Genomic DNA, 52,014 nt, shown 5'->3' on the forward strand with positions numbered 1-52,014 from the left:
AACAACAAGATAAAAGTAATCAAGAGAGTATCTTATGGAGTCAGAAATTTTAAGAGATTCAGAGCAAGAATCATGCATTCATTAACATAAAGAAACTGACAGAGTGAATATACACTCTGCCAGCCTACGATCTCATTTTATGAGTTCTACCCCAACATTTGACATAGAACCAAAAAAACACCGGCAGACGAACGCCGGTGTTTTACGGAAGTGCGGGTAGCTAATCCGCGCTTCCAGAATATTAAGTACCGATTGAATATTTACTTCGAAAAGTAAATTTAAATTAAATTGATAAAATCAATTATTTGTATTCAGCCATAACCTTTTCAAATGCAGGTAATGCCTTCTTAACTCTTTCTACTGGGCAGCAGTATGCGAGTCTTACATATTCAGGTGTTCCGAATCCAGTTCCTGGAACTACCAGTACATCATACTTCTTAAGTCTTTCTGCAAAGTCTTCAGAATTTCCATCTGGAGATTTGATGTACATGTAGAATGCACCTGATGGTTTTGCAACAGTGTAACCCATGTTAACGAGAGAATCATAAAGAGCTTCTCTACATTCAGCATAAGGCTTGATGTCAGGCATTACATCGATGCAATCTCTAACAACCTGCTGCATGAGGGATGGAGCGTTTACATATCCAAGCGCTCTTCCTGCACCGTTTATTGCAGGAATGAATTCGTCATATCCGTCGAATCCCTTAGGAACTGCGATGTAACCAATTCTTTCTCCTGGAAGAGAAAGTGACTTAGACCAAGAGTAGCAAACTACTGTGTTTGCATATACTGCAGGAATGAAAGAAACTTTTTCTTCAGTGAAAACCAGTTCTCTGTATGGTTCATCGGCAATTACATAAATAGGATGACCGTATTCTTTACCCTTTTCTTCAAGAACCTTGCAAGCTTCCTCAATCAGAGCTTCAGGATAAATAACGCCTGCTGGGTTGTTTGGGGAGTTGATGATTACAGCCTTTGTATTAGGTGTAATTGCTGCCTTGAGGTTTTCAACATCAAGATTCATATGTTCATCAGGCTGTACGAATACAGGAACACCACCCTGAGATTCGATAAATACCTTATATTCTGGGAAGTATGGAATTACTACTATAATTTCATCCTTAGGATCAGAAATAAGTGCTCTAAGAGTGATATTAAGAGAAGCTGCTGCTCCGCATGTCATGTAAATATCATCTGCTGTAAAGTCAACACCAAATCTCTTGTTAAGGTTTTCAGCTACTGCTGCTCTTGTGTCAGGAGCACCAGGACCTGGAGTATATGCATGATATCCAGTTGGTTCCTGTTCGTTTATGATTTTTAACATTGCCTGCTTTACTGCATCAGGAGCAGGTACAGAAGGGTCACCTATAGAAAAGTTGTAAACGTTTTCTGCGCCTACTTCTGCAGCTCTCTGCCAACCATAGTTAGCAATTTCTCTGATTACTGATGGGGCAGCGCCCAGGCCATACATATCTTTGTTAAAGTTCATTTAAAATACCCTCTTTTCTTTTACAGCCTCCACGAAGGTTACCCTTCGTGGAAGCTTAATAAGTTAGTTTTGCACTAATTAATAATTATCGCGTATTGCGCTTACTGGTTGTCTCTTGTTTTGCCAACATGACCAACTGCACTGATGATAGTGAATACTATCATACCTACGATAGCTGGAATGATCCAGTTCATATCGATACCTGCAAGTGGAATCTTAGCATACAGATCTGTGATGGATACCAGGAATCCTGGAGTTTCCCATCCGTTCATTGCGAACAGCTGTGCTATTCCCTTAGGGATAGATATGATTGCTACGAATATTACAGCACCAGTGTAAGTCCAGTTGTACTTGATGAACTTGTCAAACAGAGTTACAACGAACAGGCACATGTAGATTGGGTACAGTATAGCCAGTACAGGTACTGCGAAGTTGATGATTGTGTTAACTCCGAACAGGGAGATGAAGAATGCCAGGATAGTACTGCATGTTACTATGATCTGATAGAATTTTTCATCCTTCTTAAATACCCTTGTAAAGAAGTTACCTGCAACGCCTGTCAGACCAACGGAAGTAGTCAAGCAAGCCAGAGCTGTAGCGATACCTATAGCCCATTTACCTGCAGCGCCGTACATTTCTGTAAAGATACCTACCAGGATACCAGTTCTGTTGTCAGCTGGCAGATATTCGTTAGCGTACATAGGATCACCGGACATTGTAGCACCTACATAAGTAAGTCCGCCGTAGATGATAGCCAGCAGTACTGCTGCAACGATACCAACACCGATGGATACTTTGAATCTTTCTTTTTCATCATTGTATCCCTTGTTGATAAGGTCAGTTACAACGATACCAGCCATCAGAGCAGAACCAAGAGCGTCCATTGTCTGATAACCTTCTGTGAAGCCCTTAATAAAGAGGCTGTCGATCATTCCCTGTTCAAGACCAGGAGAACCTGCTGCCATTTCACCTGCAGGATTGAATATCGCAATGATAATTGTTCCGATCAGGATGATGAGCAGTACAGGTGTAAGGAACTTACCGATGATGTCCACAACCTTAGCAGATCTAACTACGCAAATCCAGCTGAGGATGAAGAAGATCAGGGAAGTAATCCATGGGGAAACAGATTCTATAGTTCCGTCTCCGAATACCTGAACTGTAAATACTTCGTGAGTAGTAGCCGCTGTTCTTGGTACTGCGAAGAGTACGCACAGAACTGTTACGGAAATGAATCCGAGAGCTACGGCAAAGCCGTGTCCAACTCTCTTACCCATGTCATCGGCCATACCACCTACCATAGCGGTAGCGATTACACCAAGTACAGGGAATACAGGGTCAGCAATCAGGAAGCCTATAGCTGATGTAGCCCAGTCGCTACCTGACATAACGCCCAGATATGGCGGGAAGATCAAGTTTCCTGCGCCAAAGAAGATTGCGAATAACGCGAATCCGACAATTATAATGTCTTTAGTCTTGTTCTTTTGCATTTTTGAAACCTCTCTTTTTTTAGAAAAAACTAGTATTAGTTACGGATTTTTTTACAGTCCGTTAACTACATTGTTAGGCTTTTCGCCTGCCATTACTTTTCTCATGTTATCGTAAGACCACTGTACCATTCTGATGAATGCATCGTCAGTAGTTCCTGCGATATGAGGAGTAATAGTAATGTGATTGTTACCCACTTCATTGAGAGTAAACAATGGATGATCAGGAGCAGGTGGTTCTGGTGCAATTACGTCCAGACCTGCAGTTACCCTACCGTTGTTCAGAGCCTCTTTGAGATCATCGTTGTTAACGATTTCTCCTCTGGCAACGTTAATAATGATAACATCCTTCTTCATCTTTGCGATAGCTGCTTTGTTTACCATACCTCTTGTGGAGTCAAGTACAGGTACATGGTAAGAAAGGATATCGCACTGTTCATAAAGTTCGTCAAGAGTACAATACTTAAGATCGTATTCCTTTTCGAATGCTTCGTCAGCCTTTACTACATCGTAGTAAAGAACCTTGGAACCGAAAGCCTTCAGATATTTGCAAGCTTCTTTACCGATAGCTCCAAGACCAACCAGACCAACTGTTCTTGTTCCCAGTTCCTTATGTCCGTTTGCCTTAAATTCAGCAAAGCACTTGTCAAATTCACCGTTCTTAATTCTTGCGTCATTAGGTGCTGTCTTCTTCAGGCACGCAAGCATAAGACCAACGGCATGTTCAGCTACAGACTTAGCGTTTACGGCTCTGTTGTTGCAGACATAAACACCGTTTGCCTTTGCAGCTTCGAGGTCGATTTTATCAAAACCTACTCCAAGAGACTGGATAAGTTTCAGGTTCTTTGCGCTGTCGATAACGTCTTTTCTGATAAAGTCCACTGGACCTGTCCACAGAATATCCGCATCCTTAAGCGCTTCTTTAAGTTCTTCATCAGAGCATGGCCATTCGATAAAATCAAATTCCATACCTTCAGGTTTTTCTACCCCGAATCTCTGAACGCCCTTAGGCTCCTTCAAAGCGATAACTTTAGTCATTTTTTTCCTCCTAATAATATAAATACTTTACAAGTTACTTAAGCACTTCTTTGGAAATTACCATCTTCTGTACTTCCGAAGTACCTTCGTAGATGGAAGTTACTCTGATATCTCTGTACATTCTTTCGATTGGGTAATCCTTGATGTAACCGTAACCACCGTGCATCTGGAGCGCTCTGTCTACAATCCACTTACCTTCTTCAGTAGCGAACAGCTTAGCCATTGACGCTTCCTTATCACCAGGTTCGCCCATATCCATCTTATACGCAGCATCATATACCAGATGTCTCATAGCGCAAAGCTTAGTTTCCATCTCGGCAATGAGGAACTGGATATTCTGGAACTGAGCCAGTTTCTTACCGAACTGCTTTCTTGCCTTGATATAGCTCTTAGCTTCTTCCATAGCGCCTGTAGCGATACCCAGAGCCTGAGCAGATATACCAAGTCTTCCCAGAGAAAGAGTTTTCATTGCGTTTACGAATCCGTTGTCAACTTCACCTAGAATGTTTTCTGGAGAAACTCTTACGTCTTCCAGTACAACGTCGGAAGTTGCACAACCGATCATACCCATCTTATCTTCCGGCTTACCGAAGGATACTCCTTCTGCCTTGGAATCAACGATGAATGCAGTGATACCTTTTACTCCCTTGGCAGGATTTGTCTTAGCAAAGACGATTACATAATCGGAGAAAGGCGCTGCTGTGATGAATGTCTTTCTTCCGTTAAGGATGTAGTCGTCTCCGTCTTTTACAGCAGTAGTCAAGATGGACGCTGCGTCAGAACCCGCACCCGGTTCTGTCAGACCGAAGGCCAGTACGATGTCTCCTCTGCACAGTGCAGGAAGGAACTTTTTCTTCTGTTCTTCGTTACCGAATTTCAGAAGAGGAGCCGCATACAGGGAGTTGTTACCAGAAATGTAGATGGAAGCAACACCTGATGCTTTTGCGATTTCTTCCATTACTATCGCATAAGATCTGTGGTCTCCGCCTGATCCGCCGTATTCTACTGGAGTCTTAACTCCCAAGAATCCGGCTTTGCCCATCTTCTTGTAGACTTCCATTGGAAAGTCTGCTGTCTTGTCAACATCTTCCGCGATTGGCTTGATTTCGTTTTCAGCGAAAGATCTTGCAAGCTGACGGACTAATTCATGTTCTTTTTCGAAAATCATAAAAATCCTCCTTAAATATATATACTATAGCATCTCTGCAAAAGTTTGCAATGATGTACGTGCCTGTTCAAAGTTGGTCATCTGCTGATCCACTTCTATCATAACCATCTTGATGCCGGCATTTTCGAGGGCTTTTTTGAATATAGGATAATCGAATTCTTCTGGGTCACAGAACTTAGTCTGTACATAAAGTACACCGTCTGCTCCGGACTTCTTAACCTTTTCGATTATCATATCGCTTCTCAGTTTATCGGCATCATACATAACCGAACATCCTTCGATGTCTCCCAGGTATTTAGCGAGAGCTCTGATAGGATTGTCTGTATCTTCGTCAACAAGTGTTCTGAACTGTCTAGATTCTTCAGCAACTTCATCCTCTACGATAGCGAGTTTGTTTTCTTCAAGAATCTCATTGAGGCTAGGAAGACTTGTCATAATTCCTGTTGTTACGATTTTCTTTCCGTCCCAAGGTTTAACTTCTTCCTTCTTGAGTTCTGCGATGAGCTCTTCGAGAAGTTCAACATATTCAGCTCTGTCCATATAGTTAGCTATTGTCAGAACCTGGCTTCTCTTGGAAGGAGTTATGATCTGAGGATAATCTGCTGCAACTGCAACAAATTCCTGCATAAGTTTCTTGGACTTGTTGTAGAGCTTAATAGCTTTTTCGATATCTTCATCTGAGAAGAAATCTCCCTTGATTTCTTCCAGCTGGTTCTTAACTTTTCTGTACTGAGTTTCGTTGAAATCAACTCCGCATTCAAGTTTTCTGTTCTGAGCCATTGCTACATGAATGTAAGGAATCTTATCACCTACAGCTCTTCTGATATTCTGTCCAAGTGCTTTCAGAGAGTCACACTGAATGGATACCATGATACCGGACAGGCAATCAAGCTGACCTGTCAGGGACATTTCCATAACTCTCTGAACTATTGAACAATAGAAAGCTGGGAAATATTCCTTTGCTGCGGATACTTCACCGCTGCCGCCCCAAAGACCCATTGGGATCATTCCGGAAGCGTATACCATTTCAACAGGCATATGGATAGGAGAAACACCTATCATTTTCTTACCTTCTGCCTGATATTTTTTTACCAATTCAGCTATGCTAACATCGAATTTACCTAATACGTTTGCAACATTACTCATTGATTATTTCGCCTCCTTATTTGCGGCCATGACTTCAACAAGGCCCTGTATCCTTGTATCGTACTGAGCTTCTGAGAAGTTTCTAGGGTCAGCCTGGTCACCGTCAAATACAGCTGTAGGTATACCTGTTTCTTCTCTTATAACTCTTTCCAGTTCATACATCTGACCGGACCACTGCTTGCAGCTTCTGTTGATATGAATGATAGCTCCGTCGCAGTTGTTTTCTCTGAGGACTTTAAGTCTCATATCCGCTGATCTTTCAAAGTTGATAGCGTTTGGAGTTCTGCAGTACGCCTGCATAAGTTCGTTTGTATTGTTGTAGATATATCCGAATGCGTCCGCATATACTGTACCTGTTACGTTAACACCTGCATCTTTCAGAGTCTTGAAAGTGTGTCTCAGATGTGGCCAGCAAGCGATACCTTCGAACATTACTCTGTACTTTTCTTCGCCCTTAAATGTGGATTTTCCTTCCTTTACATTTTCCTTGAATTCTTCAAGAAGAGCTTCAAAAGCTTCAGCTGATTCCTTCTTACCTCTTGCACATACAGCAACTGCCATATGGTTGAATACATCAAATCCGCTGAATGGAGATGGAGTGTATTTGCACATGCTTGTAGCTTCAAGCCATGCTCTACCTGTTCTCTGAGAAATTTCCATTACCTCTTCGAACTTCTTGTCATCCCATTTCTTTCCTGTGATTTCTTCCAGCTGCTTAATCGCATGCTCGAACTGACCTCTTACATAAGCGATTCTGTCTTCTTCAGCATCATAATCGTTGTTGTAAGGGATATCTATGAGAATCATAGGAATATCAAGTTCCTTAGCGATGTTTTCGTACCACTTAATCATGCAGTTACAGATATTGTTACAGCACAGTACGAAATCAGGCTGAGGCATGTTAAGTTCAGGCGCATCCTTTACGTCCATGTATGCGAGGCTGATTCTTGCATATGCACAGATATCATTGGAATATCCGTTGTTTTCAGCTGTTTCGCACATTCTTTCGCCGCCGCCCTTTGCTGCGATGGCTGCTGCCTGGTTTTCAGGATAAACTACCTTAATGCCCATTGTTTCAAAAATTTCCTGTGGGAAGTTTGAAGCACACCAGCCCACTTTTTCGCCGGCATTCTTGGCATCCCAAGCACCCTGATAATGATCAGCAACAATTTTGTTTAACAGATCTCTAGCTTTTGGCTTAGCATCTACATTAGCTTCTACGTTGCTCATGTCATACTCCCTTCTACTTGTTTTTTAAATAAGATTCATAAGCATAAATCGCGGCTCCTATTGCTCCAGCGAGCTGTGAGTCTTCCGACACCGCGATAGATGTGTCAAGTTCTTCCTCCAAAGCTCTGACAACGCCGGAGTTTCTTGATACTCCGCCGGTCATTACTACAGGAGGCACCACACCTACTCTTTTTGCCTGTCCTGCAACGCGGCTTGCAACGGAATAATGTATTCCCTTTATGATGTTTTTAACATCAGCATTGTTTGCCAGACAAGAAATCACTTCAGATTCGGCAAACACCGTGCAGGTTGAGGATATCGGAGTTCTTTCGGTAGCCTGGGCATCGTATTCTCCGAATTCGTTAAGGTCAACATGAAGCACATTGGCCATAACTTCCAAGAAACGTCCCGTACCTGCTGCGCACTTATCATTCATAACGAAATTTTGAAGCTGTCCGTTTTTGTCCAGTCTCAAAACCTTGGCATCCTGTCCGCCTATATCAATGATAGTGGCAACCTCTCCGAATATGTAGGCTCCCCCTTTGGCGTGACAGCTTAGCTCACTCATGTCCTTATCACCGTTATAACTCTTTCTGCCGTATCCTGTTGATATGGTCATTTTGATGTCATCCATGGTGATACCGGCATCGCCCAAAGCTTTTTCAAGCACTATGTCAACACCATCAGTTCCGGCTCCCTTTTCAATTATGGCGCTGCTGACGACATCGCTGCCGTCAGCCATCACCACGCATTTTGAAGAAGTAGAGCCTATGTCTATTCCTAACGTGTAAATTTTATCCATGTGATATCGGTCTCCTTACTGGTCTCCGATGTAGATTACGCCGTTAGCCTTGAAGTTTGCGATATCTTCTTCAGAGTATCCGATTTCTCTGAGAACATCTTCAGAATGTTCACCGATCATAGGTCCTCTGTTGTATTCAGGAATACCCATTTCCTGGAACTTAACCGGCAGTCTTACAAGAGTTCTTTCAGCGCCATTATCGTACTTCATTGTATAGAAGCATTCATTTGCCCATGCCTGCTTATCAACAAGGATTTCTTCCCAAGACTGAGCCAGACCGAATGCGATATCCTGTTCAGTAAGAATTGGATTCCATTCTTCAGCAGTCTTAGTCTTGAATGCTGACATTACCAGGTCATAGATTTCAGTTCCAAGTCCGTTTGCATGAAGGTTGGATACTGGGAAGTACTTTTCATCACCGATAAGATCAGTTCTGCCTATTGCTGTCATGATCTTGTCATAATAAGTATTGTAGTCAGGCGCACAAATCTGGATAAATCTGCCGTCTTTTGTTTCCCAAGCCGCATTGAACGGATTGTCGGATTCTCTGATAGCGATTGGGTAAGTAACTCCGATATCAGTGTACTGAGCGGACTGCACCATCATACCCATGTTGTGGATAGCTGTTTCGAACAGGGAAGTTTCAACCTTTTCACCTTCGCCAGTCTTTTCAGCATGATAAAGAGCTGCCAGAACGCCGGCTGCCAGGTTCATACCTACATTATGGTCACCGAGACCAGGTACAACGTTCATAGGAACAGTTCCTTTCTGTCTGAGGGATTCAAGATATCCGCCTCTTGCAAAGAATGCAGTGAAGTCAAATCCCGGAAGATCCTTGTCAGGACCAAATTCGCCGTATCCTGTGATCATTGCGTAAACCAGCTTAGGGAATTTCTCTTTAAGAGAATCATAATCCAGTCCGTTCTTCTGGAGGGACTGCACCCTGTTGTTTGTAATGAATACATCGGCAGTTTCGAGCAACTTGAACAGAGCTTCCTTACCTGCAGGATCTTTAGTGTTAATGGATACGCATCTCTTGTTAGCGTTTTCCAGATCCCATGTAGTGTTTTCATGGAAGAGAGACCACTTATCGGAAGGTCTTCCTTCAGTTGGAGCTGTGTATCTCAGTGGATCGCCCTTTGCGGCTTCTACTTTGATAACATCGGCACCCAGGTCAGCAAGAAATCTGCCTGTTGTAGCTGCGGCGATAAATGTAGCGTATTCAACTACTTTAACGCCTTCCAATGGCTTTTTTGTGTTACTCATCGTTATTTATCCTCCTTAGTTTGAACAAAACTTTTAGTTGGCTTAAAATATACTGTTTTATCAGTATTATTATATCAATCTTTACTTATCAAGTAAAGCATAGCCCCTTGTTATCTGGTACGTCCCTTTCTCGTTTCACCGTTGATATCGGCGATGATTTTATTCTTAAGGAACTTCTCATTGATTTTACCTGTACTGTTCCTAGGCATATCCTCTATAAAGAAGATATATTTCGGGATTTTATATCCGCTGATTCTGCCCTTAAGGTGGTCAATGATTTTTTGCTTATCATCTTCACTTCCCTTTCCTTCTATACAGGCAACTATTTCTTCTTGCAAAACAATGGTCGGTACGCCAAAGACTTTGACTTCGGCCTTTCCTATGACCTCTTTAATTGCTCTTTCTATTTCAACAGGCGATATGTTTTCGCCACCTCTGATTATCAGATTTTTAAACCTACCAGTTACCACCAGATTGCCGTCCTCTCTGATGTAACCTAAATCTCCGGTCTTAAGCCATCCATCATCGGTGAAAACATTTTTTGTTTCCTCAGGATTGGCTACATATCCTTCCATAACATTATAGCCCCTGACCTGTATTTCACCTTCCACATTGATACCGCACGGCTTATCGGCACCTTTTTTCATGGTTCTAATCTCAACTCCCGGAATCGGCCTTCCAACTGTATTGGCCTTTATATCAGGAGAATCATCAGGTCTGCATATGGTTACGCATGGGGATGTCTCCGTCTGTCCATAAGAAGGCTGCAACTCTATTCCGTCAAACATATCACATATATCAAGATAGTCTTGCGGAAATATCTGAGAACCGGCTATTATTCCGCTTCTTACCGACGAAATATCATATTCTTTTCTGTGCTCATTTCTAAGCATTGCTAAAAACATTGTAGGCACGCCGTTCATAATTGTGCACTTATGCTTTTGTATAGCATTAAAAATATCTATCGATCTGGTGCTCTGCAAAAGCAACATTCCGTAGCAGGAATGAAGCATTGCCAGTATGCATCCGGTTATCCCAAAGGTATGAAACAGAGGAACAGTTGTCAGCATTCTATCATCTTCATTCCAGCCCATGTTTTCAGCCATAGCAATAGCGTTATTCATAAGGCTATAATGGGTAAGCTGAACACCCTTGCTGTTTCCTGTCGTACCCGAAGTGAAAAGAATACTGGCTGTCGCACGATAGTCCTCTGAAGGCTTTATATCAATACTTTCACCCTCTTTGGCTATTGTCTGCCATTGTTCATATGTCTTTTCCATAAAGCAGCAACTTCTAACGGTACTTTTCGGATAAAGGAGCTGCTCCATTATATCTTCGTATCTTATATCTTCAAAATTTCTTGAGTAATAGAAGTGTCTAAGTTCTGTTAAAGCCACGCATCTTTCAATCTCGGCTCTTGTAAATCTCGTATTAAATAAAACAGCGACCGCTCCCAGTTTTACCGCAGCAAAATAATGAAAGATCCAACTGTCGCTGTTAATTCCGATTATTCCAACATGGTCCCCTTTCTTTATGCCCATTTCAAGCATCTCTCCGCAGATACAGTTTACAATATTGCGGATATCTTTCCATGTGTATATGCCATCTTCTACTACAAGGGCAGGTTTATTCGGAGTACATTCGGCTCTCATGTCCAGTACCTGGCCTATGGTCTTTTCGATAAATCTCAATTCTATCCTCCGAAACTCTTGTATAACTTATTACTGATTTATTATTGAAAATCTTGTATACAAGTTTTCATCTCCCTCGAATATAAGTATAAAGGATTGTTAAAAAAATTGCAATCAAAATATATCATTTAAAATAGCTTGCAAATCCTTCACCTGAAGAAAAAATACTGTACACTGTTCTGTTAATGTGTTTATCTAAAATTCTTCTTAATTTTTCAATGTCTCCCGCTTCGGAAAATCTTATAATATCTTCGTGCTCGCTCATAATTTCATCTAGCGACACATCGTATTTTAATGTAAGATTTCTCCATCTAGCGAAATGTAGCAAATGACTGTTTACAAGCCCTTTTGTATCAGTTCCGTTATGTCCGTCATATATGGCTCCATGAAATTCATTGTCATACCTGTTGAACTTTATCATATCTTCTTTTCCAGAGACACAACTCTTTTGTTTTTCAAAGGATTCCTTTAACTTTTTTATAAGTACGGCCTTTTCTCTCGGATTAGCAATTATCCTCTCCATAAGCTCCTTTTCCAATGCAAGTCTAAGAAGCATAGCCGATCTTATATATTCAAAATCTATCTTCGTGATAAAAGTACCGCTGCGCGGTCTGATTTCCAAAAAATCAATCTGCTGCAGCTTGTGAAAAGCTCCTCTTACCACCGTCCTGGAAACGCCATATCTTTCACTCATTTTGTTTTCGCTAATTTTTTCTCCAGGCAGAAGCGAAAGATTTACAATCCTTTCAAGCAGATCATCGTAGACTCTGTTTATACTCGATTCCACAATCTCCGCCTCCTTTCAAATAAATATTTACATTCGCATTTTTTAATTGATTTTTGTCAACAAATTATCAAAGTTTCTTCTTAAAAGCTTCAATCCTTTTGGCCGCATTAACCCTTATATTTTCGTAATAAAATCCATAGTCCATGCTGTGATAGCAACCAACAGGAAATATATCAAACACCTGTCGATAATCCTCCGGTTTAACAGTACTACATTCCAATGTCCCCTTTTTAACATTGATTTTGGCATCTGCAATTCCGGGTCTTACAATCTTACCTTTAATCAGTGATCCTAAATTCATGTTTACAGGAGCATATGTTGCATCTCTTCGCCAATTCAAAGGATTAATGCATAATGATTTTTCCTTTACGATAGGTGTTGATTCTTCAAGTTCAGGTTTTTCCGTATTCCAAGAAATTAAAACACCAGTATCTGTCTCGCCCTTTGCAAATCTAAGATGTTTATTTTCTTTCATGTATTCTTCTGTAACACCATAACCTATCATATATGCAGCTACCATTTTATTTAACAATTCTTTTTTATCTTTAAGATATGTAGCCAATACCTTCATTAAAAGTGTAGTTCCTTGGGAATGTCCTGCAAGTATAAAAGGCTTACCTTTATTGAAGTTTTTAATATAGAAATCAAAGCTGTCTATAGCATCGGTAAGAATAACCTCGTCTACTAAGTCCTGTTTATTTTCTTCTATAAACCGAAATCCCATAAAAGGATCCACCTGTCTATAAAGAGGTGCATATACATTTGTGCTACCGCTAAAAGCGCTGCCCTGGATATCAAGGCACGTGCCTGCGATTCTCACCATATTCTCATCTCTTATATCTGCAAAAGGCTTATTTTCACCCTTTGGGCTTACATAAGAAGAAGGATACAGATAAAAAGTATCCACATCCCTGTCGCTTTCCGGTAATGACAGCCAGTTTGCTCTTTTGCTGTAATCAACGCTCAAATTTATATCCTCCAAAATTAGTATGACAACATTTTAACATACATTTGAAAAATATAAAAGTATATGAAATTCAGTATATTCCGACTATTTAATTGTAATTAACATAATTAGATGTTATAATTTAAGTCAAATTTTACAAATATAATCACGCACAGGAGGAAAAAAAATGAATAAAAAACCAAATGTAGCCCTGGTGGGAGTAACCGGTGTCGTAGGATCGACTTTTCTCAAAGTGCTCGAAGAAAGAGACTTCCCTTTCAACGAGCTATATATGATGGCATCTGCAAAATCCGCCGGGAAAACGATTAACTTCAAGGGCAGGGACTACATCGTTGAGGAACTGAACGAGCACAGCTTCGACAAGGATATAGACATCGCCCTCTTTTCCGCAGGTGGAAGTGTCAGCGAAAAATATGCACCTATAGCCGCAGCTCATGGAGTAACGGTGGTGGATAACAGTTCCCAGTGGAGAATGGATCCTGAAGTGCCCCTTGTAGTACCTGAAGTAAATCCTGAAGACGTTGAATGGAACAAGGGCATCATAGCAAACCCTAATTGTTCCACAATACAGGCAATGGTAGTATTAAAGCCACTTCACGATAAGTACAAAATCAAGAGAGTAGTATATTCAACTTATCAGGCCGTATCCGGTTCAGGTGTAAAGGGCATTGAAGATCTTAAAAATGGTCTTGCAGGAAATGATACTACAAATGCTTATCCTCATCCAATAGCCGGAAACTGCATACCGCAAATTGATGTCTTCACTGAAAACGGATATACCAAAGAAGAAATGAAAATGATCAACGAGACCCATAAAATTCTCGGTGATGACAGCATAAAAGTTACAGCAACTACGGTCAGAGTTCCTGTTTTTGACAGTCACAGTGAATCAATCAATATTGAATTTGAAAATGACTTTGATCTTGACGAGCTTAGAGAAGTCCTTGCAAAGGCACCTGGCATAGTAGTACAGGACGACCCTGCCAACAGTATCTACCCTCTTGCCAGAAACGCAGCAGGAACAGATGAAGTTTATGTAGGACGAATCAGACGAGATTTTTCTGTGGACAGCGGAGTTAACCTCTGGGTTGTATCAGATAACATCAGAAAAGGTGCTGCCACAAACACCGTGCAGATTGCAGAAGTACTGATAAAATAACAATTTAATAGCTAATAAATTAAACAGGCGGCCGAAGGGAGAGACTTCGTAAGGAAGTTCTCTCCCTTTTGCTTTTGTAGTCAGCCAAACTGATTGAAGTGTAAGGATAATTCAACTTATAATGGAGGATTACAGAATGAAACCGTACATTTACGATGAAAAAAACGGTCTTTGGTACGAAAAGCAAGGCGATTATTATCTTCACTGATCTCATATTACCCTCCCAAAAAGGAGAAAAGCATATTGGCGTATGGGGACAGCGGCACGCAAGGTATCTTAAAAGGCATCATAAAGTACAGTATATTAACTTGCTGACAAGCGGTAAACTGAACAGTTACCTTGCTGATATTGATGAGCAGGCTGAGGATATGTTTTTTCGGTTGGTTGAGCAAATGAAAGAACGAGAAGGCATAACTGAAAAACTGAAATCCGAGAATCCATTGTGTTGGATTGGAAAAATGAATAATATTCGAAATAGAGCAGAAGAATCAATAAACCGAGAATTGATTTTTGCTTAAAGACAATACAGGCAGGAAAAACTCCTGCCTGTATTGTTGTATAGACTATAACAAAGAACAAAAACAAAATCACATATCATAAAAAATGAAATTTGTCAAGAGGAATTTTCAAAAACACTTGCAAAGCGCAGAAAAAAATGGCATAATTTTTAATAGGTATATACACCTCTGAGGGCAACACCTCTGAGGGCAACACCTCTGAGGGCAACACCTCTGAGGGCAACACCTCTGAGGGCAACACCTCTGAGGGCAACACCTCTGAGGGCAAAGGAATGATATGCTCTCGGAGGAGCACTAAAAAATCCAACCTCCTTCGAGAAAAAACGAAGGAGGTTTTTATTTTGAAAAGAAACAAATGGTTAGCAATGCTGTTGGCGATTGCTACGGTCTTTATGATTATTCCGACAACTGCATTTGCTGCGGAAAATGATGTAGATGTTTGGGACGGAACAGCTGATACAAGCTGGTATAATGAAACCGATACAGAATTTCATATCAAAACAGCAGAGCAGTTGGCGGGTTTAGCCGCCTTGACGAATCAGGATAAACCGATAACTTTTACGGGAAAAACAGTCTATCTTGATGCAGATATCGATCTGAAGGATTATAATTGGGTAGCAATTTCTGAAGATGGTAATAATTCCACTACTTCATCTTTTTCAGGAACATTTGATGGGCAAGGTCATAGTATCAATAATTTGAATAGTAGTTCTTCAACGCAAAGACTTGGCCTGTTTGGTACTGTGCATAATGCAACTATTAAAAATATAAATCTTTATAACGCAACAATAACAGCAGGTTCTGATAGCAATCGCATCGAGTATGGTGCACTTATTTCATGGGCTTCTTCTTCAACTGTAGAAAATTGTTATGCTTCCGGTAAGGTTGAAGTTGCAACTGATGTGCTTATTGGCGGTTTTATCGGACAAGGCACCGGGGATACTCGTGTTATCGGATGCGGCGCAAGTGTTGATGTGATAAGCACTTATCCCAAAGGTGATATAGGCGATCGGGCACCAACGGTTGGTGGAGTTGTTGGGCAGTTTGAGAATGCAGGCGAGAACGCTTTGATTTCTAACTGTTATTTCAATGGCTCTCTTTCAGTGACAAGTAATCAGGCGGCATGTGGCGGTATTTTGGGAGCTTGCTTTGATTTTGACGGAAAACCGGGTGTTACTATTTCTAACTGCATTATGTCCACGACAAATATTACTTGCGGCAATCCTGATAACATCACATATATTGCAGCAGTAGATGAAGATGCAACTGTAAAGAATTGCTTTTGGCCTGACGGGGACAGACTCGCTGTTGCACGACTTATTGTTAACTGGGATCTTGGAATAGCGGAAGCTGATCCTAATTTCGATCAAAGTATATGTGGCGAAAGTGTAGCGGATTTTACTGCTCCTGAACTGCTGGAAAAACTCAATGCAAATGCTTCAAGTGGTATTACTTGGGTGCAAGGCAAAGATGGTACCCCTGTTTTTCATTGGCAGGATACGCTTATTTTAGCTGATTATACATTGGTTGATGAAGCCATAGAAAAAGCGAATGCTCTTGATTCCGAGTTGTATTCAAACTATGATGCTGTAACGGCTGTTGTTAAAGCAGTAGATCGTAATAAGAGCAAAGCTGAGCAAGCGGAAGTAGATGCTATGGCAAAGGCAATTGAGGATGCTATTGTGGCTTTGGAATACAAGAATGCGGATTATAGCAAGGTGAACGCAGCGATTGCAAAAGCTAATGATTTGAATAAGGATGACTACAAGGACTTCTCAAAGGTGGAAGCTGCTATTGCAGCGGTGGTTCGTGATAAAAAAATTACCGAACAGGCGGAAGTAGACGCTATGGCAAAAGCTATCGAGGATGCTATTAACGCATTGGAAAAGAAAGCACCTGTAACATCAACCGATCCTGATAAAGGAGACACCAATGTTCCTGAAACCGGTGACAGCAGCAATATGACACTCTGGATTGCCCTGCTGTCTGTATCAGGAACTGGTTTGTTCGGAGCAACTGCATACAGCAGAAAGAAAAAATACAGCAAATAATCAATGATGAAAATGTCCTGTGAAAACTTCAGGGTTATAGGACAAAAAGTGTTGATAAAAACCGCTATAGCTATTGAATTTTCAACGGCTATGGCGGTTTTAAGTTGTTTTTGACAACTTATAGGGTGGACAAAAAGTGTTGATAAAATTCGTTGAAAAGATTGAAAATTCAATGCAAATTCGCAATATATCTTCTTAGAAATCAACATGTTACGGAGGAAGATATATGAAACATGTAATTTGTCCTGTATGTGGTAATAATTGTGTTAGAAATGGCAAAACAGCATCTGGTTCTCAAAGATGGCTGTGTAAAAGTTGTTCCGCTACTTTTACACAGAAAATCGACAACTCAGCAAAGCAGTTAAAGATATTCTTGAAATGGTTATTTAGTAAGCAAACTCAAAGGGAAATGCCCGGCGAAGGTAGAACTTTTAGAAGGAAAACATCAATGTTTTGGGATATTTGGCCAATGCCTCCAATTGTTGAATCTAAAAGAGATGTACATTTCATGCCTTTTGTCAGATTAGACGGTACACAACAACAAAACCAAAGACTTCTGCAGGATTTGAACTTTACAATTTAGCAAAGGATCTATTGCATTTAAAAAACAAGGAAGAAGCAGAGGAATGGACACTCCGTTTTATTGATTGGATGAGAAGATACAACAGCTTCTTAAGTCAAATGACATACGACGAATTTGGAAATGGAAGACCAACACATGAGCGATTAATTAGAGCGCAGAGGTCTACATTAAAGCTCATAAAGGAAGGAACACTGTTCACCTATTTAGATGAGGAATTGATAGAAGAAATCGGTAGAATACCAGCTACGACTAATCAAATTGAAGGTGGAGTAAAGGCAAGACTTAGAGAAATGTTGAGGAGTCATAGAGGCCTTTCTATTGAAAGACGAATAAAAGCGGTCTTCTGGTGGTGCTATATGCACTCACCAGAGGCGCTTTCAGCTAATGAATTATTGAAAGTTATGCCAACAGATAGGAGTATCTCCGACATTTACAGGAAGATGACTAGACAGGAAAAACTATCTGATTCAATTCCTGGATGGGGAGATGCAATCGTATGGACTGAATTCCATAGATCAGGTGACTACCCTAGTTATTGGGACTAGGGTCTATCAACACTTTTTGTCCTATAACCCTAAATTAAACAGGCGGCCGAACGGGGCCGCCTGTTTTCGAATGAGTCGTTATATAGAGAGGTTATTGTGCTACTTTGTGATTATCTTTCTTATCCCTTTCACACAACTGTAGTATATATTAGACCGGTGACAGTGTCGTGACGTTAAAATGAAAAAAGCGTCACAATGCAACTTCATTTTATACACGAAAAAACCGATCCGCAATTGCGGACCGGTTGATTTCATCAGCATTAGTCAGCCATAATATCCTTGCCATCATAGTAGTTGCAGTTAGGACAAACTCTATGTGGAAGTTTTGGCTCATGGCACTGTGGGCATTCTGATAAGCCCGGAGCTTTCATCTTCATGTTAGGAGCTCTTCTGCTGTCTCTCTTTGATTTTGAAGTTTTTCTCTTAGGTACTGCCATTTCTACACCTCCTTCACATCGATGTATATATTCAAACTTAATGTAATTTGCAACTATTAGAGTATACAATAATCGTAAATGGCTGTCAACTATTTATTTAACCCCTTTACAATTTCCAGTGTATCTCTGGCAATCATAAGTTCTTCATCTGTAGGAATGAGGATAATCTTAACTCTAGAGTCATCTCTTGAGATAATTGCTTCCTTACCTCTAGTCTTATTCTTAACAAGGTCAAGCTTAATGCCCAGGTTACCAAGGTCATTACAGATGATATCTCTCATTGCGATATCGTTTTCACCTACACCAGCTGTAAATACGATAGCATCAACGCCGTTCATTTCAGCGATATATGCTCCGATGTAGAATCTAACCTTATGAGCAAATACCTTGATAGCCAGCTGAGCTCTTTCATTTCCTTCTTCAGCTGCCTCTTCCAGATCTCTAAAGTCTGAAGATACGCCGGAAATACCCAGTACGCCGGATTTAGTGTTGAGAATTTCATTAGCAACACCCTGATCAAGATGTTCTTTTTCTCTGATATATGTAACGATTGCAGGGTCAATATCTCCGCATCTTGTACCCATTACCAGACCTTCCAGCGGAGTGAATCCCATAGAAGTATCGATACATACGCCTCTCTTAATAGCGGATACGGATGCACCGTTACCCAGATGGCATGTGATAATCTTAAGATCGTCCAGGTTGCAGTTCATGATATCAGCTGCTCTCTGAGACACATATTTGTGAGAAGTTCCGTGGAAGCCGTATCTTCTGATCTTATGTTTCTGATAATATTCATAAGGAATAGCGTAAATATATGATTCTGGAGGCATAGTCTGGTGGAATGCTGTATCAAATACACCTACCATTGGAGTATTAGGCATCAGTTCCTGACATGCTGCAATACCGAGAAGGTTTGGTGGATTGTGCAGCGGAGCCAGCTCTACGCACTCTTCCAGAGCCTGAATTACATCGTCATCGATGAGAACTGAAGAAGCGTATTTTTCTCCTGCGTGTACAACTCTATGTCCTACAGCGCCGATTTCGCTCATATCCTTAACAACGCCGTGTTCAGGATCGATTATTGCGTCAAGAACCAGCTGGATAGCTTCCTTATGGCTTTCCATAGGAGTCTCGTTTCTCACTTTATCCATTCCGATTTTTTCGTGAGTGATTACAGAACCGTCCATACCGATTCTTTCAACCAGACCCTTTGCCAGCAGTATTTCACCGTTCATATCAAGGACCTGATATTTCAGTGAAGAACTTCCGCAGTTGATTACTAAAATTTTCATTTGAATTCCTCCGTTATTATAGATTGACGATATTTTTTATCATGAAGTCGTATCATTCTTGCCGATACCTCATATAGTATACATTAAAGATATTGATAAATCAATTAAAAAAAGAAGGCCCAAAAGCCGTTTAAGCTTTTTGACCTTCTTTAACTGCTCTATTTTGTCATCAGATTGAGAATGTTTATTTCTCTTATCTGTTTAAATTAGTACAGTTCGTATCCGTTGTCCTGAAGAGTTTTGCAAAGTTCTTCAGAATGAGCTGTATCTCTTGTTTCCAGAGCCAGGGAAACTACAGTTGAGTTAACTTCGGATTTAGCATCTTCTCTGTGATGTTCAATGCTGATGATGTTTGCACCTGTTTCAGCAACGATCTTAAGAAGGTTAGCCAGCTGACCCGGTTTGTCAACAACCTTTGTTTCGATTTCTGTGATTCTGCCAGTCTTTACAAGACCTTTAGTAATTACTCTAGAAAGAGTTGTAACGTCGATATTACCGCCTGAAACAACACATACAGTGTTCTTACCCTTAGCTTCAGGAACCTTATCAAACATAACAGCTGCAACGCTTGTAGCACCTGCACCCTCAGCAACTGTCTTCTGAGTTTCCATCAGAGTCAGAATAGCTGTAGCGATTTCGTCTTCTGTAACTGTAACGATTTTATCAACATACTTCTGGCACATAGCAAAAGTAGTTTCGCCAGGCTTCTTAACTGCGATACCGTCTGCGATAGTCGCAACACTATCAAGACCGATAATCTTTCCTTCGTTGATGGAATCATACATTGAAGGAGCTCCGGCTGCCTGCACTCCGTATACCTTACATTCAGGTTTGATTGACTTGATTGCGCATGCAACACCACTGATAAGTCCGCCGCCGCCGATTGGAACAAATACTGCTTCTACATCAGGATTCTGTTCAAGGATTTCAAGACCAATTGTTCCCTGTCCAGCGATTACATAGTCATCATCAAAAGGATGAGCAAATGTATATCCTTCAGTTTTTACCAGTTCTTCAGCCTTAGCTGCCGCATCATCATAAACGCCAGGAACTAGCACAACTTCTCCGCCGTATCCTTTAGTAGCTTCTACCTTCTGCATAGGAGCTCCTGCAGGCATACAGATAACGGATTTAATGCCGTTTCTTGTAGCAGAAAGAGCTACACCCTGAGCATGGTTACCTGCAGAGCATGCGATTACGCCCTTTGCCTTTTCTTCTTCAGTCAGAGAAGAAATCTTGTTGAAAGCTCCTCTCAGTTTGAAGGAACCTGTCAGCTGGAGGTTTTCAGCCTTTATAGCCACATTATCTCCCAGCTTTGGTGCTGAAATAAGCGGAGTGTAACGAGCCGTACCTTTAAGCGTTTCTGCTGCTTCTTTAATCAAATCAAGTGTTACCATTTTCTTTTCTCCAATCTTTAATATAATAAATAATTATTTTTCTCTGATAGCAATAATTTCTACTTCGCATAATACCTTCTTAGGTAATTCTTTTACTGCCACGCATGAACGAGCTGGTTTACCTGTGAAGTATTTAGCATATACTTCGTTGAAAGTAGCAAAGTCTCCCATGTCTGCAAGGAAACATGTAGTCTTAATTACATTTTCAAATCCCAGTCCGTTTTCTTCGAGAATAGCTGCGATATTTTTCATAACCTGCTCAGCCTGGTCTACGATGCCTTCAGCTGTAACATCACCTACTTCAGGATTGATAGGTACCTGTCCGGATGCGAACAGAATGCCATTCCATTCTATTGCCTGTGAGTAAGGTCCTATTGCCGCAGGGGCTTTTGTTGTGTTTGTGATTTTAAACATTTCTGATACCTCCCAGATTGAATTATTTTTTCACAATGATATTATATATATCTGCGCGACTTCAAGTCAACCGATTGACTCCATTTCAGATTTATCCGAATATTTCAATCATTTTGACATAATCGCTAAAAGCGTACAAATCCTTGCCGCAGATCAAGTTATATATGTCGGATGCTTTAATATCAATTTCTATCCCCTTCGCCTTTTCTCTGTTAATATTTGAGATAACCGGCATCTTGAGATTGTCGCTTTCCTTAATCTTCTTTATAAGCTTAGAGCCTCTTTTATTAAAGCCCAAAACTCTTATGTATTCTGGAATCACGGCATTCTTTTTAAATCCTATCACCGTATGTGCACACATACGCTGTATTCTTGTTCTTGTGTACCTTTTGCTTTTAAGTCTGTCTATAAAATCATTTAATGACTTAGCGTATCTTACCTCGTTTTTCATTTTATTTTCCATACCTTCCGTTACGGAAAAAATTTTCCTCAGTTCCCATGACTCTGAACTGAGTATTGCAGACCTTAATAAATCAAAATATCTGCTGTCCTCCTCTAAAACGAGAAATTCTCTTTCCTCTTTTAAAATATCGGAAGAAAAATCCGGCAACCCCGGTATAGCCAAATCTCCGCCTTCAGCTATAAACTCTTTATTATTTAAAAGATTATTTCTAATTGCCTTAGCCGAAATCATATCTTCTGATATTTTTATATCATTATAACCAGCACCTCTTCGCTTTATTGTAATCGGCTCTATTTTACTGTGAATGGAATTTAATGCTTTTATATACTCTAAAGCAAGAATATTATTTGGTTCATAACCTATATTGCTTTCAAAGCCAAAGGCAGCTTCAGCTGCTTTAGGATAGCTGTAGCCTACTGATAAAAAATCTTTCATTCTGTCAGATATCTCAGATGTCTCTTCTGCTAAAGCTTCAGCAACGCTTTTTAATTCTTCAATATTTCCTGCTTCGCTGCCAAACCCAAGATGGGTTACTACTCCCATTGCATCCAATATTTTTACTGCTCCCGATGCAAAGTAACCTGCCCCATTACAGGCATAATAAAATGGCAGTTCCACAACAAGGTCTGCGCCCGCCCTAAGAGCAGCTTTTGTCCTGCTCCATTTATCGGTCAGCGCCGGTTCACCCCTTTGCGTGAAATCGCCACTCATCACTATCACCGTATAATCAGCTCCGCAGGCGGCCTTACATTCATTCATCTGATAAATGTGGCCGCTATGCAGAGGATTGTATTCAGCTATAATACCTAAAACTCTATTCTCCATGATTGCTGTTGCCGTTTCCATCATGTCCCATCTGAGTTCTGTATGCCATATCCTTTATTTCATCTCTGTTGGCATTGAGCATATTTTCAACTCTGTTGAAAGTGTTTTCAAGGTCGTCAAACATCTTTGCATACATATCGTTAAGCTGAGCCATCTGTTCCTGGAATTTATAAAGAACGCTATCAATATAATCGTAAGTGCTCATTTTAAGCCTTCTTACATTTTCTTCCGTAACCATCATAAGCTCATCAGCTCTTTTCTGCGCTCTGGCCAAAATAACATTCTTCTCAACCAGACTTTCCGCATGTCTTTTAGCATCGTTTACAACAGTTTCATACTCTTTTTTTGCTTCTGACAGTATTCTGTCCTTTTCACTCTGTATCCATCTTGCCTGCTTTATTTCATCAGGAAGGCATGCTTCAATATCGTTGAGTATATTTATTATTTCCTCACCTTCTACCATTACCTTACCTGTCAGCGGCACTCCCGACGCTGTATTAACTATTTCTTCAATTTCCTTGATAAGTTCATCTATTCTCATCATTTTTCTTTTCCTCCATAGCATTCAAAACATTATCGGGAACAAGTCCTTTAAGATCACCGCCTAAAGTGTGAACTTCTTTGGCCATGCTCGAACTGATAAACGAAAATCTAGGGTCTGTCATCAAAAATACCGTTTCCACTTTTTCCTGATAAAGCACAGCATTCATCTGAGCCATATTGATTTCGTTATCAAAATCAGACACACCTCTAAGCCCTCTGACAACCATGTTAAAACCGTTTCTATTTACATAGTCAGCCAAAAGACCTTCAAAGGCATCGACTTTAACATTAGGTACATCCTTAATGGCTTCCTTTATCATTTCAACTCTTTCATCCGACGTGAAGTATGGTGTCTTCTGAGGATTGCTGATAACGCCCACCACCAGTTCATCACATAGCTTTGCCGCTCGCCTTATAAGATTTGCGTGTCCGCATGTAAGCGGATCAAACGAGCCTGCATATAATGCTTTTCTCATAAATGATGCTCCTTAAAAAATAAATTCGTAATATTATATCATATGTAAAGAGACAATACAATTCTACCGTATTTTTTCTCTTTATACATGGTAAATTTACCGATAGTTTCAGGCATTTTATCGTCCTTATGATGTTCAACAACAATTACTCCGTCTTTAGCTAGCAAATCTCTATTTTCTATTTCCTTAATTGCTTCTATTTCCAGACCGTTGCCGTATGGAGGATCGAGAAGAAAGATATCTACCTTTTCTTTGATTCTACCAAGAGCATTCAAGTAATCACCATGAATAATCACGCTCATATTTTCAGCTTCACATTTTTTTACATTAGCTTTTACAAGTTTTATGCTTGAAGAAGCTGCATCTGCAAAATAACATCTTTTAGCTCCTCTGGAAAGTGCTTCAATGCCAAGACTCCCAGTGCCTGCAAAGAGATCACAGACTACCGCATCCCCTGTCTCATTCATCAGTATTGAAAACAAAGCTTCCTTAACCTTGTCAGATGTCGGTCTAACTCTGTCATCAAAGGGTGTTTCAAGTTTTCTTCCCTTAAAGTCTCCAGCTATGACTCTCATGTCCTACATAACTCCTTCATTATTACTAAAGTCCGATGGAAAAATTCCCATCGAACATCTTTACCACTTTATAATTAACTATCTTTCCTGTTTTGCCTGCAAATTCCCTTGCATCCCTTTGTGCTGCTTCAAGAATATCCACATGCTTTACAGCATCAACGATACATTCATCGGGAAGACCATGCTGCCTTACACCAAAGATTTCTCCCGGACCTCTCAGTTCTAAATCCTTTTCGGAAATGTAGAATCCGTCGCTGCTGCTGCACATTATTTTCATGCGCTTTTTAGCAACATCTCCTGTGCCTTTATTTATCAAATAACAATAGGACTGATGCTTTCCTCTGCCCACTCTGCCTCTAAGCTGATGAAGCTGGGCAAGACCAAATCTTTCGGCATTTTCAATGACCATCACCGTAGAATTAGGTACATCTATTCCCACCTCGATTACAGAGGTTGCTATGAGAAGATCAATTTTTCCCTTTGAAAAATTCTCCATAACACTATCCTTCTCACTCTGCTTCATTGCGCCATGAACAATTGCCATTGACACAGAATCACCGTAGAGTTTCTTCAGCTCACCATACAAAGTTTCCGTTGAGCTTACATTTTCAAGGGATTCACTTTCCTCAATCAAAGGTGTAACGACATAGGCCTGTCTTCCTTTTGCAAATTCCTTTTTAAGAGAAAGATACATCTCTGCTCTTTGTTCTTCCTTTATCTCCTTTGTTACTATTTCCTGTCTTCCTGCTGGAAGAGCATCTATTACAGACATTGACAGTTCACCGTACAATATCACAGCTAAAGTCCTTGGGATAGGAGTTGCCGTCATTACAAGTATATGTGGCGACTCGCCCTTTTCGCCTAGCTTAATACGCTGATTAACGCCAAATCTATGCTGTTCGTCTGTTATAACCAGACCTAAATTATTATAAATCACATCATCCACTATTAATGCATGTGTTCCTATGACTATCTGACAGCTGCCTTCTCTTATTTCACTTAAAGTTTCTCTTCTTTCAGCAGCCTTCATGCCTCCAGTGAGAAGTCTTACACTTACTCCTGCCTTTTTAAATACGGGAGCAAGGGATTCAAAATGTTGCTTAGCCAAAATCTCCGTCGGCGCCATCAAAACTGCCTGATAGCCGCTTTTTACTGCCTTATACATGGCAGCGGCTGCCACCGCAGTCTTACCTGAACCAACATCACCTTGCACCAGCCTGTTCATACTTATTCCAGACTCCATGTCCTCTTCAATATCCCTTAAGACCTTTTTCTGTGCATCAGTAAGCTCAAAGGGCAGAAGATCTGTATATCCATTTGCAGAGGCCTCCATCACGATACCATCCCTTTGGGGATTTTTCATCATTTCCATGCCAAGCTGCATTATAAACAGCTCTTCATAGATCTTTCTATACATGGCAGCTTTAAAATGTTCTCTGTTCTTTGGGAAATGAATATTTTCAAACACAAAGTCCGGAGGACACAAGCCGTTTCTTTTTACAATCTCTTCAGGCAAGTACTCTTCTGTTTTCAGCTGAGAAAGAAGTGTTTTTACATTCTTTCTCATTTCGCTTTGAGATATGCCTTTTACGGTTCTGTATACCGGCAATATTTCCTTTTTTACGACATTTTCATCCATAATAATCGGATTGACCATATTACGTCTACCGTTAAAGGTGCCAACTCTGCCGTATAAATAATATTTTTTACCGATTTTTACAGTTTTTTGAAGGTATGGACTGTTAAAGAACACAACTTCCATTTTATCACTACCATCTTTAAAGAGAATACGAAGAGTGCTTTTAGGTCCTCTCTTCCTGTCAGGTGTCAAAAGCACAGCCTCTCCGCATGTCAGAGCCTTTTCTCCATCCATTAGCTGATCTAAAGCCTTCGGATTTCTGTAATCCACATAAGAGTCCGGAAAATAATTTAAAAGATCTTCCGTTGTCCTTATGCCCATTTTCTCGTACATGACTGTCTTTTTAGGGCCAACGCCCTTTAAGGTATCAATCTTCATAGATTTTTTCAACCTCTATATTTCTTCTTGCAAATTTCTTTGAAACTACACCTGTAATTATCAATGTAATCCTTGCAGGATTTGAGCCTGTGGCTGTTTTTATCTGTTTTCTAATGCTTTCGGCTATTTCATCGGTTGTCTTTTTAATACTCATACCAAATTTCAAAACGATATGAAGCTTTATATCTAACCTTCCGTCATCATCGGTATCAATCTGAATATTAGCAGCCGAAGAACCGCCAACGGATTTGTACAACTTCGGTACCGATCGTCCGCGACTGTTAGTGATATCTATTTTGCCATTATATTTTTTAATTTCTTCAATGATTATATCCGATATAACGCTGTCTAAAACTCTTATTGTTCCATAATCATTGCTTTCTTTATATATGCTGCTCACTGGCGTCTCCCAAAAAATTCTTATAAGAAAAAATTCTGCACCTTAGTGCAGAATTTCAAAATCAAATCAATTAGTTGGCACGGTTAACTTTGTTTGATCTAATGCAGCTTGTGCATACATTAGCCTTTCTAACTCTGCCGTTTTCTTCAATCCTTACTGTCTGGATGTTAGCGTTCCATTTTCTCTTGGTATGTCTGTTGGAATGGGATACGCTATTTCCCGAAACCTGACCTTTACCGCAAATTTCGCATTTTCTTGACATTTGCCGCACCTCCTTTTCTTTGCTATCTCAAGCTTAAAAGCATTATTTCAATCGAACAGATGTTATTGTATCATACCATATACTCATTTGCAAGAATTATTTTACCCGCTTTAATACTTGCTGCAGAGTCTATAATACGCTGATTTGAGCTTCCTCTGAACTTAAGGGAAATATCCTTTTTGTCATTGTCAAAGGGACCATCGATTACAAGCCAAGCCTCCTTTAAAAGCTCATGTATATTCTTATCCTCAGACTCGAGAAGCTCCTCATAAAGATAACCTGTAAATATTACAATATCTATCCCTTTTTCCTTAAGAATCTTTGCCAGTTCTAAAAAGCCTTCCGCCTGACAAAATGGCTCTCCTCCGCTAAAGGTAACCCCTTTAATCATTGGATTTTCCATAACCTTTTTAGCAATCTTATCCACCTCAACATCAGTACCTCCGTCAAAATCCCAGGTCTGGGGATTGTGGCACTTAAAACAGCCATGGGGACACCCTTGGGCAAATACGGTAAATCGTATACCTGGCCCGTCAGTTATAGATTCTCTTATTATTCCGGCAAGTCTCAGAGAACTCATGGAAGTATCCTCTCTATTCTTTCAAAGCCGATATCTTCCCCTTCCTTTCTTCCGCAGCATGGACATTCATTATCTATTATGCCCGTATAGCCACACACAGGGTCTCTATCCACCGGATGGTTAACAGAACCATAACCTATGCCCGTTTCCTTCATCCATCTAACAATCTGTTCTATGGATGCTGGGTTCTTTGCAGGGTCGCCATCCAGCTCCACATAGGATATATGACCGGCATTTGTCAATGCATGATAAGGTGCTTCGATTTTTATCTTATCATAGGCACCTATTGGATAATATACAGGTACATGGAATGAATTTGTATAGTACTCTCTGTCGGTAACTCCTTCTATAATTCCATATCTCTTCTGGTCAATTCTTACAAACCTTCCCGATAATCCTTCTGCAGGGGTTGCAAGAAGTGAATAGTTCAAGCCTGTTTTAGCCGCTTCCTCATCCATTCTTTTTCTCATGTAACCGATAATTTCAAGTCCGAGATTTTGAGCTTCCTTACTTTCTCCGTGATGCACACCGATAAGCGCTTTAAGAGTTTCTGCAAGACCAATAAATCCCACTGAAAGAGTTCCGTGCTTTAGAACTTCCGCAATTTCATCGTCATATTTCAGCTTATCGGAATCTAGCCATATGCCCTGTCCCATAAGGAATGGGAAGTTTTTAACTCTCTTTTTGCACTGTATTTTAAATCTAGCATTTAACTGATCTATGCAAAGGTCCAGTTTTCTATCCAGCTCCTCAAAGAATAAATCCAGATTGCCGTGTGCTTTTATGGCAATTCTCGGAAGATTTATGGAAGTAAAGCTCAGATTACCTCTTCCTCCTACTATCTGTCTGTCAGGATCATATACATTTCCTATAACCCTTGTCCTGCATCCCATATATGCAATTTCAGTATCCGGATCGCCCTCCTTATAATACTGGAGGTTATAAGGCGCATCAATAAACGAAAAATTAGGGAAAAGTCTCTTAGCAGTAACTTTACATGCCAGCTTAAATAAATCGTAATTAGGATCTCCCTCGTTGTAATTGATACCTTCCTTGATCTTGAATATATGAATCGGAAAGATTGGTGTTTCCCCGTTGCCAAGACCTGCTTCTGTTGCAAGCAACAGCTGCTGCATAACAAGTCTTCCCTCAGGAGAAGTATCTGTACCGTAGTTTATTGACGAAAACGGAATCTGTGCACCTGCTCTGCTGTGCATTGTATTTAAGTTATGTACAAAGGCTTCCATTGCCTGATATACAGAGCGAACGATTTCCTTATCTGCGTAGGCAAAGGCTTTTTCTTGATAGCCTTTCAACTCTGCTTCTGATTTTTCAGGAAGCAGCTTTTTGAGAAATTCCAATTCCTCATCCTGATAACCATTGTCCTTTGCCATTATCGGATAAATATCTTTTTCGGCTAAAAGTTCTTTTCCAAAGTTCTTTACCTTTTCGGCGTTGTCAAAGGTATCGGTCTCTATATCAATAATCTTGCCTAAATCAGCCCAGTAAAGCTTTCTGTATGTCTTTTTTACGCCGTCTGCCATAGCGTAATCAAAATACGGAATGGACTGACCGCCGTGCTGGTCATTCTGATTGGACTGGATAGCTATACATGCAAGAGCAGAATATGAGGCAATATCTCCTGGTTCTCTTAAAAATCCATGTCCTGTGCTGAATCCGTCCTTAAAAAGCTTTCTTAAATCTATTTGGCAACATGTAGTTGTTAGAGTATAAAAATCCAGATCGTGTATATGAATATCACCTTCAATATGAGCCTGACTGTGTTCAGGGCTTAAAACAAACATTTCGTAAAACTGCTTTGCACCTTCAGAGCCGTACTTAAGCATTGTGCCCATTGCTGTATCACCGTCGATGTTAGCGTTTTCTCTCTTAATGTCGTTTTCAGCAGCATCTTTAAAAGTCAGGTCTTCGTATATTTTCATGAGCTTCATGTTCATGTCCCTAACACGGGTACGTTCAGCTCTGTAAAGAATATACTCCTTAGCCGTTCTAGCATGACCATTTTCTATGAGAATCTTTTCTACGGCATCCTGGATTTCTTCTACAGTAGGCATATCATTGTTTTTCTGTTCTAAAAGATAATGCTCCACCTGTGAGGCCAGCTCATCTGCCATTTCCTTATCGCTTCCACCTAAAACCTGGGCAGCTTTGAAAATAGCACTGGATATCTTATCAATATCGAAATCTACTGTCCTTCCGTCTCTCTTAATTATTTTTTTAATCTGATCCATAATTACTCCTTGACTACTGTATTTTATAAATAAAATAACGCTACCGTATATGCACTACATATAGTAGCATTTATATTGTGCATTACTAATTATAGCGTATATAAAAGCAAAGTCAATAGAAAAAGAGTGCATATATACGCACTCTTTTAAAACATCTTTATATCTCAAGATTAGATTATTTTGTCTCACATCTTGCTTTCAGATAATCCAAAATATCCATGGCAGTATCACTTTCATTTCCTTCTTCAATACCTATAGAAATTACAGAAATACCGTCAAAATCTTCCGCAAGTTCGCTGCAAACAGAAGAAGTAAATGAGTATAAAGCTCCTCTTTCCGGATGATATGATTCAAAAGCCGTAGCAAAGTCTTCATCCTTCAGAATAGCGTTATCATCCTGCTTCCACAGATTTGTCATATCCTCGCTTTCAACAGCAAAGCCGGACAGCTGGGCAATAGTATCAAAGGTAGTATCCATTTCTGTCAGAGTATCGCTATCAGTATACCTACCTAACACAGAAACTTTAAATGAGCCTTCTGTACTTACTCCATATATGGATGATAGTCCCAGCACATCCCCTTCATAATCAGGCTCAGATGTTGCAAACACACCATCTATAAGAGTATAGATAAGGGAAAGCACATTTGCCGTATCATCATATGAGTATACCAGCGAAGGCATTTCAACAACCTCATATGTAAAGGCAGCGGCTTCTTCGTTATCACCCTTTTTATCTTCAAATCTAGATTGAGCTTTTTCAAGTCTGCTTTCAAACTTATTTTTGATACTTTCATCTATTACAACAACAGCAGTCGCTGATGTTGAATAATTAAAAGTGTCACCTGTGCTATTAAAAGAAGCAAGCTCTATATTTTGTGCAGCTGCTCTAGCATCAGATAAGATGTCTCCTATAAATACTATAGGATTAATATGATCACTGCTCCTGTCTCCGCTGTTTGCCGCAGTAAGACCGGTTATGCTTATCTTATATGCCAGACTTCCCTGTGGACTACGCTTATCAAGATATTTTGACATAGTATAGTTTCTGCTTCCCACAGAACCGTCCATCAGACTTGATGACGATGTACGAGTCAAATCTATAACCCTGTCCCCTGAAATTGTTTTACTGTTAAGGCTTGAAACTCCGATGCTTTCATCAGTCGAATACGGAGAAAGCACCAATGTAATATCTCCATGCTGTGTTGAATTTTTAACTGCAGCAAGTCCCGTTGCCATAGCAGCGCAGGAGCCCTCAGCCGTATCCTTTCTAAACTCCACTAAAAATGTATCCTTTGGTGCTTTGCCGTTATTTTCAGTGGCTTTAGAGGTTATCACAATATTTGATCCTTTGGCTTTTTTTACGCTAAAGCCCTTTTCCATACAATAATCAAGAAGGCTGTCTGACATCTGAACCTCGTTTTCAGATTCATTCATCATAGCTTCAAGCTCTTCCTGATATACCGAAATGTCATTTTGCATATCCTCACTGGATATTTCCTTCGAGCCGCCGCAGCCCGTAAGCATAACAGATGTTAAGCCAAGAGTAACTGCCAGCAGCATTGTTAATGCTCTTTTCATTTTTCTCCCTGTTCCGGATTATTGCCAAACTCTCCTAAAGTTCCAGCTTTTTTCCCTTTCATTTCATCCTTAGCCTTTTTTCTAGCTTCTTTAGCAGCCATTTTTTCGGCTTTAGCGGCTTCCTTTTCTTCCTTAGTTTTACTCAGCTTTTCCCCTTTAATAACTGATTTATATACAACCGCAGCTAAAGCTGCAGCAACTACCGGCACTATTATAAATATCGGCGCCTGCTCAATGGCATCACCTAGGGCGTAGATTGCTGGTGCAAGGCTTCTTGCAGGGTTAGCTCCTCCGCCGTTATATGGTATGCCGAACAGATATATTGCTGTAAGTGCCGCACCTATAACAGCTCCTCTTCCTGCAGCAGTTTTTGCGCTATCCTTTGCATTCATAAATGCAAGCACATATATAAATGAAATCACAAATTCAACCGCTATTACAGGTCCAATGCTCAGATAAAGAGGACTTAAGGAATCATATCCTGTCTGTCCCAAAGTTGAAGTCTGACCAGTCATCAGCCATATACCTCCGATGGCAATTGCCGCTCCCAAAAACTGAGCTACGATATAACCGATGAATTTACTTACTTTCTCAAATCCTCCATCGATTAAAACAGCCACGGAAACTGCTGGATTCAGATGAGCACCGGATACCTTTTCAAATATACAATACATCATCGCCATGGTGATACCGAATGCTACTGCAGATATCATAGTTGTTATTCCCAGCGGAAGCATAAAGCCCATGGCTCCCACAAGGAAATTGGCAGCTACCATACTACCACAGCCAAACAGTACTAGAATAAAGGTACCTATAAATTCTGATATGTACGCTTTCATTGTTCCTCCTTTTTCTTTCTTAAACAGCATTTATATAATCATTTATTCCTTTCCAAAAGACAGATGCACTCAGTATGCTTTGTATTTGGAAAATTATCAAATGGCTTTAAATATCTAATGCGGTATCCATTGTACTGCAAATAATAGAGATTTTCCACCATAGTTCTCGGATTACAGGAAATATATACAATTTGATCCACACCATAAGAAAGAATTTTATCCAGTGCTTTAGCTGAAATACCTGCTCTTGGAGGATCCACAATAATTACATCCGGTTTGTGGCTATAGCTATCCAATACTTCAAAAACATCTCCAGCTATAAATTCACAGTTGGAAATACCATTTATCATGGCATTTTCTTTGGCGGCTTTTACCGCTTCCTCTACGATTTCAACACCAACTGCTTTTTTTGCTTTAAGGGCTGCAGCCTGGGTGATTGTACCAGTACCGCAGAACAAATCAAAAACAGTTTTGCCTTCAAGATTATCTATAAGGTTTAGAGCTTCCTTATAAAGTCTTTCGGCAGCTTTTACATTTGTCTGGAAAAATGAAAATGCGCTCACCTTAAATTTTAATCCCATAATTTCTTCATTATAATAAGGGCTTCCATAAAGCATGCGAAGTTCATCGCACTTTACAGCATCTGCCTTTGCGCTGTTTATAGTTCTTAAAACTCCAGCGATTTTATTTTCTAGCTTAAGACCGTTTATGAGCTCTAAAAAACCTTTTTCGTCAAAGCCTTCTTCATCGGAAGTTACGATATTTACAAGTATCTCTCCTGTAGCAATGCCTCGTCTTAAAACCAGGTGTCTCATAAGGCCCTTGTGAGATTTTTTATGATAAGCGGTGTATCCCTTCTGAACAGTCCAGTCCAATACCTCTTTTAAAATTATATTAAAATCCTCGTGTACAAGCCTGCATCTATCCACGGTTACTATGGACATAAATTTCCCTTTAACATGCATTCCCAAGGTTATTGGACCGCCCTTTTCCATGTCTCCAAAGGTGTATTCCATTTTATTTCTATACCTAAACTGTTCCGGTGCAGCCTGAATTTCATCCTGATTGTCAATATGAAGGCGTTTTAATGAAATCAGTTCATCCACCTGCTCCTGTTTTACAGAAAGCTGCTGGCTGTATGGAATACCATCAGATGAGCAACCTCCGCAAAATTCCGAATGAGGACATTTTGCAACTGCTTCATAATCTTTTTTTACATCAATATCCGTACTTTTCATAAAATTCCCTTTTATATTCACTGAATCTGTCTTCTTCTATGGCTTTTCTCATATTTTTCATGGTATTTACCAAGAAATGAAGATTATGCTCAGAAAGAAGCATAGATGACATTATTTCATTGGATTTAAACATATGTCTCAAATATGCCCTTGAGTAATTTCTGCATGTATAGCAATCACACTCGTGATCAAGAGGAGTAAAGTCTCTTTCATATTTTGCATTTTTAATATTTACAACACCACTGCTTGTCATAGCAGTACCGTTTCTTGCTATTCTTGTAGGCAAAACGCAGTCAAACATATCGACACCTCTTTCGACTCCTTCAAATAGATAATCCGGTGTGCCGACGCCCATAAGATATCTCGGTTTATTCTCTGGAAGCCACTCATCGATATAATCGAGAATTTCGCACATTTCCTCTTTTGGTTCTCCTACGCTAAGACCTCCGATGGCATAGCCTGGCAAATCAAACTGCGTTATCTCCTCTGCGCTCTGCTTTCTTAAATCTGGATACATTCCGCCTTGCATTATTCCGAAAAGAGCTTGTCTCTCCGTATCCTTATGTGCTTCCTTACATCTTTTAAGCCAGCGTGTGGTTCTTTCCAAAGAATTTTTAACATACTCTCTTCCAGCAGGATATGGTGCACATTCGTCAAAGGCCATTATTATATCTGAGCCTAAAGCATTTTGTATTTCAATGGATTTTTCAGGTGTCAGCATATGCTTTGAACCGTCGATAAATGATCTGAATTCAACACCTTCTTCAGTTATCTTACGCAGATCTCCTAGGCTAAAGACCTGAAATCCGCCGCTATCTGTAAGTATCGGCTTGTTCCAGTTCATAAACTTATGAAGTCCGCCTGCTTCACGAACAATCTCATGACCCGGTCTCAAATACAGGTGATAAGTATTGCTGAGTATTATTTCTGCACCCAGTTCCTCAACCTGTTCCGGTCTCATAGCTTTAACAGCTGCCGCCGTACCTACAGGCATAAATACAGGAGTCTGAATCACTCCATGGGGAGTTGTGATTTCTCCTCTTCTTGCTTTATTCTTAGAATCCTTTTTTATCAATTTATATGTCAATGCCGACATTATCCTATCCTTTCAGTCTTAAAAAAATCTTAAATTAAGCTACAGTATAAGCATGGCGTCACCATAGCTAAAAAATCTGTAGTCATGTGTCTTTGCTTCTTCATAGGCTACCAATATCTTTTCTCTGTCATATAAGGCAGATATAAGCATAAGCAGTGTTGATTTAGGAAGATGGAAATTGGTTATAAGGCTGTCTATCATCTTAAACTCGTATCCAGGATATATGAATATTCCCGTACTGTCTGTTCCAGCCTTAAGCAAATACCTTCCTTCCTTTTCATCAAAATATGCGGCGCTTTCCAGTGTCCTTGTGGATGTTGTCCCCACGGCAATAACTTTGCCGCCGCTTCTTTTAACATTATTTATTGTATCTGCTGCTTCCTTATCAATATGATACTCTTCAAAATGCATATGATGATCTTCAACGTCTTCGCATTTTACCGGCCTAAAGGTTCCTATCCCCACATGTAGGGTTACATAAACTAGTTTTATGCCTTTTTCTTCTGCCTTTTTTAAAAGTTCTTCAGTAAAATGCAATCCTGCAGTAGGTGCTGCCACAGAGCCTTCGTCCTTACAGTAGACAGTCTGATATCGTTCTCTATCATCGCTGTTATCAGGTCTTTCTATATAAGGAGGAAGAGGCATATTGCCAAGTTCCTCAAGCCTTTCCATAAAGATTCCCTTATATTCAAATTCTACAATACGTGTACCATCATTTCCGTAATCTTTGATAACAGCTGCAAAATCCTCTCCGAATTTTACCCTGTCGCCTTTTTTTAATCTTCTTCCTGGACGAACCATAGTTTCCCAGGTATCTCCTTCAATACGCTTTATAAGAAGAAATTCCACCTTTACACCGGTGGATTCCTTTTCTCCAAAAAGCCTTGCAGGAATTACCTTTGAATTATTCAAAACAAGGCAGTCTCCTTCATTTAAGTATTCAAGTATGTCTGAGAAATGTCTGTGGCTTATGGTGTCATTATTTCTATCTAGAACCATAAGCTTTGAACTGTCCCTCTTTTCTACCGGTTTCTGAGCTATAAATCTTTCCGGTAGTTCGTAATCAAATTCTTCAACCTTCATTTATATAATCCTCATTTTTCATTGCTATTCCTGGTACTCAAGGCCCAGATGTTCATATGCTTCCTTCGATACAACCCTTCCTTTAGGAGTTCTGTGCAGTAATCCTTGCTGTATAAGGTAGGGTTCGTAAACATCTTCTATGGTCACCTTTTCCTCACCCATGGAAGCTGCTATGGTATCGATTCCCACTGGGCCACCGTTAAATCTCTCAATTATAACTCTTAAAATCTCTCTGTCTATATTTTCAAGACCTAGCATATCCACGCCTAGCGCTTCAAGGGCTTTTTTAGTTATATCAATATCGATAGTTCCGTTACCTTCCACTTGGGAAAAATCCCTAACTCTCTTTAGCATTCTGTTGGCAACGCGGGGAGTTCCTCTGGATCTCATGGCCATTTCTCGCAATGATTCCTCGTCAGCTTGTATGCCCAAAAGTCCTGCCGACCTTCTTATAATTGTCATAAGCTCATCTGTAGTATAGCTTTCAAATTTTGCCATAACTCCAAATCTATCTCTTAATGGTGCCGAAAGGCTTCCAGCTCTTGTAGTTGCCCCTATAAGTGTAAACTTAGAAAGATCCAGCCTAATTGATCTTGCAGAGGGACCCTTGCCTATGATTATATCAAGGGCATAGTCCTCCATTGCACTGTACAGTACTTCCTCAACGGAACGGTTTAATCTGTGAATCTCATCTATGAAAAGCACATCATTTTCATTTAAATTGGTGAGTATTGCTGCAAGATCTCCAGCTCTCTCTATGGCAGGACCTGATGTGATTCTTATATCAACGCCAAGTTCTTTTGCTATAATACCGGCGAGCGTAGTCTTTCCAAGACCAGGAGGTCCATAAAAAAGCACATGATCCAAAGGCTCTCCTCGCAGCTTTGCAGCTTCAATAAAAACCTTAAGATTATCTGTTACGGCCTTCTGACCTATATATTCATCAAGATGCTGAGGTCTTAGTGTAAATTCACTTCTCTCCTCATTTATATTCTGATGTATATCCGTTATTCTTTCATCATCAAACATATATAAACTCCGTTATAAAATATTAAAAATTCCTCAAAGCAGCTCTGATATAATCTTCAATAGTCAGATTTTCGCCGCTGACCGATGCCACTGCATCAGCTGCTTCGTTTCTTGTATATCCCAACTCCATAAGTGCATTTATTGCTTCCTCGGAAATCGATACCCTTCCGTAAGCATTAGCTTTTACAGCCGATGAACTGCTGTTAGCTATATCTGCGCTACCGTAATGGTCCTTAAGTTCAAGAACTATTCTCTGTGCAGTCTTTTTACCGATTCCCGATGCCTTTGTAAAGGCTGCCGAATCTTCAAATACAATAGCTCTTTTAATTTCTTCGGCTGGCATAACGCTGAAAATTGCCATTGCGGCCTTAGCTCCTATTCCGCTTACACTGATAAGCTTTCTAAAAACAGAAAGAGAGCCTCTGTCAGAAAAACCATAAAGACTCATATCGTCTTCTTTAACCATGAGAACAGTATACACCATAACCGATTCTCCGGTGTTTTTTAAAAAGAATGGGCTGTTTGCCGCCACATTTATCTCATATCCTATTCCTGCGGCAGTTTCCACCGTAATAGTGCTGTCGCCTTTATAGGTTAAGCTGCCTTTAACAAAATCTATCACCTTATTCCGCCTTTCATAAGTTGATTCATCATTCTTCTACCGTAAGCACTGTGACCGTGACATATGGCTGCCGCTAGGGCATCTGCCGTATCATCGGGCTTTGGCACTTCCTTAAGATTTAAAATGGTCTTAACCATAAGCTGCACTTGCTTTTTATCAGCTCTGCCGTAACCTGTAAGAGCTTGCTTTATCTGTAGAGGTGTATACTCCTCTATTTCGATTCCGCTGTTGGCACAGGCTAAAATAGCTACTCCTCTGGCCTGTCCTACCTTGATTGCAGTTTTAGTATTGGTATTAAAAAAAAGTTCTTCCACCGCCGCTGCATCAGGATTGTACTCATCTATAATCTCCATCAGAGAATAATAGAGATGTTTTAGCCTGTCGGGCATACGTTCCTTGGCATCGGTGGTCACAGAACCGTAATCTATGACTTCAAATCTATTACCTTTTTTCTCAACGATCCCATATCCCAATATAGCATAACCGGGATCTATGCCTAATATCCTCATTTTTAACTCCTGTTTTACTCACGAGATTATACCATACAAACATATGTTTGTCCACATTTGATATTGAAAGCAACTGACCTCTAATGTATAATTATTTCATTGGATTGTGTAGATAGTAGCTATAAAAAAGGAAGATTAAAATGCGTTATTCACGACAGAATAAAATCCTCGAGCTTATCTCAAGATACGAGGTTGGAACACAGGAAGAACTCTGCCAGTTACTTAAAAGCAGCGGCTACGATGTTACCCAGGCAACTGTTTCCAGAGACATTAAAGAACTGCAGCTAGTTAAAACCCTGTCTTCAGAAGGAAAGTATAAATATGCAGTATCCACTGCAGCAGACGGTCCTGCCAACGACAGGTTCGTTAAAATCTTTAAAGAGACGATTTTAAGCGTAAAAAGTGCTGGTAATATAGTTTTAATCAAAACACTGGCCGGCTGTGGTAATGCTGCCGGCGAAGCCATTGACTCACTTGGTATTCCAAATACCATAGGCTCCGTTGCAGGAGATAATACCATTTTACTGGTGGCCGAAAGTGAGGAATGTGTTCCTGACATTTTAGAAAAATTCAACGAAATACTCTCATGAAATCTTATACGGAAGAAGGATAGCAATGATAAATCATCTAAGCATTAAAAATTTTGCAATAATTGAAGATGCGGAAATCAATTTTAACAAGGGTCTAAATATCATTACAGGCGAATCCGGTTCCGGAAAATCCGTTGTAGTTGAAGCTATGAGTCTGGCACTGGGATGTCGTGCTGATTCATCGTATATAAGAACCGGAGCTGAAAAAGCTGTAATCCAAATGGTGGCAGAATATCTCCATACTGAATATGTAATAACTAGAGAGCTTTCCACCAACGGCAAAAATATATGTAAAATCAATGGAGAAATTGTAAGTCTGTCTCAGCTTCAAGAACTGACAGGCAAAATTGCCGATATTCACGGCCAGTATGATAACCAATCCCTTCTTGATTCATCAAGACATCTGGATTTAGTTGATAAGTATGAAAAGAATACAATAGCTCCTTATAAGTCAAAGGTCAGTGAGTTGTATAATTCCTACAGAGAAATTACTGCCAGAATAAATAAGCGACAGGAAACTCTAAATGAGCTCAACAGAAAAAAAGAGCTTATGGAATTCGAATATAACGAAATCATTTCAGCAGACCTTATGCCAGGTGAAGATGCAGATCTTACTGAAAGGCTTACGGAAGAAAAAAATAAAGAAAAGATTTACAGAGGCTTTGAAGAGGCATATAACCTTTGCAGCGGAGAAGAAAGTTCCATTCTCTCTCATGTAAATGCTATACAAAGTTCTCTAAAAGACATCAAGGACATCTCAAAGGATGCCGCCGAATTGGAATATGAGTTTTCAGACATCTATTACAGACTTGACGATATCATAAGCCGCGTAAGACGAAGCAAGGACAGGCTCTCCTACTCTTCAGATTCACTTGACGACATTTTAGGACGCCTAGACACCATTAATTTCCTCAAGCGAAAATACGGAAATACCATAGACGATATACTGAACTATGCGGACAAGCTTAAATCTGAAATCGGAAAGATAGATAATCTGGACTCAGATATTTCAAGTATGTTGATTGAACAGGAACGCATAGGTGAAATGCTTAAGCGCACCACCGATCAGCTGTCCGAATTAAGAAAAAGAAGCGCCGCCTCCCTTGAGGAAAAGATTCAAAAAGAGCTTTCTGATCTTAAGTTTGACAACGCTAAGGTAAGCATAGAAATAACACGCATGGACAAATATACTGCCAATGGAATTGACAGAGCTGAGTTTTTAATAAGCACTAATGTGGGCGAACCTTTAAAACCGTTGTCTAAAATCGCTTCTGGCGGTGAAATGTCCAGAATAATGCTGGCATTTAAAAATATCATTGGCGAATATGACGGTATTGGTACTATGATATTCGATGAAATCGATAACGGTATAAGCGGTCAGACCGCCAGCGTCGTTGGTAAAAAGCTTTTGGATATTTCCGAAAAACATCAGATTATATCCATAACTCACCTGCCACAGATAGCTGCCTTAGGTAACAACAATTACAAGATAATTAAAGAATCCTATGGATTTACCACAAATGCCACTATAAAACACCTTACAGAGCACGAAAAGGTTGAAGAAATTGCAAGACTTCTCAGCGGTGACAGTATAACTGATGTGGCTTTGGAAAATGCCAAGGCACTTATCAATTACTAAAATACGGGTTTGTATGAAACTGTAATTTCATACAAACCCGTTCTTTTATTTCCTTTATTTTTCTTCTTCCTGCATTCTTTTAAGTACTATTTTATAACCGTCTGCTCCATACTGCAGGCACTTGTTTATTCTACTTATGGTTGCTGTGGAAGCTTTAGTCTGCTGTTCGATTTCATTATATGTCCTACCGCTGTTCAGTAACTTTGCCACTTGCAATCTTTAGGCAATAGCATGAATTTCATTAACAGTACATATATCTTCGAAAAATCTATAGCATTCCTCCCTGTCCTTCAGCAAAAGTACCGCATCAAACAGTTCATCCACATCTTCTCTTTTTAGCTTTGATTCGTAGGACATTTCTACACCCCTTTCTGTGCTTTAGCACTTTACAGCAGTAATTATATCATCGAGTAAAGTTACCGTCAACAGAAAGAGATATCTTTCACTGTCATCTGTATATCCCTTCTTCCGTTCCATCTGTTAAATGCAAAAGTTCCAGTTATATTTAACAAAACACCTTTATCCATTTTAGATGTTACCTCTTCAGGTACATTGAACATCACGCAGGCGACTCTGTTTCCGTCAGTTGCTTCCACCGTAAATCTCATATGAATATTATCAGAACCCATGTAGCTCATGTAAACCACCCTGCACTTATTTATTGCAAATACAGGTTTTTCATTTCCCGCTCCAAAAGGCTCCAATAGTTCCAACTCTTCGACAAGATTATCCGTGACATCACCACCGGAAAGTTCCATATCAAAGCTAATCTCACAATCTTTTTTATCTGCCATATCGCAATGAATTTCAGTCATTTCTTTTTCAACGGCTTCTCTTAAAAGATTAAGATTTTCAATCTTGATTGTAAAACCGCAGGCTCCCCTATGACCTCCAAATTTTTCAAATAACTCCTGGCATTTGGAAAGAATTTCATGGATATCCACATCTTCAGTACTGCGACAGGTCCCTTTATAAGTTCCATCCTTTTCCGTAAGAATTGCCACAGGCTTATTGCAATAATCCTTCATCTTTCCTGCAACTATACCTGCAACTCCCTCATGGGCTCCCTCTAAAACTATAAGTGGAAAAAGACAGTTACTATATTCCACTTCATATACAGTAATACATCTTTGGTAATCCCTTTCCTGAATCTCCTTTCTCAATGCATTAAGTTCTATGAGGCTATCTGCTATCTCTTTAGACTTAACAGTATCCGATACAGTAAAAAATTTAACGGCCATATCCGCGTTTCCCATGCGTCCGGCAGCATTTAAGTTCGGAACTATTCCAAAGGATATATCTTCAGCGGTCATAAACTGACTTCCCTTTCCTATTTTATTTATAAGATATTCCAGTCCGGGTCTTTTATTGGTTCTAATACGATTTATTCCATACTTTACAATAGTTCTATTTTCGTCAACCAAAGGCACCACATCTCCGATAGTTCCTAGAGCTACTATATCTAAAAGATTGTTTATCGTATTCTTTGAAAGTCCCATCTGCCTCTGTATACCCTGTGCCAGCTTAAATGCCACACCGCATCCTGCAAGGCCGTCAAAGGGATAAGGACAGTCTTTCTGTTTTGGATCTATAACAATGCAGTCAGGAATATTTTCCCCGATGTTATGATGATCAGTAACAATAACATCCATTCCCAGCTTCTTTGCATAGCTTACTTCTTCTGCTGAGGTTATACCGCAGTCAACTGTAATCAGCAGCTGTGTCCCCTGTTCATATATGTTTTTTATTGCGTCGATATTAAGCCCATATCCTTCATCAAATCTTCCAGGAATATAGTAACTGATATTTTCAGATATATCATCGAGAATAGATTTAAGAACACTTACAGATGTTACACCATCAGCATCATAATCGCCGTATATACATATTCTTTTATTATTTTTAACTGCGTCAACTATAAGTAAGACCCCTTCTCTCATACCTTTCATGAGGAACGGGTCATATGTGCGTAAAGGCTTAGGAGACAGGAATTCCGTTATATCCCTGTCTCCTGTGATACCTCTCTTATAAAGTAGATTTAAAACTATTTCATTGATATTTTTTTTCATATATTATAAATAATTTCTCGGATCTACAGCCTTACCATTTACACGTACCTCAAAGTGACAATGTACTCCTGATGAGTTACCTGTACTACCAGCATACGCTATGGTCTGGCCTTGACTTACAGTCTGTCCAACGCTTACAGCGATTCCACTGTTATGAGCATAAGCTGTAGAGATACCGTTACCATGATCAATTACAACAAGATTTCCGTAGGTTCCCTGCCAACCTGCGTAAATAACTCTACCGCCTTTAGAAGCAAGTATTGCTGAACCATATGGAATACCGGCAATGTCCTTTCCCAGATGAGGAATTACATCCCATGCAGGATCAAAACTCCCAAAATCTCTAGAAGTATATCCACCTGCGGCACATGGCCAAATAAAGCCCTGTCCTGAAACAGAAGCTGGTGGATTATATCCGCCTCCGGAGCTTCCTCCTCCACCGCTACTGCCGCTGCTTCCTGAAGATTGTGCTTGGTTTATTATCGCTTCCAATGCAGCTGAGTCAGCTCTCCAGTCTTCTATCTGTCTATTGAGATCAGCGTTTTCAGACTGTATTTCAGCTCTTGCATCGGCTAAAGCTGAATAGTCAGCATTTAAAGCTTGCTGCTTTTCATTAAGCTCGCTTTGTTTTGCCTGCAAAGTCTTTGCCATTTCATTTAACTGTTCATGCTTTTCCTTAAGCTCAGTTACAATATCCTTATCGTTTTTGAATATGTACTGAACAATCGAAAAGTTGTTCATTAGGTCAGATACATTCTCTGAACTCAGTATTACATCGACAAAGCCCATACTGCCACTTTTATACATGGTTCTCAATCTGTCGTTGAGTGCCTTGTTACCTTCTTCAAGCTCATTAGCAGCATCTTGAAGGTTGCTATTGGCTTCAGCGACCTCGCTTTCGAGAGCGCTGACCTCGCTTTCTGCTTTATCAATTTTACTCTCCAAATCAGACATATCTTCCTCAATTTCTGATTTTTTACTGTTGTTTTCGTCAATCTGATTTTGAGCGTTATTGATTTTGTTCTGCAAGCTCTGCTGAGTTTCCTTTGCATTTGCTGAATAACTACCGAAGGCTATTCCAAATGTCATCAGAAACGCAGTAGCCAAACAAATAATTTTCTTTGCTGTCATTTTCCCCTCAGATGTCGTTTTTCCTTTCATACATTCACTCCTCACATTGATTACTCCATGTTTCGGTTTTATGTTAGATAAATTTATGTTAGATAAATTTATGTTAGATAAATTTTATATTAGAGATAGTTCCTAGGGTTAACCGTATGTCCGTTAATTCGCACTTCAAAGTGACAATGTGAACCAAAGGAATTACCGGTGTTACCCGCAAGAGCTATAGTCTGACCTCTTTTTACAATCTGTCCATCAGAAACAAGTATGCTGCTATTATGGGCATAAGCAGTAGCCACACCATTGCCATGGTCTATTATTACAATATTACCATAGCTCCAATGCTGTCCGCCAGTAGCTATAACCATACCGTCCTTAGCTGCCACCACAGGAGTTCCTGTAGGTGCCGGTATATCTATTCCCAAATGGAAATCGCTTTTACCGTTAAGCATTCTCCATCCATACTCAGATGATACCCTTGAATGACCTGGCACAGGCCACGCAAAGCCACTGCTGCTTACTGAACCTGCAGGCGGCTGATAACCGCCTCCACCTTGCTGAGCATTGTTTATCTGAGCTGCTATTGCTGCAGAATCAGCCTGCCACTGGTCAATCTGTTCCTGAAGGTCTGCATTTTCGGCATTTACCTCTTTTTTAGCTGATGCTAACTGACTGTAACTATCACCTAATGCTTCCTGCTTGGCATTAAGCTCGCTTTGCTTTGCTTCAAGAGCCTTTGCCATTTCATTTAACTCTTCATGTCTATCTTTAAGATCGGATACAATATCTTTATCGTTTTTAAATATATACTGAACGATTGAAAAATTGTTCATAAGTTCGGATACATTTTCAGAGCTGAATAAAACATCTATAAAGCCCATACTGCCACTTTTGTACATTGTGCGCAGTCTATCGCCTAAATCTTCTTCACTTTCCTCCAAATCGTCCGCAGTCTGTTGAAGCTGTGCGTTGGCATCTGCAACTTCTGCTTCCAAAGCACTGACTTCAGCTTCTGCATCTTTTATCTGATCTTCAAGATCAGACATATCTCCTTCTATATTCTTTTTCTTTTCGTTATTTTCGTCAATCTGTTCTTGGGCATTATCTATTTTGTTCTGGAGGCTCTGCTGAGTTTCCTTAGCATTTGCCACATAACTTCCACATGCCACCGCCAGCACCATGAAAAATGCCACTAGCACACATATGGTCTTTCCAAATGTCCTATTCATAACAACCTCACTATTACCCTACTACTATTTAGTATCAAGGAATCTTCTCATGGAAATCATACTTCCCCAAGCACCTATGCTAACTCCCAGAGCTATAAATATCCATACCAGATTAAAGGCAAGGAATCCCAAAGGTACCAGAGAAGTGGAGAGAATAGCTAGCACCTCTCCTCCTATTACTTTTATTACACCCGCATATATTAGGGCTACTATACCGGAAGATACTATGGCCGATATAAGGCCAATTATAATACCTTCTAGCAAGAACGGAGCCCGTATAAACCAGTTTGTAGCACCGACATATTTCATAATCACGATTTCATCGGATCTATTAAACACCGTAAGCTTAATAGTGTTAGATACCACCACAGTCGAAACTATTATCAGGAATATCATTACTATTATGGCTGCAATCTGAAATCCCTTTGTGGCTGATATCAGCTTTTCTACAGTGTCTTTGTAGAAGTTGACATCCTCAGCACCTTCGATTTTTTCTGCCTGAGCGGCAACCTGATCTGCCTTATCGAGGGCATCCACCGTTATAACAATCGAGTTAGGCAAAGGATTTTCAGAAAGCCCATCCAGAAGATATCCATTATCTCCCCATCTGATTTTCAGAATTTCCAAAGCTTCCTCTTTTGTTCTTACGGTAACGGTGTCAACCTGATCCCATTCTTCCACATCAGCCTGTATGGTTTTTATCTCCTCATCAGTTACATCGTCCTTAAAGAAAACTTCTATATTATTATAATCATTTTTAATTGTTTCGGCAGCTGTATTTATGTTTACGATTACCATAAAGAAAAGTCCCAGTATGATAAGCATTGCCGTTATGGCAAACACCGATGTAAATGTCATACCTTTGTTTCTTCCAATCTGCTTAAGTGCCTGTTTCAGAGAGTACATGAATTTATTCATCGGCTTCACCTCCCTGACTTGCAGCAGCTTTTATTTCAGTTGCCGCCGGTTTTTCGCTTCTGAGAGCGTATGCACCCACATCGTCTCTTACTATTCTGCCCTGATTTATTGTTACAACCCTCTTTTTCATTCTATCAACTATATCCTTGGCATGGGTTACCATCACGATTGTTGTACCTCTTCTGTTGATTTCCTCAAGGAGAGTCATAATTTCCCATGCAGTGGCAGGGTCCAGGTTTCCCGTAGGTTCGTCTGCTATGATAACAGCAGGCTTGTTTATAATTGCCCTTGCAATTGCCACTCTCTGCTGCTCACCTGCAGAAAGCTCATCAGGAAACATATTAGCTTTACTTGAAATACCCATAAGGCTCAAGGCCCTTGGAACCTGTTTTCTTATCTGTCTGTTGGATTTGTGAACTATTTCCATGGCAAATGCCACATTTTCAAACACTGTTTTATTTGGCAGCAATCTGAAATCCTGGAAAATCATTCCTATATTTCTTCTATGCTGGGGCAGCTTTCTGCTGGAAAGGTTCACAACCTCCTGTCCCATCACCTGAATACTTCCTTCGTCGGCTTCAATTTCCTTCATTATGAGTTTGATAAAAGTAGATTTTCCGGCGCCGCTAGGACCAACCAAAAAGACAAATTCGCCCTTTTCAATATCAATACTCACGTCCTCAAGTCCGACATTGGAACTGTATCTTTTTGTAACGTGATCAAAACGTATCATTATAAAAATTCCTCTCTTGCTTTTTTCACTATTTCGTCAGCATCCATTCCATATTTAGCCATAAGTTCTGTAGGCTTACCGGATTCCCCGAAGGTATCCATCTGTCCTACCCTTATAACCTTGCATGGTGCATACATGGAAGTTACTTCAGCAACAGCACTTCCAAGTCCACCGATTACTGAATGTTCCTCTGCTGTTATAATGCCGCGGGTTTCTCTCGCTGCTTCTATTATAATATCCTTGTCAACAGGCTTAATTGTATGAATATCTATAACTCTGACATCAAGGCCATCCTTTTCAAGAATCTCCGCAGCCTTCATGGCTTCGTTTACCATGATACCTGTGGCGATGATTGTAATATCCTTACCATCCTTAAGTTTATGGCCCTTACCTATTTCCAACTTTACATCTTCATCATAAAATACGGGAACCGCAGCTCTGCCAAGTCTTACATAAGCAGGCCCCTGCATTTCTATTACCTGAGTAAGAAGCTTTCTTGCGCTTACATCGTCACAAGGATTTACTACAGTCATACCCGGAATAGTTCTCATAAGCGCCAGATCCTCAAAAGTCTGATGGCTTGCTCCGTCTTCTCCCACAGTAATTCCTGCATGTGTTGCACATACCTTTACATTGGCTCCAGTATATCCAATAGAGTTTCTTATGATCTCAAATGCTCTTCCAGAAGCAAACATTGCAAATGTGGAAGCGCAAACTGTCTTTCCAGAAAGGGCTATGCCTGCTGCCATGGCGTATAGATTTTGTTCAGCGATACCTGCATTGAAAAATCTTTCAGGGTATACCTTTTTAAATTCTCCCGTCTTTGTGGAACCGGACAAGTCGGCATCCATTACAACCAGGTCGCTTTTCTTTGCTCCCATTTCCACAAGAACTTTTCCGTAGGATTCCCTTGTTGCTATTTTGTCTGCCATTATCTGTCACCTCCCAGTTCCTTCATCGCCTGCTCAAACTGTTCATCGTTCGGAGCTTTACCGTGCCATCCAGCCTGATCCTCCATAAAGGATACTCCTTTACCCTTATGAGTTTTTGCAATAATGGCAGATGGTTTGTTCTTTTCGCCTCTTGCATGTTCAAATGCTTTCTTTATTTCGTCTATATCATGTCCATCGATAACAGTTACATCCCAGCCGAAGGCTTTAAGCTTTTCATCAATCGGCTTAACAGTCATTACATCATCATTTTTGCCGTCTATCTGAAGGCCGTTCCAATCGATGATTGCTGTAAGATTTGAAAGCCCGTAGTGAGAAGCAGCCATAAATGCTTCCCATACTATACCTTCCTGTATTTCTCCATCACCGAGAAGTGCATATACTCTTCTTTCCTTTTTATCAAGCTTATCTGCAATGGCCATACCTACAGCAACAGAAATTCCCTGTCCCAGTGAACCTGTAGACATTTCAACTCCAGGAACTTTATCTCTTGAAGGATGACCCTGGAATTTGCTTCCCAGCTTTCTCAAAGTTAGAACATCCTCTTTAGGGAAAAATCCTCTTTCAGCTAAAGCCGCATAAAGTACAGGTGCTGCATGACCCTTTGAAAGTACAAATCTATCTCTTTCATCCATCTGCGGATTTTTTGGATCTATGTTCATTTCGTCAAAATACAGCACTGTCATTATATCAGCCGCAGAAAGAGAACCACCTGGATGGCCTGAGCCTGCAGCATGTACAGCTTCAATAACGGTCATTCTTATGTTTCTTGCGATTTCCTTTAATTCAACGGTACTCATTTGTCTCTCCCATCATTACTATTTGAAGCAAGTCGCCTGAATGCTTCAGGCACTCTGTCAGCTATATCCATGGCAGTCATGCCAATTTGTCCTATCTCTTCAGCGCATATATCTCCTGCAAGTCCGTGGATATATACTCCTATCTTTGCAGCCTCATATCCGCTGTATCCCTGAGCAGCCAGAGAAGCTATTATTCCTGTCAACACATCACCGGAACCCCCTGTTGCCATTCCAGGATTTCCTGTATCATTGACATAGATTTTATTTTCCGTAAGAACCAAAGTATTGGCACCCTTCATCACAACGGTTGTACCAAAGGCCTCCTGTATTTCACGGGCTGCCTTTTCCCTATCCTTTATATCTATGCTTTCCACTTCCAAAAGCCTTGCTGCCTCGCCCATATGAGGAGTCAGTATGATATCTGCTTGAGAAGCTTTTAAATTTCCGTATAATGAATACTTCATCACACAATTAAGTCCGTCAGCATCAAGCACTAAAGTTCCCTTATAATCGTTTAGAACCTTCTTAAGAATAGGAATGTTTGATTTTTCCAATCCTAAGCCGGAGCCTAAAGCTATAGCTTCATAATCGTTAATATCTATTACATTTTCAAAATCACGTTCAAGGCATGTTGCTTCAGGCACGCATATCTGAAGAATATTAAAGAGCTCCTTCGGAACAGCAAACCTTACTAGACCAGCTCCAGATCTGATAGCTGCCCTTCCGCACATAACTGCAGCACCTGCCATACCCACAGAACCGGACACAGCTAAAACCTTGCCGTAATCGCCTTTGTGGCTCTGTATTTTTCTAGGTTTAAGAACATTTCCGTTCATTCTTTTTCACCTCTTACACTTGTATTAACCTATCACGCCTAGGAATGCCCCTGCAAGCAGCAGGTAAGTTCCTATGGAAACCATATCTGTCAGAGAAGATATCATCGGACTTGCCATAAGAGCCGGGTCAATACCTACCTTCTTTGCAGCCATAGGCAACATACTACCTATGCACTTCGCCGCAACAACTATCGCTACCATGGCAACTGATACCGTCAAAGCAATCTGAACCTGTAACGGATCACCTCTTTGTTCTATCATAACTCTGACAAAATTTAAAACGCTTAAGCTGAGCCCTATTACAAAACTTATTCTAAATTCCTTCCATAAAACTCTCAGTGCATCTTTAAGCTCTATATCACCCACGGAAAGTCCTCTTATTACCAGAGTCGCCGACTGGGAGCCGGAATTTCCTCCTGTGCCCATAAGCATCGGCATGTAAATTATAAGTGCCGGTACGGAAGCCAGCGTCGCTTCCGATGTTGAGATTATGCTTCCCGTAAGGATATAAGAAAGCATAAGGAAAAACAGCCATGGAAATCTGTTCTTAACCTGCTGCCATACACTCATATCCAGATACTCGGTATCCGAATCATCCAATACACCGGCCATCCTTTCCATATCCTCAGTGGCTTCCTCTTCAATGACATCAAATATATCGTCGACGGTGATTATACCTACCAATCTCTTTTCATTATCAACAACAGGTATGGCAATAAAACCGTACTTTTTAAATTTCTCTGAAACTTCTTCCTGGTCTTCATATACATTTATAGAAACTATATCCGTATGCATAAGGTCAGAAATAAGCACATCATCATCGCTTACAACAAGAGTCCTTAGAGAAACTATTCCCTCCAACACTCTGCCTGCGGATTTTACATAACATGTATATACAGTCTCCGAATCCATTCCCACATTTTTTATATGGCGCAAAGCTCTCCTAACGGTCCAACTCTGTTCCAAACTTATATAATCCGGAGTCATAAGTGTGCCGGCACAGTCCTCAGGATAATTTAGGAATGTATTTATAAGACTTCTTTCGTTTTTAGGCGTCTTTTCCAAAATCTTATCCACCAGATTAGCCGGCAGTTCTTCTAGAACGTCGATTTTATCGTCAAAATCCAGTTCATCTATAATATATGATATTTCCGTATCTGTAATGGCATTTATGATTCGCACCTGGTCATCAGACGGAAGATATGAAAAAACCTCAACAGATATATCCTTTGGAAGCAGACGGAAAATAATGACTGTTTCCGTAATTCCCACTTCTTCAAGAACCTCTTCCAGTATTTCAGCAATATCAGGAGAATTAAAAACAAGGAGTTTCTCTCTTATGGTTTTGAAATGCTTTTCGCCGGCTAAAGATACTATTTCTTCTGCGGCTTCATCAAATGTTTTCTTTTCATCCATAATGAGACCTCCTTTCCGTTACCATACATAAAAAATTATACTTTTTTCTGCCTGTTTTTTCAAGAAATAATTAGTCATTCGTTATATGAATTCAGCAAATCTTCATATAATCTCTACATATATGATATCAACGCTTTACGCAAATTGTATACAATCAATACAATCTTGACGCTTTACGGCGATAATGATATTATATTAGTGTTAAATGTATCTAATTTAAAATTCTAATCAAAAAAGGAGACGACGGAGATGTCAAACAAGTACATTGAAAGAGTTATCGAAGATTGTAAAAAGAACAATCCGGGTGAAGTTGAATTTCATCAGACAGTAGAAGAAGTTCTTCGTTCACTTGAACCAGTTATCGAAAAGCACCCAGAATACGAAGAAAACGCTATCCTCGAAAGACTCGTAGAGCCTGAAAGAGGTATCACTTTCAAAGTAACATGGGTAGACGATAACGGTAAAATCCATGTAAACAAGGGATACAGATATCAGTTCAACAGCGCAATCGGACCTTACAAAGGCGGTCTGAGATTCGCTCCAAACGTATATCCTGGTATCATCAAGTTCCTCGGATTTGAACAGATCTTCAAAAACAGCCTGACTGGTCTTCCAATCGGCGGCGGTAAGGGCGGCGCTGACTTCGACCCAACTGGTAAATCCGATGCAGAAGTTATGAGATTCTGCCAGGCGTTCATCACTGAACTTTACAGACACATCGGACCTTCTACAGACGTTCCTGCAGGAGACCTTGGTGTTGGCGGAAGAGAAATCGGATACATGTTTGGTCAGTACAAGAAGATCGTAAACAGATACGAAGGCGTTCTTACAGGTAAAGGCCTTTCATGGGGCGGCCTGAACGGCAGAACTGAAGCTACAGGTTACGGTATCGTATACTATGCAAACGAAATGCTCGAAGCATGCGGCGAAAAGCTGGCAGGCAAGACAGTTGCAGTTTCCGGTTTCGGTAATGTATCTTGGGGTACAGTTTGCAAGCTGAACGAACTTGGTGCAAAGGTTATCACAATTTCCGGTCCTGACGGATACATCCTTGATGAAGATGGCGTATCCGGTGACAAGGTTGACTACATGCTCGAACTCAGAGCTTCCGGAAAGAACATCTGCTCACCTTATGCAGAAAAGTATCCTAACGCAAAATTCGTTGCTGGTAAGAAGCCTTGGGAAGTTAAGGCTGACCTCTACATCCCATGCGCAACTCAGAACGAAATCAGAATCGAAGACGCTCAGCAGATTGTTGCTAACGGATGTAAGTTCCTCTGCGAAGGTTCTAACATGTCTTCCACAAACGAAGCAATCGCTTACCTGCAGGAAAACGGCGTAGTTGTAGGACCTTCTAAGGCTGCAAACGCAGGCGGTGTTGCTTGCTCTTGCATCGAAATGGGACAGAACGCAGGCAAGACTGTATTCACACCTGAACAGGTACATGCTCAGCTGAAAGACATCATGGTTAACATCCATAAAGAATGTAAAGAAGCTGCTGAAGAATACGGCTTTGGTTACAACCTGGTAGCAGGCGCTAACATCGCAGGATTCCTGAAAGTTGCTGACGCTATGCTGGCTCAGGGCATTTGCTAATCGATCTATCGATAACTTTCACTAGAAGAAAAATTAGATAGTACAAAACGACCGGTTCGATTTAACCGGTCGTTTTAATTTTACTTTGGTTCTATGTCAAATGTTGGGGTAGAACTCATAAAATGAGATCATAGGCTGGCAGAGTGTATATTCACTCTGTCAGTTTCTTTATGTTAATGAATGCATGATTCTTGCTCTGAATCTCTTAAAATTTCTGACTCCATAAGATACTCTCTTGATTACTTTTATCTTGTTGTT

Annotated in this window: 49 protein-coding genes and 2 pseudogenes; 8 read left to right on the plus strand and 43 right to left on the minus strand. The window is 40.2% G+C overall.

What is annotated here, in order from left to right:
• Nucleotides 1–9: 9 nt before the first annotated feature.
• Nucleotides 10–90: a transposase gene (locus INF20_RS06385; RefSeq protein WP_226385405.1), complete on the plus strand. Its 81-nt coding sequence runs from the start codon at nucleotides 10–12 to the stop codon at nucleotides 88–90.
• Between the two features lie 211 nt (nucleotides 91–301).
• Here the strand turns inward: INF20_RS06385 and INF20_RS06390 are convergent, their stop codons facing one another.
• The 11 genes from INF20_RS06390 to INF20_RS06440 all read right to left on the minus strand — a co-directional run bounded on the left by INF20_RS06390 (nucleotide 302) and on the right by INF20_RS06440 (nucleotide 13,071).
• Nucleotides 302–1,489 carry a pyridoxal phosphate-dependent aminotransferase gene (locus tag INF20_RS06390; protein ID WP_226385546.1) on the minus strand — a complete coding sequence of 396 codons (1,188 nt, stop codon included), beginning with the start codon at nucleotides 1,487–1,489 and terminating at the stop codon, nucleotides 302–304.
• A gap of 101 nt (nucleotides 1,490–1,590) precedes the next feature.
• The gene (brnQ, locus tag INF20_RS06395; protein WP_226385547.1) at nucleotides 1,591–2,979 is read right to left on the minus strand and encodes a branched-chain amino acid transport system II carrier protein; all 1,389 of its coding nucleotides are present in this window, start codon (nucleotides 2,977–2,979) and stop codon (nucleotides 1,591–1,593) included.
• 51 nt (nucleotides 2,980–3,030) lie between these two features.
• Nucleotides 3,031–4,014 carry a 2-hydroxyacid dehydrogenase gene (locus INF20_RS06400; protein WP_226385548.1) on the minus strand — a complete coding sequence of 328 codons (984 nt, stop codon included), beginning with the start codon at nucleotides 4,012–4,014 and terminating at the stop codon, nucleotides 3,031–3,033.
• A gap of 34 nt (nucleotides 4,015–4,048) precedes the next feature.
• On the minus strand, nucleotides 4,049–5,182 hold the full coding sequence (locus INF20_RS06405) for an acyl-CoA dehydrogenase family protein (protein ID WP_226385549.1): 1,134 nt from the start codon (nucleotides 5,180–5,182) through the stop codon (nucleotides 4,049–4,051).
• A gap of 24 nt (nucleotides 5,183–5,206) precedes the next feature.
• Nucleotides 5,207–6,328, minus strand: a complete 1,122-nt coding sequence (locus tag INF20_RS06410; protein WP_226385550.1) for a 2-hydroxyacyl-CoA dehydratase subunit D — start codon at nucleotides 6,326–6,328, stop codon at nucleotides 5,207–5,209.
• Between the two features lie 3 nt (nucleotides 6,329–6,331).
• Nucleotides 6,332–7,558, minus strand: a complete 1,227-nt coding sequence (locus INF20_RS06415) for a 2-hydroxyacyl-CoA dehydratase subunit D (protein WP_226385551.1) — start codon at nucleotides 7,556–7,558, stop codon at nucleotides 6,332–6,334.
• Nucleotides 7,559–7,571: 13 nt separating this feature from the next.
• Nucleotides 7,572–8,360: an acyl-CoA dehydratase activase gene (locus tag INF20_RS06420; RefSeq protein ID WP_264175483.1), complete on the minus strand. Its 789-nt coding sequence runs from the start codon at nucleotides 8,358–8,360 to the stop codon at nucleotides 7,572–7,574.
• A gap of 15 nt (nucleotides 8,361–8,375) precedes the next feature.
• Nucleotides 8,376–9,626 (minus strand): CaiB/BaiF CoA transferase family protein, encoded by a 1,251-nt coding sequence (locus INF20_RS06425; protein ID WP_226385552.1) that lies wholly within the window; start codon nucleotides 9,624–9,626, stop codon nucleotides 8,376–8,378.
• 110 nt (nucleotides 9,627–9,736) lie between these two features.
• Nucleotides 9,737–11,317, minus strand: coding sequence for a class I adenylate-forming enzyme family protein (locus INF20_RS06430; RefSeq protein WP_226385553.1), 1,581 nt, complete (start codon nucleotides 11,315–11,317; stop codon nucleotides 9,737–9,739).
• Between the two features lie 124 nt (nucleotides 11,318–11,441).
• Nucleotides 11,442–12,104 (minus strand): GntR family transcriptional regulator, encoded by a 663-nt coding sequence (locus tag INF20_RS06435; protein WP_226385554.1) that lies wholly within the window; start codon nucleotides 12,102–12,104, stop codon nucleotides 11,442–11,444.
• 67 nt (nucleotides 12,105–12,171) lie between these two features.
• Nucleotides 12,172–13,071 (minus strand): DUF3089 domain-containing protein, encoded by a 900-nt coding sequence (locus INF20_RS06440; RefSeq protein WP_226385555.1) that lies wholly within the window; start codon nucleotides 13,069–13,071, stop codon nucleotides 12,172–12,174.
• Between the two features lie 166 nt (nucleotides 13,072–13,237).
• On the opposite strand from INF20_RS06440, the gene INF20_RS06445 reads away from it, so the two are divergent.
• The 4 genes and pseudogenes from INF20_RS06445 to INF20_RS06460 all read left to right on the plus strand — a co-directional run bounded on the left by INF20_RS06445 (nucleotide 13,238) and on the right by INF20_RS06460 (nucleotide 17,927).
• Nucleotides 13,238–14,230: an aspartate-semialdehyde dehydrogenase gene (locus INF20_RS06445; protein ID WP_226385556.1), complete on the plus strand. Its 993-nt coding sequence runs from the start codon at nucleotides 13,238–13,240 to the stop codon at nucleotides 14,228–14,230.
• Nucleotides 14,231–14,385: 155 nt separating this feature from the next.
• Entirely contained in the window at nucleotides 14,386–14,748 is a 363-nt protein-coding gene (locus INF20_RS06450; protein ID WP_449757714.1) for a TnpV protein, read from the plus strand.
• A gap of 341 nt (nucleotides 14,749–15,089) precedes the next feature.
• Nucleotides 15,090–16,799: a hypothetical protein gene (locus INF20_RS06455; RefSeq protein ID WP_226385557.1), complete on the plus strand. Its 1,710-nt coding sequence runs from the start codon at nucleotides 15,090–15,092 to the stop codon at nucleotides 16,797–16,799.
• 226 nt (nucleotides 16,800–17,025) lie between these two features.
• Nucleotides 17,026–17,927 (plus strand): annotated as a pseudogene (locus INF20_RS06460) (transposase-like zinc-binding domain-containing protein).
• Nucleotides 17,928–18,187: 260 nt separating this feature from the next.
• Here INF20_RS06460 and rpmF read toward each other — a convergent pair.
• The 21 genes from rpmF to ruvC all read right to left on the minus strand — a co-directional run bounded on the left by rpmF (nucleotide 18,188) and on the right by ruvC (nucleotide 37,858).
• Entirely contained in the window at nucleotides 18,188–18,364 is a 177-nt protein-coding gene (gene rpmF, locus INF20_RS06465) for a 50S ribosomal protein L32 (protein ID WP_226385558.1), read from the minus strand.
• Nucleotides 18,365–18,453: 89 nt separating this feature from the next.
• A complete protein-coding gene (locus INF20_RS06470) occupies nucleotides 18,454–19,659 on the minus strand; it encodes an acetate/propionate family kinase (protein ID WP_226385559.1) in 1,206 nt (401 codons plus the stop codon).
• A gap of 206 nt (nucleotides 19,660–19,865) precedes the next feature.
• Nucleotides 19,866–21,056, minus strand: coding sequence for a threonine ammonia-lyase (ilvA, locus tag INF20_RS06475; protein ID WP_226385560.1), 1,191 nt, complete (start codon nucleotides 21,054–21,056; stop codon nucleotides 19,866–19,868).
• Between the two features lie 33 nt (nucleotides 21,057–21,089).
• Nucleotides 21,090–21,470: a RidA family protein gene (locus tag INF20_RS06480; RefSeq protein WP_226385561.1), complete on the minus strand. Its 381-nt coding sequence runs from the start codon at nucleotides 21,468–21,470 to the stop codon at nucleotides 21,090–21,092.
• A gap of 91 nt (nucleotides 21,471–21,561) precedes the next feature.
• Nucleotides 21,562–22,779: a nucleotidyltransferase gene (locus INF20_RS06485; protein ID WP_226385562.1), complete on the minus strand. Its 1,218-nt coding sequence runs from the start codon at nucleotides 22,777–22,779 to the stop codon at nucleotides 21,562–21,564.
• Entirely contained in the window at nucleotides 22,748–23,302 is a 555-nt protein-coding gene (locus INF20_RS06490) for a hypothetical protein (protein ID WP_226385563.1), read from the minus strand. The genes INF20_RS06485 and INF20_RS06490 overlap by 32 nt, the downstream gene beginning before the upstream one ends.
• Nucleotides 23,286–23,777, minus strand: coding sequence for a pantetheine-phosphate adenylyltransferase (gene coaD, locus INF20_RS06495; protein WP_226385564.1), 492 nt, complete (start codon nucleotides 23,775–23,777; stop codon nucleotides 23,286–23,288). The genes INF20_RS06490 and coaD overlap by 17 nt, the downstream gene beginning before the upstream one ends.
• Nucleotides 23,778–23,815: 38 nt before the next feature.
• On the minus strand, nucleotides 23,816–24,352 hold the full coding sequence (gene rsmD / locus INF20_RS06500; RefSeq protein WP_226385565.1) for a 16S rRNA (guanine(966)-N(2))-methyltransferase RsmD: 537 nt from the start codon (nucleotides 24,350–24,352) through the stop codon (nucleotides 23,816–23,818).
• A gap of 25 nt (nucleotides 24,353–24,377) precedes the next feature.
• Nucleotides 24,378–26,369, minus strand: a complete 1,992-nt coding sequence (recG, locus tag INF20_RS06505) for an ATP-dependent DNA helicase RecG (protein WP_226385566.1) — start codon at nucleotides 26,367–26,369, stop codon at nucleotides 24,378–24,380.
• Nucleotides 26,359–26,769, minus strand: coding sequence for an Asp23/Gls24 family envelope stress response protein (locus INF20_RS06510; RefSeq protein WP_226385567.1), 411 nt, complete (start codon nucleotides 26,767–26,769; stop codon nucleotides 26,359–26,361). The genes recG and INF20_RS06510 overlap by 11 nt, the downstream gene beginning before the upstream one ends.
• A gap of 70 nt (nucleotides 26,770–26,839) precedes the next feature.
• The gene (gene rpmB, locus INF20_RS06515) at nucleotides 26,840–27,031 is read right to left on the minus strand and encodes a 50S ribosomal protein L28 (RefSeq protein WP_226385568.1); all 192 of its coding nucleotides are present in this window, start codon (nucleotides 27,029–27,031) and stop codon (nucleotides 26,840–26,842) included.
• Nucleotides 27,032–27,101: 70 nt separating this feature from the next.
• Complete coding sequence (gene nrdG, locus INF20_RS06520) at nucleotides 27,102–27,611, minus strand: anaerobic ribonucleoside-triphosphate reductase activating protein (protein WP_226385569.1); 510 nt, start codon at nucleotides 27,609–27,611, stop codon at nucleotides 27,102–27,104.
• Complete coding sequence (locus tag INF20_RS06525; RefSeq protein WP_226385570.1) at nucleotides 27,608–29,863, minus strand: anaerobic ribonucleoside triphosphate reductase; 2,256 nt, start codon at nucleotides 29,861–29,863, stop codon at nucleotides 27,608–27,610. Before INF20_RS06525 ends, nrdG begins: the two co-directional genes overlap by 4 nt.
• Before the next feature lie 175 nt (nucleotides 29,864–30,038).
• Nucleotides 30,039–31,442, minus strand: a complete 1,404-nt coding sequence (locus INF20_RS06530; RefSeq protein WP_226385571.1) for a zinc-binding metallopeptidase family protein — start codon at nucleotides 31,440–31,442, stop codon at nucleotides 30,039–30,041.
• Nucleotides 31,439–32,281, minus strand: a complete 843-nt coding sequence (locus tag INF20_RS06535; RefSeq protein WP_264175484.1) for an MIP/aquaporin family protein — start codon at nucleotides 32,279–32,281, stop codon at nucleotides 31,439–31,441. The genes INF20_RS06530 and INF20_RS06535 overlap by 4 nt, the downstream gene beginning before the upstream one ends.
• 38 nt (nucleotides 32,282–32,319) lie before the next feature.
• Entirely contained in the window at nucleotides 32,320–33,519 is a 1,200-nt protein-coding gene (rlmD, locus tag INF20_RS06540) for a 23S rRNA (uracil(1939)-C(5))-methyltransferase RlmD (RefSeq protein ID WP_226385573.1), read from the minus strand.
• Nucleotides 33,500–34,615 carry a tRNA guanosine(34) transglycosylase Tgt gene (gene tgt, locus INF20_RS06545; protein WP_226385574.1) on the minus strand — a complete coding sequence of 372 codons (1,116 nt, stop codon included), beginning with the start codon at nucleotides 34,613–34,615 and terminating at the stop codon, nucleotides 33,500–33,502. The genes rlmD and tgt overlap by 20 nt, the downstream gene beginning before the upstream one ends.
• Before the next feature lie 39 nt (nucleotides 34,616–34,654).
• Entirely contained in the window at nucleotides 34,655–35,698 is a 1,044-nt protein-coding gene (gene queA, locus INF20_RS06550; RefSeq protein WP_226385575.1) for a tRNA preQ1(34) S-adenosylmethionine ribosyltransferase-isomerase QueA, read from the minus strand.
• Between the two features lie 24 nt (nucleotides 35,699–35,722).
• Nucleotides 35,723–36,727: a Holliday junction branch migration DNA helicase RuvB gene (gene ruvB, locus INF20_RS06555; RefSeq protein WP_226385576.1), complete on the minus strand. Its 1,005-nt coding sequence runs from the start codon at nucleotides 36,725–36,727 to the stop codon at nucleotides 35,723–35,725.
• 22 nt (nucleotides 36,728–36,749) lie between these two features.
• Nucleotides 36,750–37,349, minus strand: a complete 600-nt coding sequence (gene ruvA, locus INF20_RS06560; RefSeq protein ID WP_226385577.1) for a Holliday junction branch migration protein RuvA — start codon at nucleotides 37,347–37,349, stop codon at nucleotides 36,750–36,752.
• Nucleotides 37,346–37,858, minus strand: a complete 513-nt coding sequence (gene ruvC / locus INF20_RS06565) for a crossover junction endodeoxyribonuclease RuvC (protein ID WP_226385578.1) — start codon at nucleotides 37,856–37,858, stop codon at nucleotides 37,346–37,348. Before ruvC ends, ruvA begins: the two co-directional genes overlap by 4 nt.
• Before the next feature lie 140 nt (nucleotides 37,859–37,998).
• Between ruvC and argR the strand changes: the two genes are divergently transcribed.
• Both argR and recN read left to right on the plus strand, forming a co-directional pair.
• Nucleotides 37,999–38,448: an arginine repressor gene (gene argR, locus INF20_RS06570; RefSeq protein ID WP_226385579.1), complete on the plus strand. Its 450-nt coding sequence runs from the start codon at nucleotides 37,999–38,001 to the stop codon at nucleotides 38,446–38,448.
• Nucleotides 38,449–38,473: 25 nt separating this feature from the next.
• Nucleotides 38,474–40,087, plus strand: a complete 1,614-nt coding sequence (gene recN, locus INF20_RS06575) for a DNA repair protein RecN (protein WP_226385580.1) — start codon at nucleotides 38,474–38,476, stop codon at nucleotides 40,085–40,087.
• Nucleotides 40,088–40,141: 54 nt separating this feature from the next.
• Here recN and INF20_RS06580 read toward each other — a convergent pair.
• From INF20_RS06580 to mgtE, 10 genes and pseudogenes are all read right to left on the minus strand, one after another.
• Nucleotides 40,142–40,444 (minus strand): annotated as a pseudogene (locus tag INF20_RS06580) (YerC/YecD family TrpR-related protein).
• Nucleotides 40,445–40,509: 65 nt separating this feature from the next.
• Nucleotides 40,510–42,156, minus strand: a complete 1,647-nt coding sequence (gene recJ / locus INF20_RS06585) for a single-stranded-DNA-specific exonuclease RecJ (RefSeq protein WP_226385581.1) — start codon at nucleotides 42,154–42,156, stop codon at nucleotides 40,510–40,512.
• 3 nt (nucleotides 42,157–42,159) lie between these two features.
• Nucleotides 42,160–43,317 (minus strand): murein hydrolase activator EnvC family protein, encoded by a 1,158-nt coding sequence (locus INF20_RS06590; RefSeq protein WP_226385582.1) that lies wholly within the window; start codon nucleotides 43,315–43,317, stop codon nucleotides 42,160–42,162.
• Between the two features lie 89 nt (nucleotides 43,318–43,406).
• Nucleotides 43,407–44,507 carry a murein hydrolase activator EnvC family protein gene (locus INF20_RS06595; RefSeq protein WP_226385583.1) on the minus strand — a complete coding sequence of 367 codons (1,101 nt, stop codon included), beginning with the start codon at nucleotides 44,505–44,507 and terminating at the stop codon, nucleotides 43,407–43,409.
• Nucleotides 44,508–44,531: 24 nt separating this feature from the next.
• Entirely contained in the window at nucleotides 44,532–45,425 is an 894-nt protein-coding gene (gene ftsX, locus INF20_RS06600) for a permease-like cell division protein FtsX (protein WP_226385584.1), read from the minus strand.
• Nucleotides 45,418–46,158, minus strand: coding sequence for a cell division ATP-binding protein FtsE (gene ftsE, locus INF20_RS06605; RefSeq protein ID WP_226385585.1), 741 nt, complete (start codon nucleotides 46,156–46,158; stop codon nucleotides 45,418–45,420). Before ftsE ends, ftsX begins: the two co-directional genes overlap by 8 nt.
• On the minus strand, nucleotides 46,158–47,090 hold the full coding sequence (locus tag INF20_RS06610; RefSeq protein ID WP_226385586.1) for a transketolase family protein: 933 nt from the start codon (nucleotides 47,088–47,090) through the stop codon (nucleotides 46,158–46,160). Before INF20_RS06610 ends, ftsE begins: the two co-directional genes overlap by 1 nt.
• Nucleotides 47,090–47,908 (minus strand): transketolase, encoded by an 819-nt coding sequence (locus tag INF20_RS06615; protein ID WP_226385587.1) that lies wholly within the window; start codon nucleotides 47,906–47,908, stop codon nucleotides 47,090–47,092. Before INF20_RS06615 ends, INF20_RS06610 begins: the two co-directional genes overlap by 1 nt.
• Nucleotides 47,905–48,744: an NAD(P)H-hydrate dehydratase gene (locus tag INF20_RS06620; protein ID WP_226385588.1), complete on the minus strand. Its 840-nt coding sequence runs from the start codon at nucleotides 48,742–48,744 to the stop codon at nucleotides 47,905–47,907. The genes INF20_RS06615 and INF20_RS06620 overlap by 4 nt, the downstream gene beginning before the upstream one ends.
• A gap of 24 nt (nucleotides 48,745–48,768) precedes the next feature.
• Entirely contained in the window at nucleotides 48,769–50,160 is a 1,392-nt protein-coding gene (gene mgtE / locus INF20_RS06625; protein WP_226385589.1) for a magnesium transporter, read from the minus strand.
• A 249-nt stretch (nucleotides 50,161–50,409) separates the two neighbouring features.
• Between mgtE and gdhA the strand changes: the two genes are divergently transcribed.
• Entirely contained in the window at nucleotides 50,410–51,756 is a 1,347-nt protein-coding gene (gdhA, locus tag INF20_RS06630; protein ID WP_226385590.1) for an NADP-specific glutamate dehydrogenase, read from the plus strand.
• A gap of 168 nt (nucleotides 51,757–51,924) precedes the next feature.
• Here the strand turns inward: gdhA and INF20_RS06635 are convergent, their stop codons facing one another.
• On the minus strand, nucleotides 51,925–52,005 hold the full coding sequence (locus tag INF20_RS06635) for a transposase (protein WP_226385405.1): 81 nt from the start codon (nucleotides 52,003–52,005) through the stop codon (nucleotides 51,925–51,927).
• Nucleotides 52,006–52,014: the final 9 nt, after the last annotated feature.

Source organism: Gallibacter intestinalis (assembly GCF_014982745.1).
In the GTDB taxonomy this organism is placed as follows: Bacteria; Bacillota; Clostridia; order Peptostreptococcales; family Anaerovoracaceae; genus Gallibacter; species Gallibacter intestinalis.

Excerpts from the sequence above, each read along its gene's own strand:
- INF20_RS06620 (WP_226385588.1), bottom strand. The coding sequence starts at position 48,744 with ATGAACGGAAATGTTCTTAAACCTAGAAAAATACAGAGCCACAAAGGC.
- brnQ (WP_226385547.1), bottom strand. The coding sequence starts at position 2,979 with ATGCAAAAGAACAAGACTAAAGACATTATAATTGTCGGATTCGCGTTA.
- INF20_RS06410 (WP_226385550.1), bottom strand. The coding sequence starts at position 6,328 with ATGAGTAATGTTGCAAACGTATTAGGTAAATTCGATGTTAGCATAGCT.
- INF20_RS06450 (WP_449757714.1), top strand. The coding sequence starts at position 14,386 with ATGAAAAAAACGGTCTTTGGTACGAAAAGCAAGGCGATTATTATCTTC.
- INF20_RS06590 (WP_226385582.1), bottom strand. The coding sequence starts at position 43,317 with ATGAAAGGAAAAACGACATCTGAGGGGAAAATGACAGCAAAGAAAATT.
- recG (WP_226385566.1), bottom strand. The coding sequence starts at position 26,369 with ATGAAGATTGATACCTTAAAGGGCGTTGGCCCTAAAAAGACAGTCATG.
- gdhA (WP_226385590.1), top strand. The coding sequence starts at position 50,410 with ATGTCAAACAAGTACATTGAAAGAGTTATCGAAGATTGTAAAAAGAAC.
- rpmF (WP_226385558.1), bottom strand. The coding sequence starts at position 18,364 with ATGGCAGTACCTAAGAGAAAAACTTCAAAATCAAAGAGAGACAGCAGA.
- INF20_RS06610 (WP_226385586.1), bottom strand. The coding sequence starts at position 47,090 with ATGGCAGACAAAATAGCAACAAGGGAATCCTACGGAAAAGTTCTTGTG.
- coaD (WP_226385564.1), bottom strand. The coding sequence starts at position 23,777 with ATGAGAAAAGCATTATATGCAGGCTCGTTTGATCCGCTTACATGCGGA.
- nrdG (WP_226385569.1), bottom strand. The coding sequence starts at position 27,611 with ATGAGTTCTCTGAGACTTGCCGGAATAATAAGAGAATCTATAACTGAC.
- recN (WP_226385580.1), top strand. The coding sequence starts at position 38,474 with ATGATAAATCATCTAAGCATTAAAAATTTTGCAATAATTGAAGATGCG.
- INF20_RS06425 (WP_226385552.1), bottom strand. The coding sequence starts at position 9,626 with ATGAGTAACACAAAAAAGCCATTGGAAGGCGTTAAAGTAGTTGAATAC.
- INF20_RS06400 (WP_226385548.1), bottom strand. The coding sequence starts at position 4,014 with ATGACTAAAGTTATCGCTTTGAAGGAGCCTAAGGGCGTTCAGAGATTC.
- INF20_RS06415 (WP_226385551.1), bottom strand. The coding sequence starts at position 7,558 with ATGAGCAACGTAGAAGCTAATGTAGATGCTAAGCCAAAAGCTAGAGAT.
- ruvC (WP_226385578.1), bottom strand. The coding sequence starts at position 37,858 with ATGAGGATATTAGGCATAGATCCCGGTTATGCTATATTGGGATATGGG.
- ftsX (WP_226385584.1), bottom strand. The coding sequence starts at position 45,425 with ATGAATAAATTCATGTACTCTCTGAAACAGGCACTTAAGCAGATTGGA.
- INF20_RS06420 (WP_264175483.1), bottom strand. The coding sequence starts at position 8,360 with ATGGATAAAATTTACACGTTAGGAATAGACATAGGCTCTACTTCTTCA.
- rpmB (WP_226385568.1), bottom strand. The coding sequence starts at position 27,031 with ATGTCAAGAAAATGCGAAATTTGCGGTAAAGGTCAGGTTTCGGGAAAT.
- INF20_RS06535 (WP_264175484.1), bottom strand. The coding sequence starts at position 32,281 with ATGAAAGCGTACATATCAGAATTTATAGGTACCTTTATTCTAGTACTG.
- INF20_RS06490 (WP_226385563.1), bottom strand. The coding sequence starts at position 23,302 with ATGATGAGAATAGATGAACTTATCAAGGAAATTGAAGAAATAGTTAAT.
- ruvB (WP_226385576.1), bottom strand. The coding sequence starts at position 36,727 with ATGTTTGATGATGAAAGAATAACGGATATACATCAGAATATAAATGAG.
- INF20_RS06615 (WP_226385587.1), bottom strand. The coding sequence starts at position 47,908 with ATGAGTACCGTTGAATTAAAGGAAATCGCAAGAAACATAAGAATGACC.
- INF20_RS06390 (WP_226385546.1), bottom strand. The coding sequence starts at position 1,489 with ATGAACTTTAACAAAGATATGTATGGCCTGGGCGCTGCCCCATCAGTA.
- INF20_RS06445 (WP_226385556.1), top strand. The coding sequence starts at position 13,238 with ATGAATAAAAAACCAAATGTAGCCCTGGTGGGAGTAACCGGTGTCGTA.
- queA (WP_226385575.1), bottom strand. The coding sequence starts at position 35,698 with ATGAAGGTTGAAGAATTTGATTACGAACTACCGGAAAGATTTATAGCT.
- INF20_RS06530 (WP_226385571.1), bottom strand. The coding sequence starts at position 31,442 with ATGAAAAGAGCATTAACAATGCTGCTGGCAGTTACTCTTGGCTTAACA.
- recJ (WP_226385581.1), bottom strand. The coding sequence starts at position 42,156 with ATGAAAAAAAATATCAATGAAATAGTTTTAAATCTACTTTATAAGAGA.
- INF20_RS06470 (WP_226385559.1), bottom strand. The coding sequence starts at position 19,659 with ATGAAAATTTTAGTAATCAACTGCGGAAGTTCTTCACTGAAATATCAG.
- rlmD (WP_226385573.1), bottom strand. The coding sequence starts at position 33,519 with ATGAAAAGTACGGATATTGATGTAAAAAAAGATTATGAAGCAGTTGCA.
- ftsE (WP_226385585.1), bottom strand. The coding sequence starts at position 46,158 with ATGATACGTTTTGATCACGTTACAAAAAGATACAGTTCCAATGTCGGA.
- tgt (WP_226385574.1), bottom strand. The coding sequence starts at position 34,615 with ATGTCGGCATTGACATATAAATTGATAAAAAAGGATTCTAAGAATAAA.
- ilvA (WP_226385560.1), bottom strand. The coding sequence starts at position 21,056 with ATGGTAACACTTGATTTGATTAAAGAAGCAGCAGAAACGCTTAAAGGT.
- argR (WP_226385579.1), top strand. The coding sequence starts at position 37,999 with ATGCGTTATTCACGACAGAATAAAATCCTCGAGCTTATCTCAAGATAC.
- INF20_RS06525 (WP_226385570.1), bottom strand. The coding sequence starts at position 29,863 with ATGGATCAGATTAAAAAAATAATTAAGAGAGACGGAAGGACAGTAGAT.
- INF20_RS06595 (WP_226385583.1), bottom strand. The coding sequence starts at position 44,507 with ATGAATAGGACATTTGGAAAGACCATATGTGTGCTAGTGGCATTTTTC.
- INF20_RS06480 (WP_226385561.1), bottom strand. The coding sequence starts at position 21,470 with ATGTTTAAAATCACAAACACAACAAAAGCCCCTGCGGCAATAGGACCT.
- mgtE (WP_226385589.1), bottom strand. The coding sequence starts at position 50,160 with ATGGATGAAAAGAAAACATTTGATGAAGCCGCAGAAGAAATAGTATCT.
- INF20_RS06405 (WP_226385549.1), bottom strand. The coding sequence starts at position 5,182 with ATGATTTTCGAAAAAGAACATGAATTAGTCCGTCAGCTTGCAAGATCT.
- INF20_RS06485 (WP_226385562.1), bottom strand. The coding sequence starts at position 22,779 with ATGGAAACGGCAACAGCAATCATGGAGAATAGAGTTTTAGGTATTATA.
- rsmD (WP_226385565.1), bottom strand. The coding sequence starts at position 24,352 with ATGAGAGTCATAGCTGGAGACTTTAAGGGAAGAAAACTTGAAACACCC.